Annotated in this window: 50 protein-coding genes and 1 tRNA gene (1 of these 51 only partly in view); 31 read left to right on the top strand and 20 right to left on the bottom strand. The window is 54.9% G+C overall.

The window, feature by feature from the left end:
* The first annotated feature begins 391 nt into the window (after positions 1–391).
* From EJ361_RS03960 to EJ361_RS03935, 7 genes are all read left to right on the top strand, one after another.
* Complete coding sequence (locus EJ361_RS03960) at positions 392–895, top strand: lipocalin-like domain-containing protein (protein WP_126244064.1); 504 nt, start codon at positions 392–394, stop codon at positions 893–895.
* A 29-nt stretch (positions 896–924) separates the two neighbouring features.
* Entirely contained in the window at positions 925–1,440 is a 516-nt protein-coding gene (locus tag EJ361_RS03955) for an RNA polymerase sigma-70 factor (protein ID WP_126244063.1), read from the top strand.
* Between the two features lie 762 nt (positions 1,441–2,202).
* Positions 2,203–2,604, top strand: a complete 402-nt coding sequence (locus EJ361_RS25515; RefSeq protein ID WP_164714076.1) for a hypothetical protein — start codon at positions 2,203–2,205, stop codon at positions 2,602–2,604.
* 68 nt (positions 2,605–2,672) lie between these two features.
* Complete coding sequence (locus tag EJ361_RS25510; RefSeq protein ID WP_164714075.1) at positions 2,673–3,371, top strand: FecR family protein; 699 nt, start codon at positions 2,673–2,675, stop codon at positions 3,369–3,371.
* 66 nt (positions 3,372–3,437) lie between these two features.
* Positions 3,438–6,878, top strand: coding sequence for a SusC/RagA family TonB-linked outer membrane protein (locus tag EJ361_RS03945; protein ID WP_126244061.1), 3,441 nt, complete (start codon positions 3,438–3,440; stop codon positions 6,876–6,878).
* 10 nt (positions 6,879–6,888) lie between these two features.
* Positions 6,889–8,586, top strand: coding sequence for a SusD/RagB family nutrient-binding outer membrane lipoprotein (locus EJ361_RS03940; protein ID WP_126244060.1), 1,698 nt, complete (start codon positions 6,889–6,891; stop codon positions 8,584–8,586).
* A gap of 23 nt (positions 8,587–8,609) precedes the next feature.
* On the top strand, positions 8,610–9,959 hold the full coding sequence (locus EJ361_RS03935; RefSeq protein WP_126244059.1) for a PhoPQ-activated pathogenicity-related family protein: 1,350 nt from the start codon (positions 8,610–8,612) through the stop codon (positions 9,957–9,959).
* 54 nt (positions 9,960–10,013) lie between these two features.
* Here the strand turns inward: EJ361_RS03935 and EJ361_RS03930 are convergent, their stop codons facing one another.
* Complete coding sequence (locus EJ361_RS03930) at positions 10,014–10,742, bottom strand: phytanoyl-CoA dioxygenase family protein (RefSeq protein WP_126244058.1); 729 nt, start codon at positions 10,740–10,742, stop codon at positions 10,014–10,016.
* Positions 10,743–11,010: 268 nt separating this feature from the next.
* On the opposite strand from EJ361_RS03930, the gene EJ361_RS03925 reads away from it, so the two are divergent.
* Positions 11,011–11,223 (top strand): dodecin family protein, encoded by a 213-nt coding sequence (locus EJ361_RS03925; protein WP_126244057.1) that lies wholly within the window; start codon positions 11,011–11,013, stop codon positions 11,221–11,223.
* An 81-nt stretch (positions 11,224–11,304) separates the two neighbouring features.
* On the opposite strand, the gene EJ361_RS03920 is transcribed toward EJ361_RS03925, so the two are convergent.
* Together EJ361_RS03920 and EJ361_RS03915 are read right to left on the bottom strand one after the other, a co-directional pair.
* Positions 11,305–11,685, bottom strand: coding sequence for a VOC family protein (locus EJ361_RS03920; protein ID WP_126244056.1), 381 nt, complete (start codon positions 11,683–11,685; stop codon positions 11,305–11,307).
* A 159-nt stretch (positions 11,686–11,844) separates the two neighbouring features.
* Positions 11,845–12,708: an AraC family transcriptional regulator gene (locus EJ361_RS03915; RefSeq protein ID WP_205686930.1), complete on the bottom strand. Its 864-nt coding sequence runs from the start codon at positions 12,706–12,708 to the stop codon at positions 11,845–11,847.
* Positions 12,709–12,983: 275 nt separating this feature from the next.
* Between EJ361_RS03915 and EJ361_RS03910 the strand changes: the two genes are divergently transcribed.
* The 6 genes from EJ361_RS03910 to EJ361_RS03885 all read left to right on the top strand — a co-directional run bounded on the left by EJ361_RS03910 (position 12,984) and on the right by EJ361_RS03885 (position 22,226).
* Positions 12,984–13,583 carry an RNA polymerase sigma factor gene (locus tag EJ361_RS03910; RefSeq protein ID WP_126244055.1) on the top strand — a complete coding sequence of 200 codons (600 nt, stop codon included), beginning with the start codon at positions 12,984–12,986 and terminating at the stop codon, positions 13,581–13,583.
* 97 nt (positions 13,584–13,680) lie between these two features.
* Complete coding sequence (locus EJ361_RS03905; RefSeq protein WP_126244054.1) at positions 13,681–14,844, top strand: FecR family protein; 1,164 nt, start codon at positions 13,681–13,683, stop codon at positions 14,842–14,844.
* A gap of 187 nt (positions 14,845–15,031) precedes the next feature.
* Positions 15,032–18,334, top strand: a complete 3,303-nt coding sequence (locus tag EJ361_RS03900; RefSeq protein WP_164714074.1) for a TonB-dependent receptor — start codon at positions 15,032–15,034, stop codon at positions 18,332–18,334.
* Positions 18,335–18,363: 29 nt separating this feature from the next.
* Positions 18,364–19,941, top strand: a complete 1,578-nt coding sequence (locus EJ361_RS03895; RefSeq protein WP_126244052.1) for a RagB/SusD family nutrient uptake outer membrane protein — start codon at positions 18,364–18,366, stop codon at positions 19,939–19,941.
* A 181-nt stretch (positions 19,942–20,122) separates the two neighbouring features.
* A complete protein-coding gene (locus tag EJ361_RS03890; RefSeq protein WP_164714073.1) occupies positions 20,123–21,151 on the top strand; it encodes a carbohydrate-binding family 9-like protein in 1,029 nt (342 codons plus the stop codon).
* Positions 21,144–22,226 (top strand): family 10 glycosylhydrolase, encoded by a 1,083-nt coding sequence (locus EJ361_RS03885; protein WP_126244050.1) that lies wholly within the window; start codon positions 21,144–21,146, stop codon positions 22,224–22,226. The genes EJ361_RS03890 and EJ361_RS03885 overlap by 8 nt, the downstream gene beginning before the upstream one ends.
* 76 nt (positions 22,227–22,302) lie before the next feature.
* Here EJ361_RS03885 and EJ361_RS03880 read toward each other — a convergent pair whose 3' ends face one another.
* On the bottom strand, positions 22,303–22,962 hold the full coding sequence (locus EJ361_RS03880; RefSeq protein WP_126244049.1) for a flagellar export protein FliJ: 660 nt from the start codon (positions 22,960–22,962) through the stop codon (positions 22,303–22,305).
* Positions 22,963–23,096: 134 nt separating this feature from the next.
* Between EJ361_RS03880 and EJ361_RS03875 the strand changes: the two genes are divergently transcribed.
* Both EJ361_RS03875 and EJ361_RS25505 read left to right on the top strand, forming a co-directional pair.
* Entirely contained in the window at positions 23,097–24,527 is a 1,431-nt protein-coding gene (locus tag EJ361_RS03875) for a Gfo/Idh/MocA family oxidoreductase (protein ID WP_240646540.1), read from the top strand.
* 166 nt (positions 24,528–24,693) lie between these two features.
* Complete coding sequence (locus EJ361_RS25505) at positions 24,694–24,861, top strand: hypothetical protein (RefSeq protein WP_164714072.1); 168 nt, start codon at positions 24,694–24,696, stop codon at positions 24,859–24,861.
* A gap of 7 nt (positions 24,862–24,868) precedes the next feature.
* On the opposite strand, the gene EJ361_RS03870 is transcribed toward EJ361_RS25505, so the two are convergent.
* Both EJ361_RS03870 and EJ361_RS03865 read right to left on the bottom strand, forming a co-directional pair.
* Positions 24,869–25,096: a hypothetical protein gene (locus EJ361_RS03870; protein WP_126244048.1), complete on the bottom strand. Its 228-nt coding sequence runs from the start codon at positions 25,094–25,096 to the stop codon at positions 24,869–24,871.
* 60 nt (positions 25,097–25,156) lie between these two features.
* Complete coding sequence (locus EJ361_RS03865) at positions 25,157–25,594, bottom strand: nuclear transport factor 2 family protein (protein WP_126244047.1); 438 nt, start codon at positions 25,592–25,594, stop codon at positions 25,157–25,159.
* A 168-nt stretch (positions 25,595–25,762) separates the two neighbouring features.
* Between EJ361_RS03865 and EJ361_RS03860 the strand changes: the two genes are divergently transcribed.
* Entirely contained in the window at positions 25,763–26,236 is a 474-nt protein-coding gene (locus tag EJ361_RS03860; protein WP_126244046.1) for a GNAT family N-acetyltransferase, read from the top strand.
* A 6-nt stretch (positions 26,237–26,242) separates the two neighbouring features.
* Here EJ361_RS03860 and EJ361_RS03855 read toward each other — a convergent pair whose 3' ends face one another.
* The gene (locus tag EJ361_RS03855; RefSeq protein WP_126244045.1) at positions 26,243–28,390 is read right to left on the bottom strand and encodes a GH92 family glycosyl hydrolase; all 2,148 of its coding nucleotides are present in this window, start codon (positions 28,388–28,390) and stop codon (positions 26,243–26,245) included.
* Between the two features lie 170 nt (positions 28,391–28,560).
* Between EJ361_RS03855 and EJ361_RS03850 the strand changes: the two genes are divergently transcribed.
* From EJ361_RS03850 to EJ361_RS03835, 4 genes are all read left to right on the top strand, one after another.
* Complete coding sequence (locus EJ361_RS03850; protein WP_126244044.1) at positions 28,561–29,091, top strand: DinB family protein; 531 nt, start codon at positions 28,561–28,563, stop codon at positions 29,089–29,091.
* Between the two features lie 175 nt (positions 29,092–29,266).
* The gene (locus EJ361_RS03845) at positions 29,267–31,624 is read left to right on the top strand and encodes a TonB-dependent receptor (RefSeq protein WP_126244043.1); all 2,358 of its coding nucleotides are present in this window, start codon (positions 29,267–29,269) and stop codon (positions 31,622–31,624) included.
* Positions 31,625–31,641: 17 nt separating this feature from the next.
* On the top strand, positions 31,642–32,859 hold the full coding sequence (locus EJ361_RS03840; protein WP_126244042.1) for a hypothetical protein: 1,218 nt from the start codon (positions 31,642–31,644) through the stop codon (positions 32,857–32,859).
* 71 nt (positions 32,860–32,930) lie between these two features.
* Positions 32,931–34,091 (top strand): PepSY-associated TM helix domain-containing protein, encoded by a 1,161-nt coding sequence (locus tag EJ361_RS03835; protein WP_126244041.1) that lies wholly within the window; start codon positions 32,931–32,933, stop codon positions 34,089–34,091.
* Between the two features lie 59 nt (positions 34,092–34,150).
* Here the strand turns inward: EJ361_RS03835 and EJ361_RS03830 are convergent, their stop codons facing one another.
* The 7 genes from EJ361_RS03830 to EJ361_RS03800 all read right to left on the bottom strand — a co-directional run bounded on the left by EJ361_RS03830 (position 34,151) and on the right by EJ361_RS03800 (position 42,454).
* On the bottom strand, positions 34,151–36,598 hold the full coding sequence (locus tag EJ361_RS03830) for a TonB-dependent receptor domain-containing protein (protein ID WP_126244040.1): 2,448 nt from the start codon (positions 36,596–36,598) through the stop codon (positions 34,151–34,153).
* Between the two features lie 311 nt (positions 36,599–36,909).
* Positions 36,910–37,290 carry a hypothetical protein gene (locus EJ361_RS03825; protein WP_126244039.1) on the bottom strand — a complete coding sequence of 127 codons (381 nt, stop codon included), beginning with the start codon at positions 37,288–37,290 and terminating at the stop codon, positions 36,910–36,912.
* A 173-nt stretch (positions 37,291–37,463) separates the two neighbouring features.
* Positions 37,464–39,101, bottom strand: a complete 1,638-nt coding sequence (locus EJ361_RS03820) for a GDSL-type esterase/lipase family protein (protein WP_126244038.1) — start codon at positions 39,099–39,101, stop codon at positions 37,464–37,466.
* A 554-nt stretch (positions 39,102–39,655) separates the two neighbouring features.
* On the bottom strand, positions 39,656–39,958 hold the full coding sequence (locus EJ361_RS03815) for a DUF1330 domain-containing protein (protein ID WP_126244037.1): 303 nt from the start codon (positions 39,956–39,958) through the stop codon (positions 39,656–39,658).
* A 42-nt stretch (positions 39,959–40,000) separates the two neighbouring features.
* Positions 40,001–40,621: a DUF2306 domain-containing protein gene (locus tag EJ361_RS03810; RefSeq protein WP_126244036.1), complete on the bottom strand. Its 621-nt coding sequence runs from the start codon at positions 40,619–40,621 to the stop codon at positions 40,001–40,003.
* A gap of 107 nt (positions 40,622–40,728) precedes the next feature.
* A complete protein-coding gene (locus EJ361_RS03805) occupies positions 40,729–41,871 on the bottom strand; it encodes a helix-turn-helix domain-containing protein (protein ID WP_126244035.1) in 1,143 nt (380 codons plus the stop codon).
* Between the two features lie 175 nt (positions 41,872–42,046).
* On the bottom strand, positions 42,047–42,454 hold the full coding sequence (locus EJ361_RS03800) for a winged helix-turn-helix transcriptional regulator (protein ID WP_126244034.1): 408 nt from the start codon (positions 42,452–42,454) through the stop codon (positions 42,047–42,049).
* 91 nt (positions 42,455–42,545) lie between these two features.
* Between EJ361_RS03800 and EJ361_RS03795 the strand changes: the two genes are divergently transcribed.
* Both EJ361_RS03795 and EJ361_RS03790 read left to right on the top strand, forming a co-directional pair.
* The gene (locus EJ361_RS03795; protein ID WP_205686929.1) at positions 42,546–42,962 is read left to right on the top strand and encodes a DUF1761 domain-containing protein; all 417 of its coding nucleotides are present in this window, start codon (positions 42,546–42,548) and stop codon (positions 42,960–42,962) included.
* Positions 42,963–42,981: 19 nt separating this feature from the next.
* Positions 42,982–43,344, top strand: coding sequence for a TfoX/Sxy family protein (locus EJ361_RS03790; protein ID WP_126244033.1), 363 nt, complete (start codon positions 42,982–42,984; stop codon positions 43,342–43,344).
* 18 nt (positions 43,345–43,362) lie between these two features.
* On the opposite strand, the gene EJ361_RS03785 is transcribed toward EJ361_RS03790, so the two are convergent.
* The 3 genes from EJ361_RS03785 to EJ361_RS03775 form a co-directional block, all read right to left on the bottom strand.
* A complete protein-coding gene (locus EJ361_RS03785) occupies positions 43,363–44,424 on the bottom strand; it encodes an endo-1,4-beta-xylanase (protein ID WP_126244032.1) in 1,062 nt (353 codons plus the stop codon).
* A gap of 142 nt (positions 44,425–44,566) precedes the next feature.
* A tRNA-Glu gene (locus EJ361_RS03780) sits at positions 44,567–44,638 on the bottom strand.
* Positions 44,639–44,710: 72 nt separating this feature from the next.
* On the bottom strand, positions 44,711–45,058 hold the full coding sequence (locus EJ361_RS03775) for a winged helix-turn-helix transcriptional regulator (RefSeq protein WP_126244031.1): 348 nt from the start codon (positions 45,056–45,058) through the stop codon (positions 44,711–44,713).
* A gap of 74 nt (positions 45,059–45,132) precedes the next feature.
* Here EJ361_RS03775 and EJ361_RS03770 point away from each other — a divergent pair, with 74 nt between their 5' ends.
* Positions 45,133–45,873 (top strand): SDR family NAD(P)-dependent oxidoreductase, encoded by a 741-nt coding sequence (locus EJ361_RS03770; RefSeq protein ID WP_126244030.1) that lies wholly within the window; start codon positions 45,133–45,135, stop codon positions 45,871–45,873.
* A gap of 211 nt (positions 45,874–46,084) precedes the next feature.
* Here EJ361_RS03770 and EJ361_RS03765 read toward each other — a convergent pair whose 3' ends face one another.
* The gene (locus tag EJ361_RS03765; protein ID WP_126244029.1) at positions 46,085–47,209 is read right to left on the bottom strand and encodes a FecR family protein; all 1,125 of its coding nucleotides are present in this window, start codon (positions 47,207–47,209) and stop codon (positions 46,085–46,087) included.
* Between the two features lie 260 nt (positions 47,210–47,469).
* Here EJ361_RS03765 and EJ361_RS03760 point away from each other — a divergent pair, with 260 nt between their 5' ends.
* From EJ361_RS03760 to EJ361_RS03750, 3 genes are all read left to right on the top strand, one after another.
* Complete coding sequence (locus tag EJ361_RS03760; protein ID WP_126244028.1) at positions 47,470–48,309, top strand: hypothetical protein; 840 nt, start codon at positions 47,470–47,472, stop codon at positions 48,307–48,309.
* Between the two features lie 205 nt (positions 48,310–48,514).
* Entirely contained in the window at positions 48,515–49,678 is a 1,164-nt protein-coding gene (locus tag EJ361_RS03755) for a hypothetical protein (protein ID WP_126244027.1), read from the top strand.
* 30 nt (positions 49,679–49,708) lie between these two features.
* Positions 49,709–50,533, top strand: coding sequence for an RteC domain-containing protein (locus EJ361_RS03750; RefSeq protein WP_164714071.1), 825 nt, complete (start codon positions 49,709–49,711; stop codon positions 50,531–50,533).
* A 1-nt stretch (position 50,534) separates the two neighbouring features.
* Here the strand turns inward: EJ361_RS03750 and EJ361_RS03745 are convergent, their stop codons facing one another.
* Positions 50,535–51,575, bottom strand: coding sequence for an aminotransferase class I/II-fold pyridoxal phosphate-dependent enzyme (locus EJ361_RS03745; protein ID WP_126244025.1), 1,041 nt, complete (start codon positions 51,573–51,575; stop codon positions 50,535–50,537).
* A gap of 92 nt (positions 51,576–51,667) precedes the next feature.
* Between EJ361_RS03745 and EJ361_RS03740 the strand changes: the two genes are divergently transcribed.
* The 3 genes from EJ361_RS03740 (at position 51,668) to EJ361_RS03730 (ending at position 56,216) form a co-directional block, all read left to right on the top strand.
* Entirely contained in the window at positions 51,668–53,281 is a 1,614-nt protein-coding gene (locus tag EJ361_RS03740; RefSeq protein ID WP_164714070.1) for a beta-N-acetylhexosaminidase, read from the top strand.
* Between the two features lie 36 nt (positions 53,282–53,317).
* Complete coding sequence (locus EJ361_RS03735) at positions 53,318–55,171, top strand: M1 family metallopeptidase (protein ID WP_126244023.1); 1,854 nt, start codon at positions 53,318–53,320, stop codon at positions 55,169–55,171.
* Between the two features lie 436 nt (positions 55,172–55,607).
* Positions 55,608–56,216 (top strand): RNA polymerase sigma-70 factor, encoded by a 609-nt coding sequence (locus EJ361_RS03730; protein ID WP_164714069.1) that lies wholly within the window; start codon positions 55,608–55,610, stop codon positions 56,214–56,216.
* A gap of 5 nt (positions 56,217–56,221) precedes the next feature.
* Here the strand turns inward: EJ361_RS03730 and EJ361_RS03725 are convergent, their stop codons facing one another.
* Positions 56,222–57,322, bottom strand: coding sequence for an MBL fold metallo-hydrolase (locus EJ361_RS03725; protein ID WP_126244021.1), 1,101 nt, complete (start codon positions 57,320–57,322; stop codon positions 56,222–56,224).
* Positions 57,323–57,566: 244 nt separating this feature from the next.
* Here EJ361_RS03725 and EJ361_RS03720 point away from each other — a divergent pair, with 244 nt between their 5' ends.
* Positions 57,567–57,671, top strand: the 5' portion of a protein-coding gene (locus tag EJ361_RS03720) for a FecR family protein (protein ID WP_126244020.1). It continues 1,077 nt past the right edge of the window; 105 of the gene's 1,182 nt are visible here — the first part of the coding sequence; the start codon lies at positions 57,567–57,569; its stop codon lies beyond the right edge, outside the window.

Here is a 57,671-nt window from a genome sequence, read left to right as displayed (position 1 = left end):
CTTACCGAAAAGGCCGCCCTCGTGCTGCCGCATTTTCCGGATACCAATCACACATTCGTCTGGCGAAACTGGCCGCTGGTGCCGCGCGATACGCTCGCCCGCGTGGCAGGCACTTCCGCGTAAAACATCCTTTCCACCGGCCTGGCCATGGCGGGAGGTGGCGGTGCATTTCGCAGTGCGGAGAACCAGTGCGAATGTATCGCGTTGCGGGGTGATGAGGGAGGGAAGGCGTGGGTGAAGATTTGCTGGAGCAGGTGTTGAATTGCCGGTTTTTGCTGGATGCGCCGGGGGCTGAAAAATATTTCTTAATCCCAAGTGAGGGCTTTTCCCGCGGCAAACGAATACTATGCAGATACGGGTGATTTCATTAACTTAATAGTGTTATCATTTTATGAAGCCTGTTTACGTAGCCCTGATATGTTTACTATTCACGTTATTTTCCGGATGTCGTAAGAAGGACGACGCGGCGCCACCGTCAACGGGGCGGAGGGAGATGGTGGAAGGTTCCTGGAAGCAGAAGGACCTTGTGATTGCGGTGAGCGTGAAACTGGGAGGTCAGAATATTCCTGCGGGAACGAGCATGATGGTGTTAGCGCCGATGCTGGGGCCTGGAGGGGCGCTGATCACCTGTACGAAGAACAATACTTACAGTTTTAATAAGGACAATACCATGAAGGTGGCGGGTTGTACGGAACTTTTATTTCCTGTTACGGGGAATGACGGAACCTGGTCCCTGGATATCTATGATGCCGTGTTGCTGCTCAAATCTGCGCAGGGCAATCCGGACCCGCACTGGATAGACGAATTGACGGATAAAACCCTGAAAATTTCCATTACAGCGGTCATTCCGAATGTGGCGACGGTTCCGTTGACGCTGATACTTGAGAAATCGTGACCTGAATACGATTGATATTATTGAATCATATGCGATACACCGCGCAGGATATCAGGCTAGGAAATAAGGATGCCTTCCGGATGGTATATCAATTATATCATCAGAAGTTGTATTACTTCACGCTGCGGCATGTGCAATCTGCATATGTTGCGGAGGAGACGGTGCAATTGACGTTTATCCGGATGTGGGAGCGTCGGGAGTCCTTATCGCCGGAAGTTTCGATATCGCAGCAATTATTCCGGATCGCGAAAAGTATCATGATTGATTTGTTGCGGAAGGAATATGTGCGGGACCGGCATATGGGGGTGTATTCCGAAGGGCAGGAGCGGGAATCCCCGGCGTTTGATCTGGAAGGGAAGGAGGAATTGGAGCGGGTGTATTTTTATTTGGAGCATTTGTCGCCGGTGCGGCGGCATGTTTTCCGGATGAGCCGTTTGGAGGGCTGGACGTACCAACAGATCGCAGAGGCTTTATCGATTTCGCCGCGTACGGTGGAGAATCATGTGTTGCGGGCGGTGAGCCAGTTGCGGAAAGCGTTGTTGTGATACAGGATTGGGAGTTGGATGGGAGTTGGATGGAATTTGGGCGAAGGGTATGGGGGATGTGTGGGATTGGATGAAGGAGCATGGAAGCTTATAGTAACGTATGGTAGCAGATGGAAGAATATGGAACGAGATGGAATGAAATGGAAAATGTGTGGAAGATGAATAGAAAATGGGTGAAGCGTATGGGAGATGTGTGGAGTTGGATGAAGGAAAATGGAAGCGTAAGGTAGCAGAGGGAATGAAATGGAAAATGTGTGGAAAATGAATAGAAAATGGGTGAAGCGTATGGGAATTGTGTGGAGTTGGATGAAGGAAGATGGAAGCGTATGGTGGCAGATGGAAAGAATTGGAAAATGTGTGGAATAAGGATGGGAAAATGAGTGGAAGTGTATGGTAGCAGATGGATGAAGAGGGAAAATGTGTGGACGCCGTACGAAAATCAGGCTTAGTCATGCAGTTAACATAGTAATAGAGGAGGGCGCTTCTGGTATAGGCCCTATCTCCGCAATCAGACATTCAATGTACAGATGACCGAAATTACATCCCATATGATCCAGCGTTACTTCCGGAACGAATGTACGGAAGCAGAAACCGCTATGGTAAAGGCGTGGTTGTTGCAGCATCCCGACGAGCTGGAGCACTACCTTACCGAAGAGCAATGGGAACAGTTTCATCCGGAGGGCCGTTTGCCCGAAGGAGTATCCGCATCGATGTACGGGCAGATCGAAGCACATATCGAAGCATCCGGCGATGGGTGGAATAATGGTGACAGGAGCAGAGTTGAGGGGGATCCGGGCAAAGATCCGGATGGGGATTTATGGAAGTCGCCTGACGAAAAATATGGTGATGCATCGGGAAATGAATCGGATGAAAGATTCAGGGTATCATTCGCTGGAGAAACAGGTGACGTTTTTGGGAACGCATCCGGTAAATCGTTGGATGAAGCGGCCGGAAGTAAAATGCGTGATGCGTGGGAAAAGGGATCGGGTGAGAGATTCGGGAATTCGTCTGTTGATATATTCCAAAATGCATCCGGGGTCGTATTCTGTGATTCATCCGGCCAATCAACAGCGGATCCGACTGCTGAAGAATTTGGGAATGCCGCCATTGAACCTTCCCGCCACAGGAGGCGCTGGAACCCTGTATGGCGCCTCCCTGCCGTAGCAGCCATGCTGGCGGCTGCCGTCGCTACCTGGTATTTCACGCGGCCCGCTACAAAACCCATCCTGGCAGTGAGCCAAGATGTAGAAGCGCCCGTCGGATTCCTGGAAAACACGACCGGCAAACCCCTCACGCACCGGCTCCCCGACGGCTCCGGCGTACTCCTCCAACCAGGCGCCTCCCTCCGGTACAAAAATCCATTCCCTACCAATCAAAGAAATATCACCCTGTCCGGCAAAGCCCGGTTCAACGTAGCCCGGAACCCCGCTCCATTCACCGTTTCCGCCGGCAAAACGAACACCACCGCCCTCGGCACCGTATTCGAAATCACCTCGGTACCCGGTAAAGCCACCACCGTTCTCCTCATCAGCGGAAAAGTTAAAGTGCAGGCGGGTAACGAAAAAGATATCATCCTCCGCCCCGGAGAACTCCTCCGGTACGACGCGTCCCTGCACTCCGTACAAGTCTCCCGGCCAGCGCCCCCCGCCCGCAAAAGCCCCGCCCTCGCCGCCGTTCCATCCCTCAAAGAAATAATTCCCGCAACCGCCATCATACATTTCGACAATACACCGCTCACAACTCTCTTCCGGCAACTGGAATCCCGCCAAAACCTGCACGTGCTGTACGACCCGGCACTGCTGCGCGACAGGTATTTCACCGGATCGTTCAACAGCGGTAAAGAATCCCTGGACAATTTCCTGCAGACGATCGCCGTGCTGAATAACCTGCAGATACGCCGCTCGGGCGACAGCTTGCTGATCTCCCCCTAAACATCACCCGTACCCGGCAGCACCACTGCACAGGGCGCATCCTATACTCTTAAAATCATTACCGATATGAGACCACGTTTACGCTCTATTTCGGGAAAGGCCTTCCTTTTGCTGTTGCTGTGCTGGAATATCACCGCCTCCGCACAAACCACCGCCACCCCCTCCGTAACCGGCATCGTCCGGAACGAAGCCATGCAGCCGGTAGAAGGCGTTGCCGTAGAATTGTTCAACGAATCGGCCCGCGCGCTGGGACAAGCCGTCACCAACGACAAAGGCGTTTTCGTCATGACGAAAGTCCCGCCCGGTGGCCCGTATTATTTTGTGTTCTCGCACGTAGCCTACATGCGCGACACCTTGCGCAACTACTCCGTCCAGGAAGCGGCAAGGGCCACGCTTTCCGTGGTGCTGCAAGAGAAAAGCCGCGAACTGGGCGCCGTCACCGTCACCGCCCTCGGTATCAGAAGGGCCACCCGCTCACTCGGGTACTCGGTGGAAGAGCTCGGTTCCCGCGAATTTAACCGAGTAACACAGGAAAATTTCCTCAACGCCATGTCAGGGAAAATGGCCGGCGTCACCATCAGCAGCACCGGCGGAACAGGTTCTTCGGTAAATATGGTCATCCGCGGCGCCACATCGCTCAGCAGCGACAATCAGCCGCTGTTCGTCATAGACGGCGTGCCGGTCGCCAATTCCCTCAACAATATCAGCGAGATCGGCAGTAACAACAAAGTCGATTACGGCAACGCGATCTCCGATATCAATATGGACAATATCGAAAGCGTAACCGTGCTCAAAGGCCCCAGCGCCGCGGCATTATACGGCTCCCGCGCGGGCAACGGCGTTGTCATCATCACCACCAAAACCGGCCGGAAAGTAGACCGGCTAACGGTCAACGCCGCGCAAAACGTCGTGTTCGACATCCCTTACAAATACCTCCAATGGCAAACCAAATTCGGGTCGGGACAATTTTCCGGCATCCCGGTTTCGCGGAGCGGCAATTTGCTCACCAATCCCTTCGGCTCCCTCGTCTCCGAAAACATCGACGCCACTTACGGCGCGCAGCTCGATATGGGGTATGAGGAAGTACAATGGAACAGTCCGCTGGATGCCAACGGGAAAAAGGTCCCTAAGCCGCTCGTATCTTACCCGGACAATGCGAAGGATTTCGTGAACACGGGCATCACATCCGCTTCCAATCTATCGATCGCCAACAATAACGACCTGATCGCCTACCGCATGTCTTACGCGAACATGACGAACAAAGGCATCATCCCCAATACCGACCTGTTCCGCAATGCGCTCAACCTGAACGCCACAATGCGCCTCAACCAAAAACTGAGCGTGAGCGCGAACGTCGATTACAGCCGGAGCAATTCCAACAACCGACCCGCCGGCGACCGCGGTACAAATCCCCTGCAATGGCTCTACAGCCTAAGTCCCCACATCGATATCAACGAACTGCGCGATTACTGGATGCCGGGGCAGGAGGGGATTCAGCAGCGAACGCAGTCGAACGGAGTTTTCAATAATCCCTGGTTCCTTGCGTACGAAGTGCAGAATGGCTTCGTGCGCGACCGTGTTTTCGGGAACATCCATGCCGACTGGCAGATCACGCCGCACCTGAACCTCATGGTCCGTTATGCGCTGGATACCTATCGGGAAGAAAGAGAAACGAAAATCGCCAGCAGTTACCTCGATTCGCGCAATGGTGCTTACGGCGTCATCGGGATCAGTCATATGGAACGGAATACGGACGCGTTGCTGACTTATAAACAAAGTGCGGGACAGTTCGATTTTTCCGTGTCCGCCGGCGGCAACCTGCGCTATCAAACAGGCAAAACCGTCAGCAATACGAATAAGCCCGGCACAGGGCTCATCGTTCCCGGCGTGTTTACCCTGCAAAACATCCTTCCCGAAAACCTCGATGCCTGGACGAGCCGCTATGAAAAAGGCGTGCACAGCGTGTACGGGACCGCCAACGTCGGCTATCGCGACCGCATTTATCTCGATATAACGGGCAGAACAGACTGGTCGAGCACATTGCCGGACGCAGCGCCGTATTTCTACCCCAGCGCCTCGCTGAGCGTGCTGGCCGATAAACTGGCGGGATGGGACCATCGCAACGTGAACATGATCAAACTGCGGGCGGGCATCGCGAAAGTGGGCAACGACGCATCGCCCTACCAACTCCAGGCGGTGCTGAACAATGCCGGTGCATGGGGCAATATTCCGCGGCTCGGCACTTCGGGCACGCTGCTCAATCCTTACCTTAAACCGGAAATCGCTACGTCGTACGAAGCCGGAACGGATGTGGTCCTTTTCAAGGACCGGTTACGGTTCAATTTCACGTATTATGTCGTGGAAAATAAGAACCAGATTTTCAGTACCAAGATCCCGCCATCGTCCGGTTACTCCAGCAAGAACATCAACGCGGGATTGCTGCGCAGCCGCGGCGTGGAAGTGACCATAGGCGGAACGCCGGTGCTGAAAAAGGATTTCCGGTGGGACGTAAACCTCAACCTCACGCGCAACCGCACCCGCATCGCCAGCCTCACGGAAGACATGCCTTATTACGTGTTGTGGGAAGAAGGGCGTGGCGGCGCCTGGACGTATGTCGGCGAAGACATCGGCGATATTTACGATGCGGAACTGGTGACGGTGAAAGACGGGAAATCGCCGTATTTCGGGTATCCCATCCTCGACGCGGTCGGTAAATGGCAGGCGATCGACGCGCAGAATACCCGCAACAAGATCGGCAATTTCAATCCTGATTTCGTACTCGGCGGTCAAACCACGATCAGTTATAGACGATTTTCGCTGGCGATGACTTTTGACTGGCGGAATGGCGGTGATTTCGTGTCGCAAACGTACCGTTACGGGGAAGAGCACGGCAATTCGCAACGTTTCCTCGACAAGCTGATCAACCCCGGCAACATGCGTGGCGAAGATTTGGCCAATTACCTGAAAGCCAACCAGGACCGGCTCATCCGCGTCAACGGGAATTATTTTCCGCTGGTGGGCGGGCCTACGCCGGAATATAACGGCTATCCCTTCACATATGGCCCGTACACATTGCCGTATGGCGGCGTGTTCATTCCCGGCGTCCGGCCGACGGGGTTCGATCCGCAGGGAAGTCCGACCGGATTCGCCGAAAATCTCGGCGGACCGGGAACGCTGACGCTGCCGTATGCGGGCAGTACCACCTGGTCTTTCACCCGTGCGTTCCTGTTTCCCGCGTCGTACCTGAAATTGCGGGAAGTGGCGTTGTCTTACGAAATCCCCGGCAGTATCGTGAAGCGCATCGGGGCAAGGAGCGCGGGTTTTTCCGTGTACAGCCGCAACATTATTTTGTGGACGGCGGCCAGGATCGGCGTGGATCCCGAACAGGCGTACCAGCCGGCGTCGGGCGTGCAAGGGTCGGGGATCCAGTTCAAGCAGGGCATAGAGCGGTACAACGTGACGCCCTGGTCGATCCCGATCGGTTTCAAACTAAACCTGACATTTTAAAATATTCGACATGAAAAGCAGTCAGACCCTCATCGTATGTTGCCTCCTGATGCTCTCGGCCCCATCGTGCCGGAAGCACCTCATGTCGCTCAACGAGAATCCCAACGGCGCCAATCCCGACAAAACCAACCCCAGCTTCGTGCTGTCTACCGTGCTCACCGAAACGGGGAAGAGCTACGTGAACCTCGGGTTCCAGGACCTCGCCGGCGTGATGCAGCATACGCAGAAAGACGGATGGGTAGGCACCCACAATGAATACGACTGGGGCGGCAGCAACAGCTGGACCGCCTATTACGACATCCTCCGCAATAACCAGTTGGTGCTGGATAAAGCCAAAGCAGCGGGTTTTGAACTGCACGAAGGCGTGGCGCTGGTGATGAAAGCCATGCTGTTCGGCCTGTTGACCGATCTCTATGGAGACGTCCCCTACAGCCAGGCGCTCCGTGGCGACCAGGAAGGTCCCGGCAACGCCGCGCCCGCCTGTGACCCCCAGCAGCAGGTCTACACCGGCATCCTGCAAGACCTCGACCGCGCCAATCAACTCCTGTCCAAACCTAAAAACCAATACACCGCACCTATCGATCTCGTAGACGTCTACTACCAGGGCGACCCCGCCAAATGGCGGAAAATGGCCAATTCCCTCGCGCTCCGGTATTACTTGCGCCTCGCCGAAAAATTGCCGGCGGTGGCCAGACCGGGTATTGAAAAGATCGTAGGCGCGCCGGACCAGTATCCGCTGATCCTCAATGCATCAGACGATGCTACCATGGCTTTCATCGGTACGAGCGACGCGGATTCATGGCCCGTTAACGCCACGTACGACCGCGAAGCCGGCAGCCGTTACCGCCGCATCAAAATGTGCAGTACATTCGTGAATATGCTGCAATCGCTCGGCGATCCGCGGCTGGGTGTCTGGGGTAGGAAAGTGGAATGTTTTCTGTTGGTGGACGACACCAGGCCCGCCGGCACCGGGAACATCTATCAACCGCGGGATACCATCGTCAACGGCGAGCCGCGCAAGGTGCGCTACATATCGCCCGATGTGCTGGCTTCCAGGGGCCTCACGACCGCAGACATCGATCAGGACGTGGATTACGTTGGGCTTCCGCCTGCGCTGGCCGGTCCGGCGGTGTACAACATGAGCAACGACGCGGCGCAGGCATCCACCAACGCGCATGTGTCGTGGTTGAACGAAATTTACAAGGAAGCGAAAGGCCCCTTGTTGAAAGCGCGCTTCATTTCCGCGGCGGAAGTTCATTTCATCCTGGCCGAAGCCGCGCTGAAAGGTTGGGCCGCGGGCGATGCGGAAACGCATTACCGCAAAGGGATCGAAGCGTCTTTTGCCACCTGGGGCGTGACGGCGAAATTGGCGGCCTACCTGGCCGGCCCGGCCGGGACTTTCCAGGGAACGCAGCGGCAGATCATCGAACAGAAATGGATCGCGGCATGGACGAACGCCACGGAAGCCTGGGCGGATTACAAACGCACGGGTTATCCTGTGCTGACCGCTGGTCCCAATGCGAAAGGGCCAGTGGTGCCCGTCCGTTTTTACTATATGCTCGACGAACGAAACCTGAACAACACCAATATCATGGCCGCCGCGGCGAAGCTGGAGATAACCACCTATTCCGCCTTCGGCGCCAACGGTCCGCAGAACAGCCCCTGGTCCAAACCCTGGGTCATCAGCGGCACCGGCAAACCCTGGTAAGAAACCCAAAATTCCGATGCATTATGAGATACAGCATGTTGAAAACGCTTAACATTTTACTGGTAGCCCTCCTGGCGGCAAGCGCCGCCCGCGCACAGGTGACGCCGGAAACAGCCCTCCGGTCCTACCTCAACAACGACGACAAATCGTTCCAATGGACCGTCCGCGACTCCTTCGAAGTGGCCGATATCACCGCTTATTCCGTAGCCCTCACGTCGCAAAAATGGCGTGAGCATACCTGGAAACATCAGCTGATGGTTTTTGTACCGAAAATGGTGAAACATAACGGCGCTTTGCTGTTCATCACCGGCGGTTCGTTGAAAGAAGGTGAGCCGCGATGGACGGGCGCCAACGATAAATTATACCAGGCCATCGGCCAGATCGCGCACGACCGGCAGGCCATCACGGCGGTGCTGCGGCAAACGCCCAACCAGCCGCTGTATAACGACCTCACCGAAGATGCGCTGATTTCCTACACCCTGCACAACTTCAAACAATCGAAAGACTACACCTGGCCGCTGCTGTTCCCGATGGTGAAAAGCGCCGTCCGCGCGATGGACGCCGTGCAGGAACTTTCCCGGGGCCGCGCCGCCAAACCGGTAGAAAAGTTCGTGGTAGCGGGGGCTTCCAAGCGCGGGTGGACCACCTGGCTGACCGGCGCAAGCGACGGCCGCGTGAAAGCCATCGCCCCGATGGTGATCGATATCCTCAACATGCCCAAAAGCCTCGACTACCAGATCGAGACCTGGAAAGAATACAGCATCCAGATCGAGGATTACGTGAAACTCGGTATCCCGCAACAGACGGGCACGGCAGAAGGAAAAGCCATCACCGCGATGGTAGACCCGTACAGCTACCGCAAGCAGCTGGACATGCCGAAAATGTTGTTCATGGGCACGAACGATGAATATTGGGTGGTAGACAACGTGAAGAATTATATCAGCGACATCCCCGGCAAATACCTCCTCAATTACGTTCCGAACGCCGGGCACAACATGGGCGATGGAAAGCAGGTCATGAACGGGCTGAGCGCCTTTTTCGGCATCACTTTCAACGGGCAGCACTATCCTGAATGCAGCTATACCGTGAAAAAGAAAGGCAAGGAGGTGACCCTCAACATCAAGGCTACTTCCGACAAGCTCGAAGACGTGGTAGTTTGGACAGCCTCTTCGCCCGACCTGGATTTCCGCAACGACAAATGGACGTCCACCAGCCTGGGGATTTCCGCGACGTCGAACGTTTCGGTGTCTCGCGCATTGCCGGCAACGGGTTATCAGGCATTTTACGTAGACCTGAAGTACAGCCAGGAAAGTGGTGATCCGTACACGGTGAGCACCCGCGTGTTCCTGACAGACACGGAGAAGGTCCGTTAAAATAAACAAGTCTTGGAATCGACAGGGGGACCTCCGGGCGGAGGTTCCCCTTTTTTATGCGAAAGTACCCGGCAGCAACTCAGACCATTGCATCCCTCCCGGCAATTGGCTGTTGCTGAATTCGATATGGATAACGCGCCGGCGGCGGTTGTTGGTGGTACGGCCGGAAGCATGCAGCAGCAATGGGCGCATGAGCATCACGCCGCCGCGGGGAACAGCGCAGGAAACTTCCGTTTCCCGCTGCCAGTCGATCGTTTCGGGACGGTAGACGCCTTTGCGGTGGGAGCCGGGGACCACGCGCAGCGCGCCGTTGTGCTCGTCAGTATCGTCGAGGTGGATGCGGAGCGTAAGGTTGTTTTCGAGAATGGGAAGCGGTGGTTGTACGGCGAACTGGCCGGGCTTCACCGTCCAGGGGCCGAAGCCTTCTGCGTCGGATTTTTTATCGACCGAAATGGTGAGGTCCTGGTGGTAAGATACGAACCAGTTCGATTCCGGGGGCTTGTCGAAATAGATGGATTTAACGGGGCGATAACCGCTTCCTGCAAAATTTTCCACGAGTTGCAACAATTCATCGGTGAGCACGAGCGGCTGAACGGCAGGCACCTCGTGCAGGAATCGCCGCACGGCAAACAGATCGGCCGATTTTCGGAAAGTAGGCTGGGAATGGTCCGTTGCATCGATCGCCTGAACGATCGCATGTATCTGTTGGCCCGAAAACAGCGGTGGCGTAATGGCGAAGCCGTTTTCGGAAAATTGCGGGGCAGAAGGGAAGCCGGAAGTCATGGCTAAAAATAAGCATTCGCCCCAGATATCCTATCCGCGCATTGATAAACCTGTCCGTCGAAACCAAATCTATCTGAAATCCTGCAAATGGGGTGGCCAGACAACACTTTTGGGCGAGATGTGTTATATATGTCCGTGCCGTAACGTCCCCGAAAACTCCCGGGATTCAATAGACCCCATTGACGAAACCCTTTACGGCAGCAGGAGGTGGCTGTTTGGCGCGTGTATTTCTTTTACTTTTCCATTTATCATCTAATAAATCTGCATTATGCCTATCGTAAAAGTCATCGAGATCATCGCTTCGTCAGAAAAAAGCCTGGACGATGCGATCCGTAATGCTGTTACGGAAGTGAGCAAAACCATCCATAACGTGGATTCCGTGTATGTGAAAGATATCAAGGTGCATGTGAAAGACGGCAAGATCACTACGTTCGGCTGCATTTGCAAGGTTTCTTTCCGGTTAGACGAAGCGCATCGCTAAAAACATTTCGGCGGAAGCGGGTGACCCCATAAAGGTACGCGTGCCCGGCCAGCCCTGTCGGGAACTGGCCGGATACTGATTTTATTGTGCTGGCGGCGCGTACATAACGATATCGATCCCGATACCGTTGGGGTCTTCGATGGCGAAGTGGCGATCGCCCCAGGGCTCGTTGCGCAATTCTATGCGGATCGCAACGCCTTTGGATTTCAATTCCTTATATATTTTATCTACGTCATCCACCTCGATGGTCAGGTATACACCCTGGCCGCCGAACGCCGGTTGGAACAACGGTTGCTGCGACGGATGTTTCGGCAGCAGGAAGCTGATTTCTGCTGCATGGCCCGGCGTGTGCATGAGCAGGTAGAATTCGTTTTCGAACGTAACACCGAACCCCAGCGTTTCGGTGTAGAATTTTTTTGTTTCCGCGAGCTTGGGCGTGATGATCCCGGCGTTCATTTTCATGGTCGGAGGTTTTGTGTTTTTTTGAGCGAATAGCGGTAAGGAGAAAAGCAGCATGGCCGCCAGTAAGATATTTTTTTGCATGATGTACGGCTGTTTGATGATGACGGTACAAAGGTCGGCCGGTACCGTCCGGGATCATAGTACAAAACGGACATAATACTACCGCCGCCATGCCTGGCCGGGCGTAAGGCCGTAAAACCGCCTGAATTCACGGATGAAATGGGATTGATCGTAATAGCCGGCGTCGAAGAAAAGCTTGTCTTCCCGCAGGCTCCGCGACGAAGGTTTCGCCTGTAATATCCGCTGGAAGCGGACGATACTGCTGAAGGCCTTGGGCGTATCGCCGACGTATTGCCCGAACATCCGGCGCAGTTGCCGCGGGCTGATCCCTGTCTGGATTTCCTTCTCCAGTTGAATGGTGCCGTTGTGGCGGAGGATGAGATCGAGGGCTTCGTAGAAACGCCTGTCGGGACTGAACGTTTTGCCGCCGATGAGGCCGAGGAGGAGCTCGTCGAGCACCAATGCCAGCGCTTCCGGTTTTTGGATGCCGGCGCATCTGTCGGCCAGTTGGCGGGTCAGCTGCGGATCGATGGCGGCGAGGCTTTCCGTTTTCCCGGTAAAGGCATCGGCCGGAATGTGGTAGAGTTGTGGAAAGATGCCGGGTAGGAAGCGGATTCCGGCGAAATGAAAATCCCCCGTCAGCGGAAACTCCGTATAGGCGTCGGAAATGCCCATCAACCAGGTTTCAGCGGCGTTCCCCGGCACGAAGAAAATATCCATACAGCCATCGGCCACCACCCGGTACGGAAACGGTTCCACGGCCGCCACATTCGTTTTCAGCTGCCAGTAACAATAAATATAAGGCTGCAGGGCAGGACAGGGAAGCATTTCCACATACGAAACCGCCTCGTCCGACGCGGAAACCGCGGGCTGGACGGGTTTGTAGAGATCCCGGATGTGGGTGAACTGCTGCATGCTGCCGGTATAGCTGGTCTTCGGCAAGGTACCGAATCCTGCCGGCACGGGAAAATTTTACCGCTGCGAGGCGGCCTGCAGAGATAAGGGGCCCCAGGCCGGGGGCGCTTTCGTTTTTGCGGGGAGGGGCCCAAAATAATGGGAACGGTCCCGCATTTTGGGGGCAAATTCACCGGCGGGAAATGTCACGTATGGGGATCTGGAAATTATATCGGTTGATTCTCAATCAGATATCTATGCAGATCCCGTTGAAAAAGTTCTGTGGCAATTCATCGAAATGTCGATAAATTTGTCGATACCAATTTCAAAGGGGATTAAACACGTTGTCTACGTCTACGCTATACGAGAAAGAGTGGCTGCAAATGGCCTCCGATGGGGATGAGCTGGCTTTCACCCACCTTTTTCATGCATACAAGTTCAAGCTGTACGGCTTCATCAGCAAGCTGACCGGTTCGCCGGCCACGGCGGAGGATGTGGTGCAGGACGTGTTCCTGAAACTTTGGAAAGACCGGAAGTCGCTCCGCGACGTGGATTCTTTCGGCAGTTATCTCTTCCGGATGGCGCAAAACCACGCCATCAACGGTTTCCGGAAAATGGCGCGGGAAGAGAACGTCATCCGCCAGTTGCATACGGACGAAGCGCCGGCGCACAGCACCCCCCAATCCCATATTTCCCTGAAAGAGACCCGCGAGCTGTTGCACCGGGCCATCCAGCAATTGCCGCCCCGTCAAAAAGCCATTTACCTCCTCAGCCGGGAAGAGGGCGTCAAGCACGAAGAAATCGCCCGGAGGCTGCATATCACCACCGGCACCGTGAAAAACCACATGATCCAGGCGCTGCGCACCCTCCGCGAAACGCTCAGCCGGCACCCCCATTCCCTCGAAATCCTCCTGTTGCCCTGCCTCGTGTTTCCTTTTTGTTAAATTTTTTTTCAAGACAACTATGCCTATCGCTTCCGGCGGTTGTCTTTATCTGTAGCGACGCCACGGGCGGGCTCACGTTATTTTAATTTTCAACCATATGTCTAACGCAAGGATCCAATATCTCGTCAACCGCTTTTTTGAGGGCGCCAGTTCGGAAGACGAACGGCAGGAGTTGGCCGACTGGGTAAACCGGTCTGCATCCGACGCGGCATTGCAATCGGTGCTGGAAGAAGCCTGGCGCAATTATGAGCCGTCGGCCGCCGACCGGCAACTTGGAGAAGTTGCCATGGAGCGCGTATATGCCCGGATTTCCGAAGAAACGGACCGTACGCGGATGCGCATCTCCTGGTGGAAACCCGCTGCTGCAGCCGCTGTGCTGCTCCTGGCGGGCCTCGGCATCTGGAAAGGTACAAGGCCGGCGCAGGAACCCCTTGCAAACGTACAGGAGGAAATTACCAACGATGTAATGCCCGGCGGCGAAAAGGCCGTGCTCACCCTCTCCAACGGGCGGCAGATTGTGCTGGACAGTGCGGCAGACGGGCTGCTGGCGCAACAGGGCGGCACTTCCGTCAATAAACTATCCAACGGCCAGCTTGTATATGACGGCAAAGACAATAGGGGAGGGGAAATCGTATATAATACCATGACCACCCCCCGCGGCGGCCAATACCGCCTCACATTGCCCGACGGCACGAAGGCCTGGCTCAATTCCGCTTCCTCCATCACTTTCCCCACCGCGTTCGCGGGCGCCGTGCGCAGCGTGGCGATCACCGGCGAGGTATATCTCGAAGTGTCGAAAGACGAGAAGAAGCCCTTCACCGTAAAAGCCGATGGGGTAGGCATAGCCGTACTGGGCACGCATTTCAACGTCAGCGCATATCCTGAAGACGGCGCCGTGCGCACTACGCTGCTGGAAGGGAAAGTGAAAGTCTCCACCGCCGCAGGCACCCGCACTATCGCCCCGGGCGAGCAGGCGCAGGCCGGCAACGGGCGGCTGGATGTGCGTCAAAACGTAAACCTGGACCAGGTGATGGGATGGAAGAACGGACGGTTCGTGTTTGAAGGGGAACCCATCGCCCGCGTCATGAACCAGCTTTCCCGCTGGTACGATGTGGAAGTGGGAGACATCGAGCAGGTAGACGATCGTTTCTACCTCGACCTGCCCCGCAGCAAAAAACTCTCCGATGTGCTCAAGGCACTCGAATTAACAGGCAAAGTCAAATTTAAAATAGAAGGAAAAAAAATCATCGTTATGAAGTAAAACACCACGTACGCAAGTGCCAGACATAAAAACGCCCTGCCTGGTCCGCAGGGCGCTAAAGGTCTGAGTTCTTAAAACAGTCCACTCTGATAGAAAGTTTATTGAATCACTCAAACTATGCAAATCTATGCATTTAAAGCTCCTTTATGCCTTCCTGCCGGAGGGTATTAACAAAAAATTGCGGATCATGAAACTCACCGCTTTGTTCCTGTTGTCTGCATGTATGTGCGTGAGCGCCAAAACGCTCAGTCAACAGGTGACTATTTCGGAGAAGAACGCTCCCCTGGAAAAGGTGTTCCGGGAGATCAAGCGCCAGACCGGTTTTTCCTTCGTGTACACGGCCAAACAACTCGAAAAGGCCGCGCCGGTAACGCTCTCCGTAAAAAACCGTCATATCGCCGAGGTGCTGGAAGCCTGCTTCCGGAACCAGCCGCTGGTATTTACGCTGTTAGACGATGTGGTGATCGTGAAAGAAAAGGCGGCTTCCGCAGCTGCCCGTTCGGAAATTCCCGATGCCAAACCGCTCATGCAGATTAAAGGCAAGGTGACCGACGAAAAGGGTGAGCCGCTTCCCGGGGCCACCATTCAGGTCAAAGGCACCCAGCGCGGCGCCGTTACCGACGGCGAAGGGAACTTCCAGTTGCAGGCCGATGCCGGCGCTATTCTGGTGATTTCCCAGATGGGTTTCGAAACCACGGAATTGCCCGCTTCGGAAAACATGAAAATCGTCATGAAAGTGAAGCAATCCGACCTGGAAGCCGTAGTTGTAGTGGGTTACGGCACCCAGAAGAAAGTGAACCTCACCGGTTCGGTGGCCGCCGTAACTTCCAAGCAACTGGCCGACCGTCCCGTAACCAACGTAGCCAGCGCCCTTCAGGGTACCATGGCAGGTGTGGCCGTAACAGCCGCCAACAGCGGCCAGCCCGGTAAAGACGGTGGCATCATCCGCGTTCGCGGTATCGGCACGCTGAACAATTCCAGCGCCATGGTGGTGGTAGACGGTGTGATCTCCAACATGAACAATGTGAACCCCGACGATATCGAATCCATTTCCGTATTGAAAGACGCGGCCTCCGCATCCATCTACGGTTCCCGCGCGGCCAACGGCGTGATCCTCGTCACTACCAAGAAAGGTAAGAAAGGCGCCCCCCAGATCGTATTCAACACTTATGTAGGCAAGCAAAAAGCCACCGCGCTGCCCGACTTCCTGCCCTCCTGGCAATCGGCTTCGCTGTACAACCAGGCCCAGGTAAACCAGGGCAATGCGCCTTACTATAAACCGGAAGAGATCCAGAAATTCAAAGACGGCTCCGATCCCTTCAATTACCCCAATACCGATTGGCTCGACATCGCCTACCAGGGCTCGGGCATCCAGCAAAACTATTACCTCGGCCTCAGCGGAGGCAGCGAAACAGGACAATACTCGCTGTCGCTCGGGATGTTCGACCAGGCGGGTCTCGTAGAGAAAACCAACGCCAAACGCTACACCACCCGCTTCAACATCAGCCAGCAACTGAGCCAGCGCCTGCGCGTTTCCGGTAACCTCGCCTACACTTACAACCCGGTGAAAGAACCTCAGTCCAGCTACCCCGGCGTGCCCGATTTCACCCAGATCATCCGCCAGTTCAACCGTATTTCGCCGACGGTTCCGTACAAGTTCGCCAATGGCCACTACGGTTACATCGCCGACGGCAGCCCGGCTGCATGGCTGGAATCGCCCAGCTTCCGGAACGATAATACTTCCGACCTGCTCGGCAACGTGTCTGCCGACCTGGAAATCATAAAAGGCCTGCATTTCAAGCCTTCACTGGCATATACCCAGCGTACGCTCCAGACCAAATCCTTCATCTCCGACATCCAGTACTACGACAAAAACGGTAATCCTACCATGTACCCCGGTCCCAACTCGCTGAAAGACGGCAGCCAGACCAACATGGTGGTTACCCACCAGGACCTCCTCGAATATGGCACCAGCTTCGGTAAACACAACCTGAAAGCGCTCGCCGGTTATTTCCAGGAGTATACCAAATACACCTTCAACGAAGGGTTCCGGAAAAACTTCCTGAACAACAACCTCAGCCAGCTGAACCTCGGTTCGGCAGACGGGCAGACCACCGGCGGTTATGCATATGAATCCGCTTTGCAGTCGCTCTTCGGCCGTATCAACTACGATTACGACGGTAAGTATCTCTTCGAAGCCAACATCCGCCGCGACGGTTCGAGCCGTTTCGCGAAGAAGAACCGCTGGGGCACTTTCCCCTCTTTCTCCGCAGGTTGGAACATCGATCGTGAAAACTTCTTCCAGGGAGTGAAACAATATGTGTCGGCCATGAAGCTTCGCGCTTCCTGGGGCGAACTGGGCAACCAGACGCTGGCAGACGATGGAGACAACCCCGCAGCGCCGTTCTATCCTTACGTCCCGATGTACTTCGGCAGCCAGAACTATGGTTTCGGCGGTGCGATCGCTCCGGGTATTTCCCTGCTCCGCGGCGCCAATGCCGACATCGTTTGGGAAACCACGGCAGAAACCAACGTTGGCCTGGACGCGTCCATCCTGGGCGGCAAGGTAAACCTGACGGTAGACTGGTTCAAGAAACGTACCCGCGACATCCTCATCGAAGTTCCCGTGAGCGCCGTGTACGGCCTCAAACCGCCTGCGCAGAACGCCGGTATCGTGGTGAACAAAGGCTGGGAATTCACGGTTGGGTATAGCGACAGCAAAGGCGACTTCAACTGGGGCGCTAACGGTAACGTATCGTTTATCCGCAACAACATCGAGAAATTCATTTCCAGCGGCCCCTCCGGCTATACGATCAAACGGGAAGGGTTGCCCATTAACGCATTCTGGGGTTATATCGCCGACGGCATCTTCCAGTCGAAAGCCGAAGTGGACGCTCACGCCAAACAGAACGGCAATACCAATGCAGGCGATATCCGTTACCGCGATCTCAACGGCGATAACGTCATCGATACCAAAGACAAGACCTATATCGGCAACTATTATCCGAAGGCTACCTACGGCCTCACGCTCAACGGCGGATGGAAAAGTTTCGACCTGACGGTGTTCTTCCAGGGCGCTGCGGGTGTGAAAACCTACATCGACGGTGGTAAACTGGGTAACGTAAACACTTCAGCAGGCAAACCTACTTCGGCCCTCCTCGATACCTGGTCTCCCGAAAACACGGGCGCTTCCCTTCCCAGGATCCTTTACACCTGGAAGCAGAACGACCAGTCCAGCATGCCTTCTTCCTTCTGGGTGAAAGACGCTTCTTACCTCCGCCTGAAAAACCTGCAGCTCGGCTATACCTTGCCCGACAACTTGCTCCGCCGCGTCGGCATCAAGCGTGCCAGGGTTTACTACAGCGGCCAGAATATCCTGACCTTCAGCGGTCTGTACAAATGGGTAGATCCCGAAGCGCCGAGCTCTTCCAGCATCTACTACTATCCGCAGGTGAAAGTGAATACGCTGGGCCTGAACGTAACATTCTAACGGAAGGTATCATTTAAAAAAACTGACAAATGAAAAGGAAGAACTTCATCATATTAACTGCAATATCTGCCGGAGCGCTCCTCTCGGCATGTAATAAAGATTTCCTGGAACGCACGCCGCTGGACGCATACAGCAACAACGTACTTTGGAAATCGGAATCCGACGCCCTGGCTGCCCTCAATGGCTGCTACAAGGAATGGGAAGATGTGGAAAACCTTATTTACATGGATTGCGTGTCGGACAATGCCTATAACCAGTATTTCTGGGAAGGGTTCACCGCACACGGCAACGGCGATGCCACCCCGTCTGACCCGGACGCCAAAAACCGATTCACCTATACCACCATCCAGAAATGCAACAACTTCCTGGAGAATGTGGACCGGGTGAAGATGGACGAAGCCAAAAAGAACCGCATGAAAGCAGAAGCCCGCTTCCTGCGCGCGTACAAGTATTTTACTTTGACACAGCTATATGGGGACGTTCCGCTGGTTACCAAAACGGTATCCATGGATGAAGCCAATACGATCAAACAAGCCCCCCAGGCCGAGGTGCGCCAGTTCATTCTCGACGAGCTGGCCGCCATCGCGCCGCAGCTGGAGGTAACCGCCGCCGACAAGGGCCGTGCCACCCGCGGTGCCGCTTTAGCCCTCCGTGCGCGCCTCGAACTGTTCATGGCGAAATACGACGACGCCATCGCCGACGCACAGAAAGTCATGCAGCTCGGTTATCAGTTGTACCCTGTGTATTCCGACCTTTTCAGGATCCAGCACGAAAACAATTCCGAAGTGATCCTCGACCTGCAATACATGGAAAATACCCTTTCCAACGGCTGGCTCGGCATCATGCCGTCGTCCGGATACGGCGGATGGGGCTCTATCAGCCCCACGCAGGAACTGGTGGATGCTTATGAAATGAAGAACGGGAAACTGATCACCGAGGCCGGCTCCGGTTACGATGCAGCCAATCCTTACACCAACCGCGATCCCCGCCTCCAGGCTTCCATCGTGGTGCCCGGACAGCAATACGGCGGCAGATTCTACGACCCGATCGATCCCGAATCCGGTGATTACTACCAGGGCGATAACAACGCCAAAACCGGTTACCTCTTCCGCAAGTTCACCTACGACCTGAACGATTTCGCGGATATGTGGAATACAGGCCAGAACGCGATCTTCATCCGTTACGCGGAAGTGCTGCTCACTTACGCCGAAGCGAAAATCGAGAAAGGACAGATCGACCAGAGCGTGTACGATGCCATCGACGAAGTGCGCAACCGCGCCGGAATGCCCGATGTAGATCAAACCGTGTACACCGGCCAGGCGAAAATGCGCGAACTGGTACGGCGCGAAAGAAGGGTGGAACTGGCGCTCGAAGGCCTCCGCTGGTACGATATCCAGCGTTGGAAAATCGGTGACCAGGTGCGGAAAGGCGCCATCCACGGTGTTCGCCCCGGCAAGGTGGATCCGAACACCGGCGCGCTCACCCTCACCGGCACCAACGTGGTGGTGGAAACCCGCAAGTTCGACGCATCCAGGAACTACCTGTGGCCCATCCCGCAGAAGGAAATCGATGTGAACAAGAACCTGAAGCAGAATCCGAATTATTGATAAAGCCCTTAGATGCTTCTCTTTTTGTGACAAGCCCGCCGGTAAACGGCGGGCTTTTTTTATGCCGCCGGTACATGAAATCAGCCGTATGTCAGCACCGCGCACCTTCATCCCGCCCCATTCTTTATATTTAACCATAATGCAGCATTTACGGAATTTGGTTGCAGCATTGGCAGGCGGGATGATCTTGCTCCCTTTCGCCCTGCGTGCGCAACAGGAGAATGAACATTCGCGTGTATTTACGGACACGCCCCGCCATTACGTTTGCCATCACATTGCATCGCCCATGGAAATCGATGGGAAAGATGGGGAAGAGGTCTGGAATAAGGCGCTGTGGACAGATGATTTCATCGACATCGAAGGCCATCGCAAACCCGCGCCCTTCCATCGGACGCGCGCCAAAATGCTGTGGGACGAGAATTACCTGTACGTGTTCGCCGAACTGGAGGAACCGCATGTTTGGGGCACCCTCCGCCAGCGCGACACCATCATTTATGCAGACAACGATTTCGAAATGTTCCTTGACCCCGACGGCAACGCGTATGAATATTTCGAGATCGAAGTGAATGCCCTCAACACCGTGATGGACCTGCTCATGCCCCGCACCTACCGCGCCGGTGGCCGCGCCATCCTCAACTGGGACGTGCGGGGGCTGCAAACGGCCGTCCATATCAAAGGAACGCTCAACGATCCCCGGGATAAAGACACCCGCTGGACGCTGGAGATGGCCATCCCGTTCCGTGCGCTGGCGGCGTATCATACCCGCATCGTGCCGCAGGACGGCAGCACCTGGCGCGTGAATTTTTCGCGCGTGCAGTGGCAGCACGAAGTGGAAGGGAATACTTACCGCAAGCGGAAGGCGACGCCGGAATATAACTGGGTTTGGTCGCCCCAGGGGATCGTGGACATGCACGCCCCGGAAAGATGGGGCTTCCTGCAGTTTACGAAGAAATCACCGGGAGAAAAGGTGCTTTACGAAGCACCCGCCTGGGCGGAAGCGGAGGCCTTGCTTTGGGAAATTTATTACCGCCAGCACAGGTTCCGCCGGGAAAACGGGAAGTTCGCATCCGCCCTCCGAGATTTGAAACTGGGGGACGGGAAGTTCGACGTGAACCTGGAAGCCACGAGCCGGCAGTTCTCCGCCATCATAAGGCAGGGGCGCCGCACCATCATCATCGATCAGGAAGGAAAACTCAACCGATATGAATAAACGTCATTTTCTGAAGGCGCTCGGGCTGGGAAGCCTCGCGCTCATGGAACCCGGAATGTCCATGGCCGGCAATCGCGACGGGAAGAAAAAGCCCAAAGCTCCGGTACGCCATCGCATCTGGATCAACCCCAGCGAAAAAGATACCGACGCCGGACTGAAACAACGTTATGCGGAATACCGCGCCGCCGGCATCGGGGTGATTTATTTCGAGGAAGACAGCGAACGCCATTTCCGGGCCGCCAAATCCGCCGGAATAGAAGCCCACCGCTGGTTCTGGACCATGAACCGCAACGAGCCCGAACTCCGCGAAAAACATCCCGAACTGTTTTCCGTGAACCGGAAAGGCGAATCCTGCGCAGATAAACCGCCATATGTGGGATATTACCGCTTCCTCTGTCCCAACCAGCCAGGAACGCTTCAATACCTCAAATCCAAAGCGGAAGAACAGGTAGCCAAAGATTATATCGACGGGCTGCACCTGGATTATGTCCGCTTCGTAGACGTCGTCCTTCCCGTGAACCTCTGGGCCAAATACAATATCGACCAGTCGAAAGAATTGCCGGAATACGATTTCTGCTATTGCAAAACCTGCCGGGATAAATATGCATCGACCTATGGAAAAGATCCGCTGGAAATGGCGCACCCGGACCAAAGCCCGTCGTGGCGCAAGTTCCGGTACGACAGCATCACGAACATCGTCCGGAATTTATCGGACGTAGCCCATTCGAAGAAGAAACCCATTACGGCGGCCGTTTTTCCCACGCCTGAAATCGCGAAGCGGATCGTTCGGCAAGACTGGACGAACTGGCCTTTGGACGCGGTTTGCCCCATGATCTACCACGGTTTTTACAATGAAAACGTGCAATGGATCGGCGATGCCGTGGCGGAAGGCGTGAATGCGCTGAAAGGGAAATTCCCGCTCTACGCCGGACTTTTCCTCCCCGATTTCCACGGCAACAACGACGATATCCGTAAAGCCATCCGCCTCGCGATAGATAACGGCGCGGCCGGCGTGTCGATCTTCGGGTCGGTGAATCCCCAGCTGCTGGCCATTCTCCGCGAAACGGCAGGGTGAAGCGCCAGGCGATTTTCCAGGTACCGTGGCGTAATCTACCGAATCGGAATCCCGTGCAGTTGAAGGTGATTTCGGGTTACGGCGCCGGAACGGCTTTTTTCAGCTGACCGAGGGCGTCGCTGAACTGCCGCATGCTCACGGAATCGAGGCGGTTGGCGGGGTCTGACAGGAAAGTTTGAAGCGCCTGGCGGTATTCTTCCTGGTAAGATTCGTTCGACGGGCTGGCGGCCAGTTGATTGCGGGCACGGTCTACCGCCTCACGGTTAGCGGCGATGATGCGCATTTTACCGTACATGGATTCGTCGGCCATGATCACGATGTTTTCCTCATACCCGGGGATGTATTTGGTAACGAAAAACTGTCCGGGCGGGGGGATGAGTATTTCGTTGCGGATGGGCCAGATGGCGGCGGACATGGACGAGAAGCCGGTCTTCACGTCTTTCCCGCCGGCTTTGGCGATGACCGTATATTCGAAGATGTACTGATCGTTGAGGGTGGAATTGGTTTGGGTGGCCTGGATGACGACGGCCGTTCCCGGCGTGCCCCAGGTCTGGAGGAACCATGCGTTCAGAAAAGAAGCGCAGAAGACATTGGCAATTCCGAGCAGGAAACCCGGAACGAGCAGCCATAAGCGGCGCAACAATACAGCCAGCCCCGCGAAAACAGCGAAAATAATAAAGAACGACCAGGCCGGATGCTGGCTCAGGAAATACAATACTATGGATATGGCTTTCATTTTTTATCGGTTTTTCAGCGGTGAAAGGCGCAATCCCCCGCGCGTGCATAATTTTTTCTCCACTCCTGCAAAAACTGTGCGAATACTGGATTTTATTTCTGTATCTTGTTTTTGCAATCGAATGAATTAATTGTATGATGCATAACGAATACTCCCGGAGGAAGTTCCTCCAACAGGCCATGATGGCCTCTGCTGCTCTTGCTACGCCCGGCATTCTCATGGCCCGCGGCGGCGCCCGGCCCCGCAGGATCGGGGCCAATGAAAAAGTGAACCTGGCCTGCATCGGCATCGGCAACCGGGGAGGAGAAATCATCCGCGAACTGCATAAAACCGGGCTTGCCAATATCGTAGCGCTGTGCGACGTAGACATGGGCGCTCCCCACACTTTGGAAGTCATGAAAATGTTCCCGGACGTGCCCCAGTTCCAGGATTTCAGGCAGATGTTCGACAAAATGGGCAAAAAGATCGATGCCGTTTCCGTCGGCGTTCCCGACTTCGCGCATTTCCCCATCACCATGATGGCCATCGGCCTCGGCATTCACGTGTATGTCGAAAAGCCCATGGCGCGCACCTTCCAGGAGGTGGAACTCATGATGAAAGCCGCCCGCAAACATCCGGAAGTAGTGACCCAGATGGGCAACCAGGGCCACTCCGAAGCCAATTACTTCCAGTTCAAAGCCTGGACGGAAGCCGGCATCATTAAAGACGTCGACAAGGTCGTGGCACATATGAACTCGCCCCGCCGCTGGCACGGGTGGGATCCCAATATCAAATCTTTCCCCGCCACCGAGCCCACGCCCGAAACGCTCGACTGGAACGTTTGGCAGATGCAGACGCAGGGGCATACCTATAATAAAGACTTCGTCAACGGCCAATGGCGCTGCTGGTTCGATTTCGGTATGGGCGCCCTCGGCGACTGGGGTGCGCACATCCTCGATACCGCCCACCAGTTCCTGGACCTGGGCCTGCCTTACGAGGTAAATCCCATCAAGCTGACAGGCCACAACAATTTCTTCTATCCCATGTCTACCACGCTTTCGTTCAAATTCCCCGCACGCAAACAAATGCCTGCGGTGGATGTAATGTGGTACGACGGGGTAGACAACCTCCCGCCGATCCCCGCCGGCTACGGCGTTTCCGGCCTCGATCCGAATATTCCGCCCCCGAGCACCGGCACCATCAAACCCGCCAAGCTCAACCCGGGCAAGATCATTTACAGCAAAGACCTGACGTTCAAAGGCGGTTCTCACGCGTCTACACTGTCTATCATCCCCGAAGAAAAAGCGAAGGAGATGGCCGGCAAACTGCCCGAAGTGCCTAAGAGCCCTTCCAATCACTACGCCAACTTCCTGCTGGCCTGCAAAGGCGAGGAAAAGACCCGTTCTCCCTTCGAGATCGCCGGTCCGCTCAGCCAGGTGTTCTGCCTGGGCGTGGTGGCACAGTGGACAGGCCGCAAAATCCAGTTCGACCGCGAAAAGAAAATCATCACCAACGACAAAGCGGCCAATGCGCTCCTCGTGGGCCCTCCCCCGCGCAAGGGTTGGGAACAATATTACAAGGTGTAACCACATGGGAGGCGGCTTTCGGGCCGCCTTTTTTTATGTTGAGTTTTTGAGCGGCACGCAACCGTCGAATTGCGGCGCCGGTCAGCCATTTGCTATTTATTCAAACGAGTAACCCGCCTTCTGGCATAACGCCGTTGACGGGGATGTTACTTTTGAATGGGTGCTGGTGCGGCTCAACAGGGAAGGGAAGGCCGTCCGCAAAGAACGCCTGGGCAAGGGCGCCGTCATGAAGGTGGAAATCCCTTTCAACCCGGCGGCTTACCGTTTGCAGGTAAGCGCCGCGAAGGGAAGCGATGTATCGGTGGCGGTAGTAACGCTCAATACGCCTATCTGAACCACGATCAATTCAACCGCGCGGCATATTTATCCTTTACGAACTGGTTGATGAACGTATTCAGCCCGAGGCCCCGCTGGGCGAGGGATTTCATCTTTTCCACATAGGTAGCGCCGGGTACCACGTAATTGTAATGATAGGCAGTGCCATCACTGAAATGTACGTTGATATACCTGTCGTCCATTTCATAGGCCTTCACGGCCGAAGTGCCGCCAAGGTTCAGATAAGCTTGCATGGAGATCTGTTTTGGTGTAACTAATTAAAGACAATGGACGGTAAAAAAGGGTGAAAAAATTCACTTGCCGTCGAGCCGGGTAACGTGCGCTGCAATGGCCACCCATTGGCCATCGCGCTTTTCATAGACGTCCATGTAATTGTTCTTGACGGTTGTTTCTTTCCCGTTAACGACCATAATAAATTCCACCTGCGCCACTACGATCCCGATGTTGCCCTTCACGATGATGTCTACATTGTCTATCGTTGCGGAAGTGATCGGTGTGGCCGGTTTTGCCACATTGCGGATGAGTTCCTTCTTGCCCAGGCGCGTTCCGTTGGAAGTGATCATCACGAGGTCGTCTGCCGCAATGCGCTGGATGACGGAGGTATCTTTTTCGGGATACGCCTGTATCCAGTCGGCATTGTGATTGCGGAGCGCGTTGTGGTCGGCGTCTTGCGCGCTGGCCGAAACGGCGCAGAACAGGAAGCATGCTGCGATAAGGATGGGGTGTTGCATAACGGGGGATTTACTGGCATTTCATATCCTGAATATACGAAATATAACTGCTGAAAATACACGGTTTACTGGAAAACTATTAAAGTTATATTATTGAAAATGAGCTAGTTATGTATGGTTTGATAAATAGTTGACAAAAGCAACTAAATTGGTTAGTTTTGGAATGCCATGCAAACGAACGTCACCTGTCTCATCGCCGCCACGCCGCAGCAATACGAAGCCGCCCGCGGGATCTTCCGGGCCTACGCCCGCTCGCTGGATTTTGACCTGCAATTCCAGGGGTTCGAAAAAGAACTGGAAGACATCGATCTTCAGTACGGCCCCCCGGAAGGCGCGCTCATCCTCGCTTACCAGGATTCCGAAGTAATCGGCTGCGTAGCCGTCCGTAAATTATCCGCCACCGAATCCGAACTGAAAAGGATGTACGTGCTCCCGGGGTTCCGCGGCATGAAACTCGGTGAAACCCTTCTCCTGCGTGCCCTCCAGGCCGCCAAAGACCTCGGCTATCAAAAGCTCCGGCTAGATACCCTCCCTGATATGACTTCCGCCATCAGGCTCTACGAAGCCCATGGTTTCAAAAGAATCGCGCCTTACCGGTTCAATCCCATGCAGGGCGCGATCTATATGGAGGCGGAATTGTAGTTCCCATTACTTCGTTTTCACCAAAATTTCTCCGCCGTTCCTGAACAAACGGTGCGGCACAAACCACCCATCCTGGGGTTCCCCATCCACCTTTACGCCTTTCAAACTGCGGCTGCGGCCCTGTTTGCGCAACGTGAGCCATTTGCCGTTGGCCGCCTTCCACCTTACTTCGTCGAACAGGGGAACGGTTACGAGATACTCGGGGTCCGTGGCGGAAAAAGTATACAGGCCCGCCGCGCAGAATACGTACCAGGCAGACATTTCGCCGGCATCGTCCATCCCGCAGAGCGCGTTCCCGAATTCGCCGATCCCGTACAGGTGATTGAGAATGGTATCGATGATCTGTTGGGATTTTTCCGGCTTGTTGATGAAATAATAAGCGAACGGCGCCTCATGGTCCGGCTGGTTGCCATGGCAATACTGCCCGATCATCGACTCCACGTTCCGTGCGATGTGGCGCGGGTTCCAGGGCAGGGTGAACAGCGAGTCCAGCTTCGATCCGAAACCCGCCGGGCCACCATACAACTGAATGAGGCCGGGCATATCGTGCGGTGCGTAGAATGATACCTGCCAGGCGTTCGCTTCGCGGTACATGTATTCGTAATAAGGATATTGCGGATCGAAGGGCGTGATCCAGTCGCCGTTCGCCAGGCGGCCGCGCATGAACCGGGTCGATGGGTCGAACATGTTCCGGTAGTTTTTCGAACGCTGCATGAGCGTATGGTAGTTGGCGGAATCGCCGAGCGCGCGGGCCAGCTGGGCCAGGGAATAATCGTCGTACGAATATTCCAGGGTTTTGGAAACGCCTGCTTTGGCTTTGGTTTCCACATGTGGTTTTTCGATATCCGGATCGGAAATAAACCCTTTTTCGATGTATTCCTTAACATGCGGCCGTGCGCCGGGCTCCACGTTCGCGTTTTTCAGGAGGATGTCGTACGTCCCTTTCACATCGAACCCGTCGATCCCGCGGAGGTACGCCCCGGCGATGGTAGACGCGCCATGGTCGCCGTGAAAGAACGTGGGGATAAAACCTTTTTTATCGCCTACGTCTTTCATGGATTTGATCACATCGAGCGCCACCTCGGGCGCCAGCAACGACAACAGCACATCTTTGTTCCGGTAGGTGTCCCAGAGCGAAGGTTCGGTGTAATACCGGAAACCGGTGTTCGCTTTCTGGCGGTCGGCCCCCTTGAAATCGCCGTTCACATCGCTGCGCAGCGCGGGCCAGAGGAAGGAGCGGTAAAGGCTGGAATAGAACAGTGTCCGCTGTTTTTCCGTCCCGCCTTTCACTTCCACTTTCGATAGCAATTGCTCCCACGACGCATTCGCCGCGGCGCGGATCGCTTCGAAGGAATGTTCCCCAATTTCCTTGTCCAGGTTTTCTTTTGCATTTTCGATGCCCACGAACGAGAAACCGATCTTCATTTCCACCGGGCCTTTTCCATTTTCCAAAATGACAACGGCATGGCCGGTGCGTTTCCCTTCTTCGGTTTTCTCCAGCTTCGCTACCGGCGTGTTGAGCGCGGCATAGAAATAAATCCGTTCGCCGGTTTGCTGGAAACCCTGCAGCGCCTGGCTTCCCGACTGTTCTATCTGCCAATCGCCCACCCGGTTATTGGCCCGGGCGAGGTCGAACAGGATGCGGCGGCCGGTGGAAAGCGGGTATACATACCGGTGGAACCCGCCGCGCAGGGTGGAAGTGAGGTGCACGTCTATTTTATAATCATCGAGATATACCTGGTAAAACCCCGGCGCGGCGGATTCCCGCCGGTGCGAGAAGCGCGACCCGTTGCCCGGCGTTTCCCCGGAAAAGGGCAACACCGGAACGTTGCAGAGGTTCCAATGGCCTTTATTGGTGTGGGTAAATCCCAGGATGAGGGAGTCCTCATACTCGTACCCCGCGCCGGAACCGTATTCGGTCATGGGGCTCAGTTGCACCATGGCATTGGGGAGCGAGCTGCCGGGAAAGGTGAGCCCTGCCCAGGAGCGCCATCCATCCGGCAACCGGTAGCCTACGATGGCGGAATCGTTCAGGGGTTCGGTGCCCAGGAAAGTGTTGACGTATTTCGTAAATTTTCCCTTTTGCCCGTAGCTTTCGAGCGCAGGCAGCGAAAACATGACCGCAAGGCAGATCAGGAGCCGGTTCCTTTTCATAACGGTTTTGCTAAATCGATTCAGTAACTTGGTGAACGTTGTCAAAATACACATCGCGCAGCGGAAAATTGCTGAAAACTGGACCAACGGCAAATGAAAATACCTCGTTACCTTTGATAGTGTCAATAATCCCCTGTTCCCCCCGTTTTTAATCACCAAAATAATCCGTCATGACGTTCATCAAACGAATCCTGGCCGTTCTCGCCCTCGCCATCGGCACCGGCAACTTCGCGCAAGCGCAATCCGCCACGGAAGGCATCGCCAGGGAATGGGAGCGGGCCAAAGCCTACACGCTAGAATACCTGGAAGCCATGCCCGAATCCGGCTACGGCCTCAAACCCACCCCGGAAATGCGCTCGTTCGCCGAACAGATGCTGCACATCACAGACGCCAATTATGGCCTGACCGCCGCCGCACTGGGCGTGCAAAGTCCCGTGGGTTTCGGGGAATCCGAAAAAGTAACCGATAAGTCGAAAGCCAACGTTATCAAGCTCACCATGGCTGGCTACGACTGGGTGATCGACAACATCCGCAAAACCACCGTGCAACCGGACGAGAACATCAAACTGTTCGATAAATTCGAGATGACCCGTGGCGCCGCCATGGCCAAATCGTTCGAGCACCAGACGCACCACCGCGGCCAAACCACCGTTTACCTCCGCCTCGCAGGCGTGAAACCTCCGCAGGAGAAATTATTCTAATCCATTGAATTAAAAAAGTTACCCGTATCTGCGATCGGCCGGCGGATCCCGTCGGAACTGCAAATTCCATGTTCCAACAGCAGTTTTCCTGATTGGATCAATACTTTTCCCTTTTCGACATGAAGCGCCCCCCGACTTGGTCGACCTTTGCCGGTCGAATCAAGAACCGAATCAAATGTTCAAGCTTATCAGACTTTTCATAATCCCGATCGTATGTAGCTGCCTGGCGCTCAGCGCCGGGGCGCAAAATACCGCCGCCATCGCCGGCCAGGTGAAGTCGCCCGCGGGCCAGCCACTTTCCGATGCGGCGATCACCATCCAGGGCACCCATGCCGGCGCCTATACGAAAAGCGACGGTCACTTCCGCATATCCGGGTTAAAACCCGGCAAATACACCCTCATCGTAAGCATGCTCGGCTTCTCCCGCCAGGAGCTTGCCATCCAGCTCGGCAATGCCGAACTCCGGCTCGATATCACCCTCACCGGAGAAACCCAAACCCGCGAAGGCGTCACCGTTACCGGGAAAGGCAAGAGCCGCCAGCTCAGGGAAAGCGGTTTCGCCGTGAACGCCATCGATACCCGCCGCTTCGCGAACTCTTCCGCCGATATGAACACCATTCTCAACCGAACTACCGGCGTGAAAATCCGGGAGTCCGGCGGAACGGGGTCCGATTTCCAGTTTTCCATCAACGGCCTCTCCGGCCGCGCCGTCCGCTATTTCATCGACGGCATCCCCCTGGAAGTAATGGGCAGCGCCATGACGCTCAACAACATCCCCGTGAACCTCGCCGAAAGGGTGGAGATATATAAAGGCGTGCTGCCCGTTTCCCTCGGCGCAGACGCTCTCGGCGGCGCCGTCAACCTCGTTACCAATCAAAACATCAAAAATTACCTCGACGCCTCCTACAGCTTCGGTTCTTTCAACACCCACCGCGCCGCCGTTACCGGGCAAGTAACCGGGAAAACAGGGATCGTGGGCCGGGTGAGCGCTTTCCTCAACTATTCCGACAACGATTACAAGATGAAAGCCATCGAACTGTTCAACGATGAAACACAGGAATACGAGCTGCGGGACGTCCGCCGCTTCCACGACCAGTACCGCTCCACCATGGTGCAGGGCGAGATCGGCGTGGTGCAAAAGAAATGGGCAGACGTATTTTTCCTCGGCGCCGGCTATTCCAATACCGATCGCGAAATCCAGACCGGCTCTAACCAGAACCGCGTATACGGCGCCGCGCTCCAGAACGGGGACGCATTCAACGCCACCCTGCGTTATAAAAAGAGCAACCTCTTCACCGAAGGGCTCGACCTGAACATCTTCGCGTCGCACACGCAAGACAAATACCTGGTGACCGACACCACCGGCTACCGCTACTTTTGGGACGGGTCGCGCGTGCCCCTCAACGCGGCGGAAATGAGCAACGTCAAGGTACTGACGCATGTGAACCGCCCCCGCAACTATGCCCGCGCCAATTTCAGTTACACCCTGAGCCCGGAACATTCCTTCAACCTCAACTATACGTTCGATGAAATGTCGAACAAAACATACAATCAACTGGTCGCTGATAAAGACGACAATCCCGGCAGGATCGCCAAGCACATCGCAGGCCTCGGTTACCAGCAGAACCTGCTGAACGCCCGGTGGACCAACACCTTCTTCGGCAAGTTCTACGGCATGCAGCTCACCCAGGCGGAAATCCTCACCGGCAACGGCGAATACATTTCCGGCAACGATACCAAAAGCTTTTTCGGTTATGGTGTGGCTTCGCGGTACAAGATCATGCCCGATTTCGGCGTGAAAGCTTCCTACGAAAAAGCCTACCGCCTTCCTGAAGTGAGCGAAATGTTCGGCAACGGGTACGACCAGATCGCCAATCCGCTGCTCAAACCCGAATCGAGCCACAACGTGAACCTCGGCGCCTATTACGGTACCCAGCGGGGTAACAGCCGGTTCTACGCGGAAGGCGGCGGGTTCTTCCGCGACGCGGTGGATTTCATTTTCCCGAAAACCTACCAGTCCAACTCCCAGGTCATCCGTTACGAAAACACTTCTAAAGTTCGGGTGACCGGCGCGGAAGCGGAAGTGCAGTACGATTACCGCGATCTCTTCCATCTCACCCTCAACGCCACTTACCAGCACTCGATCAACAATACGAAACGCGGCGAAGGGAAAGACGAAACGGAAGAAGCCTCCTACCGCAACAAAATCCCGAACCAGCCCTGGCTCTTCGGCAACGCGCTGGCCAGCATCGGCAAGAACGGCCTGCTCGGCAAGGGAACACGCATCCAGCTGAACTGGGACCTGCAATACGTTCACTGGTTTTACCTGACCTGGGAAGACTTCGCCGTGTCTAACGAGAAAGTGCCGAACCAGTACATTCAAAACCTCGGGCTCACGTACTCCCTGCGAAACGGCCGGTACAACATCACCGCGGAATGCCGCAACCTGACCGACCAGCGCGCGTACGACAACTGGCGCCTGCAGAAGCCCGGCCGCTCCTTCTTCGTGAAACTGCGCTACTTCATTCATTAACCTTACCTTTTTTCGATATGCATCATTCAATAACAAAATGGAGCCGTAGCGCCGCCCTCGTATTGGGGATGGTATCGCTCGGCGCCTGTGTGAAATACGACGACAAGATCTCCATCGGTCCCGGCAACGGTTCCGAAAACTTCGCCATCTGGATCCAGCTCGGTTCCTGGCCCAACACTACGCAATACATGGTAGGCGCGGAGTCGCTGCTGAAAGGGGCGGTCAGTTTGAAAGGGAACGGGGTGGAAGTGACGTCTAAAGCGGATTACGGGATCATCGCCAAAGACGGGTTTTATTATTACCCCAGCACCAGTTCCGACAACAGCAAACTGTCGAAATTCTCTTTCAAGGATAACCAGCTCACTACCGTGCGGCAGGTGCCGTTTACGTACCAGTCGGGCGTGTCGAGCTATTGCTTCGTGAACGACAGTACACTCGTGCTTGTAGGCAACAACGGCGACCGGAACAAACTGCTCTGTTCCGTGGTGAACACCAACACACTGGCCACCCGCAACGCAGCGCTTCCCATAAACCCGATCCCCGCCGGATATGCGGGCGTCGGCGCCCGGAGCCTCGACTTCGTGGACGGCAAACTTTACCTCACGCTGGCCTATACCGCCAACTGGCCCGATCCCGCATATCCCAAAGCCATCGTGGCCATTATCGATTTCCCCACGCTCACGCTGGTGAAGCAGCTGGAAGACGGAAGGTCTGTTGGCGCGGGGATCGGCAACATGTGGATGTCTGCCACGGCGGTCGATCACAAAGGCGATTACTACATGCTGGCTTACCCGGGATGGTTGTCGAAAACCATGTCTTCCGCCCTTTACCGCATTAAAAAGGGCGCGATGGCATATGACCCCGCGTACTTCGTGAACCTGGACCAGCTGCTGGGCGGCGCGGGCGTGGCGATGTACGGCATCGGGAACGGTCGCGCGCTGGTGAAATACAAGGCGCTGCCAGACGATGGTACCGATGCGGAACACATCATGGCCTATGCGCTGGTAGACCTGGCGAAGGGCGCCCTCGTCCGCAAGCTCACCGAACTGCCGCTGGACAAGGGCGAAATGCTCCAAACCATTACCGTGGAGGGAAATAACGCCTATATCATGGTGAATTCCAAAGTAGGAAAAGATTACATCTGGGTGTACGACATAGAAAAGGATGCGGCAACGCCCGGCCTCGAAATCGCCGGTGGATATGATTACCTGCTACGAATAGACAAACTGAAATAATCGCGCCCGGCAACGGGTTTGGACGATTCCCCGGTAACGGCCGGGAATTGTCGTTTATATGTACGACGACCATGAAATCTGTATTTTCTAAAATCAACGCCTGGTTCCACCTGTGGGTGGGCATCGTGACCGGCGCCATCGTGTTCATCGTTTCCATAACCGGGGCCATCCTGGTGTTTGAGTGGGAGCTGCGCGACTGGGCCTATCCCGAACGGAGGGCCGAAGCGCCCGCCGGCGCAAAGCAGCTGCCGCCATCGGTACTGATCCCGGCTGCGGAGGCCGTGATGCCGGGGATGCACGTCCACGGCATCCAGTACCACGTGCCGGGGCACGCCGCGGAAGTGACGTTCCATTCCGATTCGGTGGTGTACGTCAATCCCTACACCGGAAAGGTTAACGGTATCGTGCACAAGCACGACTTTATCACCTGGGTGGAAATGGGCCATGTTCACTTGTGGCTGCCGCATGAAGTGGGAACGAAGATCGTACTGTACAGTACGCTCATTTTTTTCTTCCTGCTGTTAACAGGCCTGGTGCTTTGGTGGCCGAAGAAATGGAACCGCCACAACATCAGGAACGCTTTTTCCATCAAATGGACAGCAAAGATCAAACGCGTCAATTACGACCTGCATAACGTACTGGGCTTTTACACGCTTCCCGTTACGCTCATCATGGCCTACACGGGTATGTACATGGGGCTCGGATGGGTGCAAAAGCCGTCTTACTGGCTCGCTTCCGGTGGAAAGGCCATGCCTGAATATTATCAGCCGCCGTCAGACACCACGAACACCCATGCATTGCCGAAGTGGCAGGTGGTAGACGATGTGTGGCGCCGTTCGGTGAACGAATACGCCGCGCCCAAAAGCGCCGCGCTTCTCATGGGCATCCCGGAAGACGATGAAAGAGACGCATCGATCTACGTGTACACCAATATGGAAGGCGCTTATTATCAGGGCCATTACTTCGATCAATATACAGGCGCCAAGCTGGAAGGCGGAGGGGTAGACGTGATGCCTTACGACGATGCCAACCTCGGCGACAAGCTCCGCCGGATGAATTATTCCCTCCACGTTGGCCTGATCTGGGGCATCCCTTCTAAAATCATTTATTGCATCGGTGCGCTCATCGCCGCCAGTTTACCCATCACCGGGTTTATCATCTGGTGGGGGAAGAAGAAGAAACAGAAAAGAAAGAAACCTGCAAACCGGCCACAGCAGGCCGTAGCCTCATAAAAGAAAACGCCGTTGAATAGGCATCAACGGCGTTTTTCTTTATGATTTACAGGTTGCGGTTATTCCCCGCCCTTTTCCCGCACATCGTCGTTACTGATCTTTTTCCGCGCTTTCTGTTCGAACATTGATCCGAACTCCCAGTTGAGCGTCAGTTTGAGCGACTGGTCGTAATACCTGTTCAGTACCCTGGAACGGAACGCGGCGGTGTTGATGACTTCCGTTTGGCTGAGGGTGTTATTGAACGGATTGATGGCCGAAATGGTGACGGTCATTTTCGTTTCCTTCAATTCTTTTTTCGCGGAGAAGCTATAGAAAAACCATGGCGTGCGGTGGCCCTGGAACGTGACCTGGCGGGTGGAATATTCGCCGAAAGCCTGCAGGGATATGTTACCGGGGAGTTTGTACATCGTGTTCACGTTCACGTCGGTAGTCCAACCTTTGCTCACGATGAAAAGCAGGCGGCTTTCGTAATCGAGGCGGTTGAGGTTGAAGTTCCCGTTTACATTCCATTTGGGCGTTATGCTAAAGGCGCTGCTGAGGTTCAGTCCGTAGCGGCGGTTACCGGCCAGGTTTTGCTTTTGCGTGGTAGCGACGCCGTTATCGTTTGTAGTGGTAAGGTCGAAGATGGATTGATCGGTTTGTTTGTAGAAGGCGGCGAGGTTGAGGAAGAGGCCGGATGAAGGCGTAAATCCGTACGACAATTCTCCCTGGTGCATGATCTCCGGCAGTAGCGAAGGATTGCCCACCACGATGTTGCTGGGATCGCTGGCGTCTGCATTGGGATTGAGGTCCCAGATGTACGGACGCGTCAGGCGCTTGGTGTAGCTGAGGCTGAGCGTTTGCTCGTCCGTCAGTTTTTTGGAAAGGGTAGCGGTGGGAACGAAGTTGAGGAGCGTATTGCTGAAGGCGTCTTTCCCGCCGCGGAGCTTTCCTTCCATGCCGGTATGTTCGAGGCGGGCGCCGGCTTCGGCGTACCATCCCCGTTTGAATTTCATTTTCATCAGTAGATAACCCGCCAGTACGGTTTGGGAGTAGCTGAATTTGTCGGAACGGTCGGCCAGGAAATCGAGCGTTGCGGGCGGCGGTGCGTCGGAGAGCCAGACGTCGTAATTATTATTGGCGTCGCGGAAAATGGATTTGAGGCCGCTTTCGAGCATGAACGCGCCGTCTGAGGAAAGCGGATGGCTGTAATCGGCCTGCAGCGTGTATTCCGTGTTGCGGGTTTTGCTGAAATTTTCTTCGCGGGAGCGGAATTTTCCGTCTTCCGCCGTTTGCGTGCTGGCGTAAGACGAGTTGCCGCCTGTCGGGGAAACCTGCGCCATGGCGGTAAATTCCTGTCCGGGGCGTTTCAGTTTCCGGTTATATCCGAGGGAAATGTCTGCTCCGAGGAAACGTTCTTTCTTTTGGGCATCCTGTAAATACGCATCGGAGAAAATGCCGTTGGGCAGGCGGATGCGGGTGGTTTGCCGGCTGCCGTCGGGCCAGGAGCCGAGCCAGGCGTTTACGTTGAGGCTGAGCTCGCTGACGGAATCCGGTGTGAACCCGACGGTCAGTTCGCCCGATGTGTGGGGCATGACGTTGTTCTGGCGTTTTTCCTGGAAGAGGGTTTGCGTGGGCGCGCCGTCTTTCAGTGAAGTCCTTTCCGTGATGGCCGCCGATTTATCCTGCAGCCGGTGGAAGTGCCCATGGAAGCTCATGTTCCATTTATTGCGCGAGAAGGAAACGCGCGGATTGATGGCCTGTTCCCAGTTGCTGGCGGTTACTTCCAGCGCGCCGCTGAAGCTTTTGCCGTTTTTCTTCGTAATGATGTTGATCACCCCGGCAGCGCCTTCCGCATCGTATTTGGCCGATGGTGTGGTGACGATTTCCACGGACTGGATGATGTCGGCTGGCATCATGTTCAGCGCATCGGCGGCGGAGCGGGCCATCTGGCCGGAGTATTTCCCGTCCACCAAAATGCGGAGCGTGCCGCTGCCGCGCATGGTCACATTGCCTTGCGGGTCTACGTTGAGGGCGGGGGCTTTGCGGAGCACATCGGCCGCGGTGCCGCCTTTGTTGCCGATATCGTTGCCGGCATTGTAGACGAGCATGCCGGGTTTCTGTTCGATGAGTTGTTTGTGGGCCACTACCTGTACTTCGCCTAACTGGCGGGAGCTTGTGGCGAGCCAGAGGGTATCCGGAAGGGCGGGGGCGCCGTGTGCGGCATTGAGCGGGAGTTGGAGGGTGCGGTGGCCTACGGAAGACACCACGAGGCGGAAGTGCCCTTTGCCCGGGAGCTGCAGAACGAAAGTACCGTTCTCTTTGGAATAGGCCGCGGCCAGGGGGGAGCCGTGTTCATTCACCACGCCGATCGTAACGTAAGGAAGCACCTGCCGGGATGCGGAGTCCGCGATCACCGCGCGGACAGTTGGGCCGGAGGGTACATTTTGCGCAAAAGCGCCGGGAGACCCCGTCAGCAGGGCTGTGCCGAACAGGGATAGGAATATTGCATGATAGTTAGGTTGCATGGTCCGTTTCACATTGTTTTGGGTCGCAAAAATCGGGCATGTGGGGCGGGGGAGGTTATCGAAACGGGAGAAAGATTTATGGAATGCGGAATATTATCCGGCGATAATAAAAAGGCCCGTACGTTTTGTACAGGCCTTTGGTGGGAATGCGGATCGTTTAATCATATCCCCGGATCGATTTTCTTATCTACCCTGTCTGGATAAGCCTATTATCAGCTTGGGTCCGAAGGAGGCACGAAATCCGCCAGGCTGTAAGTAATCATCGTACAGTTGAAGTCAGGCATGTACTTGATCATTTTGAGGCGGATGGACTATTGTTTTCTGTGTATGGTTCTTATTTCCGCGAAGAATATGCTGCCATTTGCAATGAATAACAGCAAAACCACTGTGAGTAAAACATAAAGTACTCCACCCTCAACCGTTGAAATGTAATCGGCGGCAACATATACCTGCAGTACACCGAGTATCGCGATCAAAGCCAACCTGATCAATTGAAACGGTTTACTCAGATCATCGAAAAACAACCAAATGCCGATGAGCACATTTAGCAATGGGTAAGCAATAGCGCCAATTACCAGGTTGTAATCCTGAAAGTTCAAAGCGTGAGACGTTGCGCCGAACAACAGCAAATTTAACAGGCCCCATAGCATTATGAGAAATGCATAACCTCTCTTTAAAAAGGGGTAACTCATTTTTTCTTTGTTTTTGTTTCTGCGCGGCGGTGTTCGTACGTCCGGCGGGATCCTTCATCTCCTTGAGGCGAGGCAACGGCTGCTACCTTCAACCGGTAAGTCATGTTAAGCAGGAGAATATCTGGATTTCGTCGCCGACAAACGGGATTGCCGTAGGAAGCGCCCCCTCCTGATCACCGCAACATCTCATCCACCACGGGTTTCAGCGCCTTTGCCCAGGCCTGGTACCCCGCTGGCTGCAGATGGATCCCGTCCCGGGAATATAATTCCGGATCGAGCGAACCATCGGGCAGGATGAATATATTGCCCAGCGGAAGGTAACGCCCCCGCACCGCGAGCCCCTGGATGATCGCATGCGTCTTTTCATATTTGATACGGCGCATGTCGCCGGGTTTGTTTCCTGCCGGCAGCGGGCCGATGAGCAGCAGTTTGGTTTTGGGCATGTGCTTTCCGATCCATTTCACGATTGCTTTGATGCCCGCAGCCACTTCTTCGGGACCGTTGTCCGGGAAGTTGTTAACGCCGATCGTCAGCACGATGAGCCGGGGCGCCGCTGCGCGGTACGCGCCGTTCTGAAGGCGCCAGAGCACGTTCTGGGTCCGGTCGCCACTGATGCCCGCGGATTCCCACCGGTACATCCCGAACGCGGAATCGAATGCGGCAAAGCCGGGTTTATAAGTAGTGGTGGTCCTGTGGCCGCCCGTTCCCTGCGTAATGGAATTTCCCAGGAATACGACGTCGAGCTGGCCGGGGGCGCGCAGCAGGCTATCGATGTTCCCGTGTTGCGCCCACCAATCTTTCCCCGGAAACCATCCCGCACCTGAACGATATTCACTGCCCGGCGCTGCGATGGCCGCGAAGTTGGGTTGCAGATGAAGGGCTCGCAAAACGGCTGGTAGCGGCCGTTCGCCGAAGTGGACGAGCGGAGTGCCATCGTACGTCCAGGTATTATTTGTTGAAATCGCTGGTTTGGGCGCCAGGCCTGCTTTTTGCAATCGCGGGCCGTGTATTGTGTTGGCGGAGATTACGATATGGACGCCCCGTTCCAATAGTCCCAATAGGGTAGCACTGTCTGTTTTATCTCCGGAAACCTGCGCCCAGGGGTACCCTTTCGCAGGATGGACCGGACTTATAACGGTAATATTTTGATGGCCTTCCGATACATCGAATTTCCTGAAACCGTAAAACGACCCGAGGGACTGTCCTCCCAAACGTTGAACAACATCGATCGGCGCTGCGCTGCGGAATTGTACCGCTTCGTATAGCCGCCGCGCGATCTCGGTTGCACCCAGCGACGAAAGATGCATCGCGTCCTGGAAATTTTCGGACTTCGCCGCAATCACCGGCGCCAGGTCCACGATCTCGCACAACCGTTCCGCCGCCAGCGCGCGAATGGCCGACATCCGCCGCTCCCGGTCCCCCAGGTCGCCGCCGGGGAAAACTGGCGGGAGGGCGATGATGATGCGTTTCGCCTTGCAGGCCAGAACCGCGCTGTCCATCCGCCTTTCATCCGCGAAGCAGATTATGGCGATGTCCGGTACGCGGGAACTCTTTTCCACCGACACTATATGCCCTTTTCCCAACTTGTTTTGCAGTTTCGCGGCCAGCATGTCGGGATCATCGTCCTTCGTCACCGCATACCCTTTCCCCAGCATATTTTGCAATTGCGCGGGAAAATTATTGCGCTCCCGGCTGGGGAGGCCGTTGCCAAACATGATACTATCGCCGATGCAGGAAATACCAATGGTTTTCTGTGCCGAAACAGGCGGACCGAAAGCGATGACCGCGAACAGGAAAAGCAATTTTTTCATATGGGAAGATTGGGTTCCGCGCCGGGCGCGGAGGTATCATAAAGATATACGGGCGAGCTCAAAAAAGGGAGTTTTGTCAACATTTGGCACAAATCCGCTAAAATAATGTTACCCGCACCGGATAAATTCAGTATTTTTCGGAAGACTTTATTGTATGATAAGCATATCCTCACGCCCATAGCGGCTAGTGTTATGCCTGGTAACGCTTTCCATCAGGATATCCTGGTGGACAGACAATCAAATAGACGAAATATTAATAAGCACGGACTGGCGCAAACGCGACGGATATTGAATGTCCTGTCGTGGCCCGAACGGGTTTCGTTCATCCTTAAATCCGGATCCCTGGCGGGGATCCGGGGCGGTGGAGCCTTGCATCCGGCATACGGATCACAAATTTTAAACCCACTAACCTGAATTTGATAAATAGTATTGTAATTAGCAGGAATCCCGCTTTCGCAGCGGGATTTTTCTTTTGTTGGGAGGCAGGTCGATCCCTCCTGTGGCAACGGGTTTTCCGTCCTCTACCATCGCATAACCGCCCATTTGATTTGAAATTACTTCGCCGGCAACTGGAATTCTTTTACCAGTACCATCGTGCAATGGGCGGTAGATTGTTGCCGGATGGCCTTTACGGGCTGGTATTCCGGATCGTTGTAGCATTGTATGGCCGCTTCTTCCGACGGGAATTTGACGATGGCGTTCATGAGCCTGGGGTTCCCTTCCACCGCAATACCCGCCGTATCCGACGCGAGGATTTCCGCGCCGTACTTGCGGAGGATGGGGAGGAGCTTCGGGCCGTAGGTTTTGAACAATTCGGGATCGGTGATGTCGTAACTGTTGATGTAATAAACTGCCATGGTTTTAGGCGTTGACGGGTTAAAGAATGAAGGTTGACGAAGTTATCGAATTTTAGCCACGGATTTCGGCTGCCGGGTCATGAAATAGGCGACGGTGAGATTAGGCAGCCAGCACCACCAGGCCACAACCGTATAAGCCGTCATGAAATTCCCGAACAGCGGTACCAGCAAGGGCATCCAGAGCCTGAGCGTGACCGCCGCGAAAGTACAGGCATAGCTAAAGGTCATCCAGTTTCCATGTGCCAGGATGTTTCCCAGCCAGATGGAGCGGTAAGCCTGCAGTGTGGTGTAGAACCAGGTGATGCCCAGGCACATAAATCCAAGGGCGGTGGGCCATCCGCCGGTTGCGTAAAAGGCGATGTTGATGCCTGCCACCGCGCTTACCAGCACGGAAACGACGTAGATCTTGCCAAGGGCGCGGTGTAATCGTATGCGGGTGGCCCTGACTTTTTGGCTGAACTGGGGCCACCCGGTCAACAGGGCCAAACCGCCGAGCGTAATGTGCGTGTAAAAGCTGATCAGCCAGAAGGGATTGGAGAAAAGTGAATCAGGTTTGATGTTGAGAATACCGACTTTTTGATTGCCGTTGAGGAACAGGCCGGGATATAGCCCGAAGAAAATGGACAGGATCGCCAGCAATCCCCAGGTAAGTTTGTTCGTCATGCTTTTTTCGGCAAAGGAAGCGTGGCTGCGGGTTTTGAACGTTCCAGAAGGTAAGGTGGTCCCTCTTTTTGAGGTGCCGCCGGTGGGAATGGGACGTTTTGGGAGAATTATTCAGGGTCGGGAAGGATCTTTTCCTGCTGGCAAAACTCGCGGGGGGAGATGCCGGTGTTTTTTTTGAAGTTCCGGTTGAAGGAGGTTTTGGAGTTGAACCCGGCTTCGTAGGCGATAGACAGCAATGTGAGGCGGCTGTTTTCAGGTAAAACGGCGAGCCGTTTGAATTCCTGGACGCGGAGGTCGTTGATGTAATCGTAAAAATTCCTTTGCTCGAGGGAATTGATGACCTGAGACAGGGTGTTGCTGTTGACGGACAGGCGGGCGGCGAGGTCGTCCAGGTTAAGTTCCGGGTCGGTGAAAAGTTTTTCGGACGCCATGAGCCCGGTGAGTTGCTGGTGGATTTTTGACAACATGTCAGCCCCGATGGCCGATTTTTGATACTTGGTTTTTTCGGCGCCGGGGTTTGGGGTTCCGGTGGAAATGGAAGCGCCGGGAAGCCGGGCCTCAATGACCTGTGAAGGAACAGGCTCCACCCGGTTGGTGAAAATCCCTACCTGTTTGATGCCGAAATACCCGATGAACAAAACGAACAGGTCAACCAAAATAAAGGTCGAAACATCACCGCCGAAGATGATGGACAGCCAGATGGCAGCCATGCCGAGGGCCAGGTACACCAGCCAGTCCAGGTTGATTTTTTCGGAATAGGAGAATTGTTTCGAAATATTGACCCGGTGTTTCCGTAGCATCATGAGCGACAGTGCCACATAAATGATCCCCGAGGGCACGATGGGCAGGCGGATGATAGCGGTAATGGTTTCGAATCCCTTCCCATGATTTTCGTACACCGCGATTTTGTCTGCAGCCGGCAACAAATAAAATTTCGACAGCAGGGAAAAGGCGACGGCGGCCGGGAGGAAATGTACGGGCCAGGGGAGCCTGCGGTTGTTTTGCCCGGTCAGCAAAGCCGTGTATACATACAGGAACGGGCCATGAACGAGCGGAAGGGGGATCTCGGTGCCGAGGAAAAACGGGAACCCGACGTAGGAACCGGAGATGAGGAGATGATAGCAAAGCAGGTGGAACGAAATCACGACGAGCCAGATGGCGAGCACGAAATCGGCGCCGGATTTTCCTTTCTTGGCAAAAAGAAGGAATGCAAGAAAGATGGAAATGATGATTCCTGCAATGTGGAGCATCGGTTTTGGAAATGAGGTTGGGGATGAAGATAAGTAAATAATGCTTATTGGCCCGGAGGGGAAAGATGAATGGAGGTTGAGGGAAACATCCTGTTGTTAGCTCCCGCTGTGCTTCCAGATTTGATCAGGAATAAACGAAAGCAGGAATGTTTCATGCCGCAATCGGGAAAGTTATTTACTTCACCCTCTTCTTCAATTCTTCGCTCAATTCCCTGATCACGGAAGATTTGTTCTGCTGGATCTTTTTTCCAAGTTCGCGCCGGGGAGAATTGGCGTTATACTTCGCCCCCCAATCCATGATCTCGATAACGATCGGCAGTAGATCGGCGCCTTTTTGGGTTAAACTGTAAACGAATTTCGATCTATTGGCCGGCGATGTTTCCTTGACGAGGATATTTTCCTTTTCCAGCACACTCAGCCGGTTAGCCAGGATATTGGTGGCTATTTTTTCCTCAGACCCCAGAAATTCACTGTAGGAAACCTTCCCCCGCAACATAATGTCCCTGATAATCAATAAGGACCACTTGTCGCCGAAAACATCCAGCGCACAACTAATCGGACAGTCAGACCTGCTCTTTTCCATAAAAAACGAAAATAGTTATTGCGTTTTGCAAGAACTTATTTACTTTAGACTTGCAAAATGCAAGTGCAAATTAAACTTAAAACCTGACTATATGGACATCAAAGTGAATTGGCTTGCTGTTGTTTTGGCGACCGTCGCCGGAATGATCTGTGCTAAATCCTGGTACAGGAAAACGGCATTCGGGCCGGTCTGGAGAAAATTGACCGGTATCGGCGAAGCTGCATCCCAGGCAGCGGGCAAGCGGCCGATCGTAATTACCTTATTGGCCAATTTCATCACTGCGATCGTGCTGTCTGTATTGATACCTGCCGGGAACTTGGTTTTCGGGACGAAGAATGTCGGCCTTGCACTGGCGACAGGGTTCATTACGTGGTTGGCGTTTTCAGCCACAACGCTGGCAACGCATAATGCGTTCGAGTTGAAACCTGCAAAGCTGACCTGGATCAATAACGGGTATCAGCTCGTCCTGATGTTAAGCATGTCGCTCGTAATCGGGTTGATGGAATAGTCGGATAAAACGAATTACCATGGCATATGATCTCAGCCTGGCAGACCGTGTCAGGGAATATTTGTATGAAAAAAAGGTTTTGGAGTTGGCGGAAAAGCCGATGTTTGGCGGATTGGCTTTTATGGTCGGGGGGAAGATGTGCGTCAATGTATCGAAAAACAGGCTCATGTGCCGGTTCGATCCCGATCAAACGGAGGAGTTGTCGGAAAGGGCGGGATTTCTTCCCATGATCATGAAGGGAAAGGAATTGCCGGGCTATTGCTATGTAGCGCCGGAAGGGTATAATAGCCGGAGGGATTTCGAGTACTGGATGGAGTTGTGTCTTGCCTATAACGATCAGGCTAAATCGTCGAAGCGAAGCAGACCGCCCAAAAAGAAGTAGGGATAGGTGATGGACCGCTTAAAAATCGATCACTTTCCAGTAGGCTTTTTTAGGTTGCAGCTTTTCATCGAAAAGCAACGGATAATTTTTCCGGCCCCTAACCGGGAAATTATCCAGCCAGCTAAAACGGTCTGAAACATTCCAGAAAGTGATGCCGGTAATGTTGTCGCGGTATTTCCTGAACGTCCCGAAGAGCATGGCGTATTGCGCTTGTTGCAGCTGGTCTTGTTCTGGAGTAAAGCTGTGCAGTTCCGGCATGTTATTGTTGGTGAACACGGATACGTCCAGCTCCGTAACCTGCATTTTAATCCCCAGCGAAGTATATTTTTCGATAGCAGACTCCAGTAATTCCTTTGATGGATCGTTAACAGACCAATGTCCTTGCAATCCAACCGCATGTACCGGAACATTTGCATCGAGCAGTTTTTTTAGCAAGCGGTATACTTTGTCTCTTTTTCCCGGAAATTCAGTTCCGTAATCATTATAGAACAAAACGGCATTCGGGTCGGCTTCATGAGCATACCGGAATGCAGCGGCTATAAAATCTTCCCCGCAGATCTGGTACCATAGCGAATTGCGGAGAAATTCATTGGGCTGGTCTGAAATGGCTTCATTTACAACATCCCAGGCATAGATTTTCCCTTTGTATCGGCCTACTACATCGTGGATGTGTTTGCGCAGTCTGCCGAGCAGGATGTCTTTGCTCACCAGTTTGCCGTTTGCATCGTAAAACATCCATTTGGGTGCCTGGTTGTGCCAGCAGAGTGTATGGCCCCTTACTTTCAGTCCGTTTTCCGTTGCAAATTGAACGATGGCATCGGCGCCGCCCCAGTTATAGCGGCCTTCTTCCGGGTGGATGGGTTCCATTTTCATTACGTTCTCTGCGGTAAGGCTATTGAAATGCCGGACGAGGAAAGCGCTGGTAGCGGAATCCTGCAAATGCCGGGGCGTGATGGCTACGCCGATGGGGAAGTAGTTGCCGTAAAAGTCTTTCAAGCCTTTTTCGGTGTGCTGTGCGAAGGTGGCAACAGTGGAAAGTATGAATATAGCTGAAACAAACAGGCGTGATGATCTTATCATAATCCCTAAAATACGAATCCGGTTGGCTATTCGCAATACGAAACGATGGGGGGATTATTTTTTATGGGCTGCCGAGGGATGGGGGAGTATCGAATATGTAAAAAGCAAAAAGGCTGTTCGGGTGAACAGCCTTTTTATTTCGTACCGCGTACGGGAGTCGAACCCGTCATTCCTCCGTGAAAGGGAGGCGTCTTAGCCGATTGACCAACGCGGCATTTCCCGTTTGGGATTGCAAAGGTAGGGGATTCCATTACAATTCCAAAAAAATCTCGGAAAAATGTAGGAATCAACCTTTCCGGTGCTTCGCGCCCCAGGCGGAAATCTCCCGCAACATCGGTTGGGTAGACCGGCCAAAGTCGGTGAGCGCATACTCCACGCGCGGTGGAACTTCCGGGAAAACGGTGCGCTCCACCAGCCCGTCGGCCTCCAGCTCGCGAAGCTGCGCCACGAGCATCCTTTCCGAAACACCGGGAATGTCTTTCCGTAATTCGCTGTATCGCTTGCGGCCGTCGGTAAGACTGAAAAGGATCGACGCTTTCCACCGGCCACCGATGACGGAGAGGGCGTGAGACATGCCGCAGAGCAGGTGAAGGCGGGTTTCATTGATACTATTCGTTGAGTTGGCTTTGCGCATACTTACTTTATTGTTAGTACTTGACAATCACGTCAGTACCTGCAAAGGTAAAGTGTTTGAAATAGTTTTGCGGCATGAAAAATCTACATCAGCAATCAGCATTCGTAACCGGCGGTAGCCGGGGCATAGGCGCGGCCATCGTGAAAAAGCTCGCGCAGGAAGGCGCCAACGTGGCGTTTACCTACCAATCATCCAAAGAAAAAGCGGAGATATTGGTGGCGGAAGTGAAAGCCCTCGGCGTGGAAGCCCTCGCCATTGCGGCCGACAGCAAAGACCCGCATGCGGTGGAAGCGGCGGTGAACCAGGCGGCGAAGCATTTCGGCCGGTTGGACGTGCTCGTCAACAATGCGGGCATCGGCAACATTAAACCCCTGTCAGCATGTTCCCTCGAAGATTTCGACGAAACGATGGCGGTGAACGTCCGCGCCGTATTCGCCGCATCCCGTGTGGCCGTGCAGCACATGCAGCAGGGCGGGCGCATCGTCAATATCGGGACCTGCCTGGTAGACCGGATCACCATCGGCGGATGCGCGTTGTATTCCACGAGCAAAGCCGCCATCACAGGGCTCACCAAGGCTTTGGCGCGGGAACTGGGCCCGAAGAAGATCAATGTGAACATCGTGCATCCCGGCCCCATCGATACGGATATGAACCCGGCCAACGGGCCCGGGGCCGATTACCAGCGTTCCATCACGGCGCTGGGGACTTACGGAAAACCGGAGGATATCGCTGCGATGGTGGCGTTCCTCGCCGGGCCAGACAGCCAATTCATTACCGGTGCCGGATTTACGGTAGACGGTGGTACGAACATTTAACCTTTCTCCCCTGCGTTAACAGCATGAAAAAACCGCCCGGTTGGAGCGGTTTTTCTTGTTTGCCCCGGATGGGGAGGACGCTATCAATTTATCTACACATGTTTTCAGTTGGCCGGATCAAAAAACCGCTCTTACGGGAGCGGTTTTTTGAAAGTCTAAGCTCCCTTTGGAGGTCGCTATCATTTATCTACACAACTATTTTAAGTCTTTTTTATTTGCAGTGAAGCATACCATTTTTCCAGTAAAACTCCACTTCGTTTTGCGCGTTCATATTATCAACAAATTCGGAAAGCGTTTGGTTGCGATAAATCCTTCCGTTCAGTAATTTTTTTTCTGCTTCCCGCGAATCGATGTATAAGGTGGTGTTGAACCACCGGGCGATGACGTCCCTTAAATCTGCAGCGGGCAAATCCCTGAAAAACTGTTCCCCTTTTAGCCAGGAAAGGCTGTACTGGTCCTGCATCCGCGCGGCGGTGGGCGTTTTTCCGGTGGCGGCGGTGGCTTCTTCCCCGGCGGTGACCGGTATTTTGACGCCTCCGGCTTCCATTTGCATCATGCCGGTCACGATCTGGGCGGATACGTTTGTTGGCGTATATGCGTTGATGTTACATATGCCAGCTTTGGCCCGTATGTCTGCCTGGCCGGCGTGGATGACGAATGGCTGGTTGCCGGCTTGCGCGATGCGGAAGTAACCTTCGCCTTCGAGGTACACTTCGCGGATGCCGGAGCCGAAGCGGAAGGGGAACTGGATCTTCGATGCGCTGTTCAGGATTACTTCCGTACCGTCTTCCAGCTGCAGGCGGGTTTCCTGGCCGGGCGGAACGTTGAGGCTGTTCCATCCCGGAGCGCCCGAGGTGCCGTTTTCGAAATGCAGTGTGCCGTTTTCGAATACGATGCCGGTAGATTGCACACGGTAGCGTTGCTGGCGGCCGTCCCGGAAAGCGAGCGTTTCGCCGTTCGCGAACTGCAGGGTGATCTCCTGTAATTCAGCAGGGATCACGGCCTGTGGAGGTTCGGACGCCGGATCGCGCGGCCAGATGAGCAGGGCGGTGATGGCGGCTCCTGCCGTAAGCCCGGCGCCGATCCACCAGTTCCATATCCGCTGCATGCGGCGGCGGCGATGCCGTTGCAACACGGCGAAATAATCCGCTTCCAATTCCTTCGCCGGAAAAACCGACTGCCCGCCAAACCGTTCCGGATCCCTCATCTCGCTCCTGATGGCGCGCGCCTTTGCGCTGGTAGCCAGTAAATCATCCAACGCTTGCTGCTCTTCGGGAGTAATCGTTCCGAATAACTCTTTGTTGAGCAGGATGCGTATGTGATTTTCATTTTCCATCCGAATATATAGATACAGTTTCGAGGTGCGTGGGGTGAACGGGGAAAAGAAAAAAACGAAATATTTTTTTTGTTTGTTAATGGATGGAAATTTTACACCGCAATCGGGCCGCGGAAGTGCGCGGATTTGTTAACGGCGCGCGTTTCCGGCCATCAAATTCTACAGTTGTTAATTCACCCTTTCGCTTACATCGGCCATCTTTAATTACATATTGTATTAGCCTGAGAGAACCCCATCGCAGCCAATTAAAGTTATCAATCATGGACAGCGTAAACCATTTAGTATATGCCCGGTTGATGCCGGCGCAACTATCTTCCCATCCAGCAGACGTACCGGGCCTGCTCGCAGCACTTCGCGCGGCGAAGCTCCGGATGACGGCGCAAATGCTGGAGATCGAAAGCCAACCCGATACCGCGGAATCCGCACAGGCGGTCCGCAGGTACCAGCTGCAATTCGTCGCCATCACAGACGTGCTCCATCTTTTCCAGCTACAGGCCGGCCCCGCGCTGCAGGCGTTTTACAGGGAAGCGATCACGCTATTCATGGAACTCATCATGGCGCTCGAACAATATTTCCCCGAACATCTCGCCAAAGATATCTTCCTCCCCGGGCCATACGCCCAACACATTCTCGCCATGCAGGAGCCCCACATGCGGGAAACGGAAACGGAACTGCTGGAACGGGGTACCGATCCGCGGCTCGTGGAGCTCATCTTCGCTCCCTTGCGCCGCGATGGCGCGCAACCCACCTTCGGCACCGCGCAATACTTCCGCCGCCTCATGCGCGATCTCCGCGAGCCAGACCAACATTACTACATGGACCCCGAAGAACGAACGCTGTTCATCCTCTTCGCCCATAACTTCAATTGCCCCGAACTGCTCCGCCACGCCGCCGCCGTGCTCCGCAGAAGAGCCGTCGCCCTCCGCACCCTGCAGGAAAAAAAAGGCCTCCTGTCCTGGTACGAAAAGGAATTACGCTACCTGCCCTCCAACGAGTATGCGCTATACCCCGGCAAAGGATCCATCCGGGATCAGCTCCTGCAGTGGATCAAGGAAGAAAAACATTTCATGCATAATCTTTTTACCACCTGGAACTCTTAATGTTCGTGCGTTCGCCCCGGTTAACCCCGCAGCCGGCAGACATGAGAAAATATTTCCCACCTGTGAAAGCGGTCCGCATTGTTTCACCATTTTCGTGTCGCAATGATCCGTATCGCTCACCGGTCCAACCAGTCTCACAAATATGTTTGTGTAATCGCACGCCGGCCGTCCGATATTTCCAGCTTCACCTTTTTTTAGTAAGCCAATGACTTTGCTCAACCACATCGTAACCGTGCAACTTTGCCCACAGGCGCTCACCGAAATGATCGGGGAAGTCCCGCAATGCCTGGAGGAGTTGCAATCCGAGAAAAACCGCGTCACCGCGCTGCTCCTCCGCCTGTCTGACCTCCCTGCCGGCAATTCCCGCCGCACGGCCGCCGTCAGGTATTGGCAGCGCACCATTGCCCGCCTGCTCGATGTTTTGCGGAGTTATGAAGACGCGCCCGGCACCCATGCCTTCACAAGGCATTACGCCGCCGCCACGCAGCAACTGCTCCAGGTCATGACCGGCCTCGAACAGCATTTCCGCGACGATCTCGCGCCCGATCTCCTCCTTCCGCACGCCTACGCCCGTTCCGCCCGTTCCATGCTGCTGCCGCGTATGTTGCAGGCGGAACGGGGGATGGGGCGCCTTAACATCGATGCGCCTTTCCGCCGCCTCCTGCTCGAGCCGGTCTGGAATTTTCTCGAACGGCCGGAAGAACGCATCACCTTCGGCGAACTTTTCTTCCTCCGCGACCTCCTCACCCGGCTCCTCCTATTCACCTACCCGGGCAGCACTACGGCAGACAGGGCGAGCATCGACGTGCACTACCTGTTGGTAGACCTCAACTTCAATGCCGCAGGTTATTTCGTGTACTGTGTGGAATCGGTGCGCCGGGAGATGTTGAAGTACCGCAGCTTCCGCGAACGGATGCGCGTGCTCGCCTGGTGCCTCCGTGAAGTGAAACGCATTCCGCCGGCCGACAGGCAAAAAGGCCTCCGGCCGGGGTCCTTCCCCATCCGCGACCAGCTGATCGTTTGGCTGGAGGAAGAGCGCATCTTCATCCGCCACCTCATGGCCCCGGTTGCCCGCAACGCCGACGGCACGCCGTGGACCACCCGCCTCACCGTGCCCCAGGCCGCGCTCATGGCCCGGGTGTACCTGGAAGAAGGCCTGGTGAAAACCGCATCGCTGCAACAGGTTTTCGTTTCCCTGGCAGACATGCTGCATCTCCGCAAAGCCGATACCATCGCGGAAGACGCGTTTCGCGTGAAGTTCCAGAACCCGAGCCTGTCCACCGTCACCGCCTGCAAACAATGGATCGGGAAAATCCTCGACAGGCTCAACGATTATGAATCGCAGATGCGTACCAGCGCCGATCATTAACCCATTACTTATCCGGAAAACAACATGCATATGAAAACCGATTTCAGGCAAATCCTGTCAAAATTGGAAGGAGATCTCATGGCCATGGAAGCCCGCGTGCCCAATCTCCTCGAGCGTTTCAAAACCGGCGCACAATTGGCCGACGAATCCGTAACCCAACTCAAACACCTCGTGCCGCAGCATTTCGATAGCACGATCGATGAAATATTTTTCTTCAAAAACATCCAGCCGCATATCCTCGCCAAAAAAATCTATTACGCGCAACTCTTCCGCATCGAGGCCGACAGGCCCAAGACCATCCGCGACGATTACCATAAGTTCCTCGACCAGGAGCTGCAGCGCATCACGATGTTTTTTGAAGTCCATAACGCGCTGTTCCTCTACTTCCGCGGCGGCGCCACGGAGCGCGACGAACAGTATTTCCTCCGGAACAGCACCTACAACAACGAATATCCCGTTGACCTCGACGGCATGCTGGACACGCGTTTCTGCACCGTCACCTCGTTCAAGCTGGCGGAACTGATCGCGCTGGAAGGCGTCAGCAAATACCTCATTACGCGGCTGGAAAACCTTTACGCCCTGCCCCGGAACCTCCAGTACAAGCCGCGGCTGCGGTGGACGGAATCGAAAACCGATCTCGTGGAACTGGGGTACGCCCTTCACCTCAACGGCAGTTTCAATAACGGCGATGCCGACATCAAACAGGTGTTTGAATGGCTGGAAAACTCGCTGGACGTGGATTTCGGGAATGTGTACAGCAATTTCCGCGACATCCGCATGCGCAAAAAGGAAATGGCGTCTTTCCTCACGCGGCTGAAAGACGGGTTGTTGAAACGGATCGAAGAAATGGACTGAATCAGGTCAGTTCGGCGATCATGCGCAGGGCATCCGGCAGTTCGGGCGCGTCGTACGCGCCACCGAGGGCCACGCGGATGTACTGATCGTCTGCCGTCAGCGAAAACATTTTTCCGTTGCTGACGTCTACCTGTCGGGAAAGAAGGGTGGCGGTCACTTTTTCCGGCTCGCGGCAGGGGATCCAGTAGTGGAAACTGTTCGGGTGACCGAAATATTCTTTCCCGCGGAAATAACTTTCCATGAGCAAACGCCCGGCTGTGGCGGCTTCGCGCTTCAGGTCGGCAAGTTTGCCGAGCCATCCGCCGGCCATGACGTGCACGCCGAACTGGTTGAAAAGCGTAGACGTGCCGCTGCTGGTCATTTTGACGAAATTCGACGCGCCCTTCAGCAAAGCCGGCGGGTGCACCACATAGCCCGACCGCAGCATGGGATTGAACGGCTTCGACAGGCTGAAAACATGCATCGTTACGTCTGGCGCCAGCTCCAGGAACGACGGCGGCGGATCGGCATGGAGGAAACGATAGGCGTCGTCTTCCACGATATACGTTCCCGGGAAACTGCGCACCACTTCCGCGATGGCCATTCTCCGTTCCAGGCTCATGACGGCGTTCGTGGGGTTATGCAGTGTGGGTTGTAAGTAGATAAGTTTGCAGTCGTTTTTTTCGAGGCATCCCGCCAGTTTTTCCGGCAGCATGCCTTCTCCGTCGGATTCCACCACGTGCAGATTGAAACCCGCATCAGCCGCGATCATGCGCCAGCCGGGGAAAGTAAAGGGCTCGATGGCCACCCCGGCCGTCTGCGGCCGATGGTATTTGGCGATGGTGAACAGTCCGCTGTTAGCGCTCGGCACTGGCGTAACGGCCACGGCGGCGGGGTCGAAGCGGAGTTGGCTCCCTAAGACAGACAGGGTATATTCGTTGAGAGGATCGTAGGGCGGATGAAGGAGGTCGAACTGGTCGCGCTCGTTGAGCCGGCCGGTAAATTCCCGGAAAATCTCCATTTCTTTCGGTACTGATGGGTAGTTGAGGCTAAGGTTCAGCATGATTTTCGCGTTTGGAAGAGAAAGGTAGTAAATATGTTCGTTCGGAATTGATGATTATCTTTAAAACTTCAACCAATATTCCACCAACGATCATGTTCAGAACGCTCCTTTTCATTACGACCCTTGCCATCGGCTTTTGCGCGCAGGCGCAGGAATGCCCGGTTATTCCCAAACCGCAACAGGCAGACAGGCTGAAAGGCCAATTTACGATCAGCGGCAACACGGAAATCTTTGTGATCGATCCCGGGCAGAACGCCGTGGGAGACCTCCTGCAGCAGGAGCTGCTGAAACATACCGGCGTGAAAGTGAAAATCGCGCATTCCGTTAACCGGGAAAAGTATATCAAATCGCTGGTCGGTAACCCAGACGATTCGTTCCCGCCCCTGATCGTTATCGGCGGTGTGCTGAAACAGGGCAATGCGTATAAGCTGGAAGTCTATCCCCAACGGGTAAAGATAGAAGCGGGTTCAGACGATGGCTATATTCATGGTGTCATGACATTGGTCCAGCTGGCGCGGGTTTCGGGGAAGAAGGCGGCGGGTATTTCCGTCCCCTGCTGGCGGATACAGGATGCTCCGGCCATGGCCTGGAGGGGTTTTATGCTGGATGAGTCCCGCCATTTTTTCGGGAAGGAAACCGTCAAATTACTGCTGGACGAAATGGCGCTGTATAAACTCAACCGTTTCCATTGGCACCTGACCGACGAGCCCGGCTGGCGCATCGAGATCAAACAATATCCTCGCCTCGCAACCGTGGGCGGGATCGGCAACCGAACGGACACCCTGGCGCCGCCGGCCTTTTATACGCAGGACGACGTGAAGGAAATCATTGCCTACGCAGCGGCGCGCGGCATCACCGTGATCCCCGAGATCGACATGCCCGGCCATGCCACAGCGGCCAATAAGGCCTATCCCGAATTCAGCGGCGGCGGCACGGCGAAATATCCCGAATTCACTTTTAACCCCGGGAAAGAGGGGACTTATCAATATTTGACGAACATCCTCCGGGAAGTAAACACGCTGTTCCCGGCCGGCATGATCCACATCGGCGGCGACGAAGTGAGTTTCGGCTCCGCGAGCTGGAACACCGATCCGCATGTCCAAAAGTTGATGAAGCGCGAGAACATGACAACTTTGTTGGAAGTGGAGCATTACTTCATCCGCCGCATGTCTGACTCGCTCATGGCCATCAAGAGCAAAATGCTGGGTTGGGACGAAGTGACCGCGGCCGATCTCCCGGTGAAGGAAACCATCGTGTTCTGGTGGCGCCAGGAAAGGCCCGAGCAGTTAAAAAACGCACTGGATAAGGGTTACAAAGTAGTGATGTGCCCCCGGTTGCCGTTTTATTTCGATTTCGTGCAGGATAGTTCCCATACCGTTGGGCGGCGCTGGGGCAAGGAATTTAACCCGCTCCGCCGGGTGTACGATTTCAACCTGAACGATTATCCGGCCGTCAATGACGCCAACCGCGGCCAGATCATCGGCTACCAGGCCAACCAGTGGACGGAAGTCATCCAATCCGAAGAGCGCCTTTACTTCATGACGTTCCCGCGTTTGCTGGCCATGGCCGAAGCGGCGTGGACGGCACCGGAGAAAAAGGATTTCGCGGGATTTGAGAAAAGATTGTCGAAATTCATCCCGCTGTTGCAAAAAAGGGGGCTGTATGTGATGGAATCGCCGAAGGAAACACCGGAGCCCCTGCGCTAGGGCACCTTGTCAAAACACCGAAACAAACCTGTAATTATGAGATACGCATTGCTGGCAGGGGCGCTCCTCGCCGCCGCCTGCCAATCCCCGGAAACCAACAATCAAACCGCGGACAGCCCGCCGGCCAAAGATCTGCATACCCTGTCGAACGCCGACAGCATCAAGGTCCGCCACCTCGACCTCGACATCCGCGTGGATTTTGCCGCGCACCGCATCGAAGGTTCGGCGGCCTGGCATTTCGCCAATCCCGACGGCCTTTCCGTACTTCGCCTCGATACCGATGGCCTTACGATCGACAGCGTCACCGCCGGCGGCCGCAAAGTGCCGCACTCGCTGGATTCCGCCGTTGCGTTCCTCGGCAATCGCCTGAACGTGCCCATCGAAAAAAACGACACGATCGTGCGCATCTGGTACAAAACCGCCACCACGGCCACTGCGTTGCAATGGCTCGAACCTGCGCAGACCCTGGGCAAAAACCAACCGTTCCTCTATACGCAGTCGGAACCCACTTACGCCCGCACCTGGATCCCCGGTCCCGACGGCCCCGGTATCCGCTTCACGTACACGGCGCGCGTGACCGTTCCCAAAACGCTCATGGCCCTCATGAGCGCCGAAAACCCGCGCCAGAAGAACGATAGCGGGGTGTATCATTTCCGGATGGACCAGCCCGTGCCGGCGTACCTCATGGCGCTGGGCGTGGGTGATGTGGCGTATCGCGCCATAGACGGGCGTACCGGCGTGTATGCCGAGCCCGCGATGCTGGACAGGGCCCATTTCGAATTCGCGGAAGTGGGCAAAATGGTGACCACGGCCGAAGGGCTGTACGGCCCCTACCGCTGGGGCGTATACGACGTGCTGGTGCTGCCTCCCGGCTTCCCGCTGGGCGGCATGGAAAACCCCCGCCTCACTTTCGCCACGCCTACCATCATTGCGGGAGACCGCTCGCTGGTATCGCTCATCGCGCATGAACTGGCGCACAGCTGGAGCGGCAACCTCGTGACCAACGCCACCTGGGACGATTTCTGGCTTAACGAAGGGTTTACCGTTTACTTCGAACGCCGGATCATGGAAGCGATGATGGGCGCGGATTACGCAGATATGTTGTGGGAACTGGGGTACCAGGATATGCAGGAAACCGTGAACGACCTCGGTAAAGACAGCCGCGACACCTGGCTGAAGCTCGACCTGAAGGGGCGCAGCGCGGAAGACGGGCTTACGGACGTTGCGTATGAGAAAGGCGCGCATTTCCTCCGTCGTGTCGAAGAAGAAGTGGGACGGCAGAAAATTGATTCGTTCCTGTATAAATATTTTAATTCGCATGCGTTCAAAACCATGTCTACCGAGCAATTCCTCGAATATTTCAACGCGGAACTGATGAAGGGGGATACGGCGCTGGTGAGTAAGATCCGGGTGAAAGATTGGGTGTATGGCCCGGGGATCCCGGATAATTGCCCGCGCGTGCCGCAGGCCCGGTTCGGCAAGGTGGACGCGGAAAGGGAGAAATTCCTGAAAGGCGGTGCCGCGGGCGGATTGCGAACGCAAGGCTGGACGTCCCACGAATGGCTGCATTTCCTCCGCAAAATGCCCAAACCTTTGCCGCTGGCGCAGATGCAGCAGTTGGACGGGGCGTTCCGTTTCACCCAAACCGGTAACAGCGAAGTGGCGAACCAGTGGTTCATCATGTCGGTTGCGGCGGGATATAAGCCGGCTTTCGCGAAGATGGAAAAGTTCCTCAGCCAGGTGGGGCGCCGCAAATTCCTCACGCCGCTGTACACGGAAATGATGAAATCGCCGGAAGGTACGGCCATGGCGCGTTCTATTTACGGGAAGTACCGCGGCAACTACCATCCGCTGGCACAGGAAACGCTGGACAGGATCATCAAAAAATAAAAATGAACCAGATTGAATAGAGAAATGGCGGCCAGAATAATGGCCGCCATTTTTTTGAGAAGAACAAACGTTCCAGCGGCGTATGGTCTAACCTTCATGCGACGCTGACTAAAATTCTGTTAAACTAACTGCGATGTAAAATTACCGCCGTGAGCGGCAGACGGCAAGTGAAATGGGAAGGGTGGGGGAAGGGCGGCGCCGTTGTCCGCTTTCGGGCGGTAGCGGAAAACGGTATCCGGGGTTTGGTTTGACGGTGGATGGGCGACAACGGGCGGGAAAACCGGAATGAGCGGTTGTATGACGACCGGCGGGCATGGAACGGTTGTTCGCGAAACCGGACACGCTGTCCCAAAAGCGGACAAGATGGGAAAACGGTTGATTTTTGGTATTTTTAAAGCTTCGAATCGAAACCAACAAAACAACCGGGAGGACTTTATTGCCTGCGCATCGAAATACGGAACAGGATTGGCTGGAGCGGATTGCCCTGGGAGATCAGGAAGCTTTCAGATCGGTTTTTCAGCAGCATTATAAGGCGCTTTGCTATTATGCCGGCACCATCGTGGACGACCGGCAGGAAGCGGAAGACCTTATACAGGAAGTGTTTTCCCGGTTGTGGGATAAAAGGCCGGTATTCCCCAACGCCGCCGCGCTCCGTTCCTGGCTGTACGTGTCTGTCCGCAACGCTTGCCTCAATCATCTCAAACTAAAGGAAAGGCAACAATCGCGCGATAGAGACTATGCTTACCTTTCCGGCGACGCCCTTCCCGACACGGGCGCTTTCGACCCGCGGCTGGCCGAGACCGAGATCATCGCCAGCTTGTACCGGGAGATCGATGAGTTGCCCGCTCAATGCCGGCGTATCTTCAAGATGAGTTACCTGGAAGGGAAGAAAAACGAGGAGATCGCCGGGGAGCTGTCCATTTCCTACAACACCGTCAGGACCCAGAAGCTCCGCGCCCTCAAACTCATCCGCGCCGCTTTGCTCAAACGCGATCTCTTGCCCGTATTCTACGCCTGGCTGGCGTTTACCCGGCATTTCCACTAACCCGGTTATTGTATCTTTTTCCACCATTGTTCAAATTGTTGTGCGTTATCGTGTAGCCGGACAGGTTCCCCGATCATGGGCGTTGCCAGCCGGTAAGACTTGTTTTGTGAATGTGCTGAAATTTTCTCCAGTGGCTCGTTCCAGGGATGGTTCGCCAATGTGAATTTGGAGTGGTGGACCGTCAGCAGGTTCCCGGCATGCAGTTCTTCGGTCGCTTTCGCTACTTCTTCCGGCAGTTCGTGCACGGAGTGCCAGGCTTCGTTGTACTGGCCGCATTCCATAATGGCCCAGTCGGGCGCGCCATGTTTACGGAAAATCTCCCGGAACCGGCTGTCGTATCCACCGTCTCCACTATAATAGACGCTCCCCCGGGGCGAGCGGATGTAGAAACTCAGCCAGAGGCTTTGTCCGCGGGTGAATCCCCGGCCCGAATCATGATGGGTGGATTCGGTGAAGATGGTAAGTCCAGGTTTGATCTCCAGTTGGTCGTACCAGTCTTTTTCGATGATCTGCTCCGGCCGGTAGCCCCATTTTTCGTAGTGCGCGCCCGCACCCAGTCCACAGATCACGAATCTAACCCGGTCTTTCAGCGCCACGGCCGTTTCGAAATCCAGGTGGTCGTAATGGTCGTGGGAAAGGAGCATGTAATCGATTTCGGGCATATCGGCGGCGGTGTAGATATCGCTGCCATTGTACGCCTTCACGCCGCCGGGCAGGGGCGATGCTTTGCCGCTAAACACGGGATCTACGAGAAAACGCACGCCATCCAGCTGCAAAAAAAATGACGAATGCCCGAACCAGACGATCATGCCGCTGTCGCGGGGGGTGTTGCGGAGGTCGGTTTTAACGGACGGCAGGGAATCTGCCGGCTCGCGGTTGGGGAATTTTTTGAAGAGGGTTTTGAAAATTTCCCCCGGCATGGAATACCCTTCTGCGATCACGGGCATTTCCACGAGGTTGCGGAAGCGCCCTTCTTTGAAGTGCGGCGACTTTTGTATGGATTCCCACCTTTTACCTTCCGGTAAGGCCCCGAACTGGGGGCGCTTCATATAAAAATAAGTGGTGACGGTTAGCAGGATTACCAGTACGAGCAGTACTAACATCATGTATTTTAGTGTTTTAAATAGTCTCTTCATGGATAGCCGGCCGCATCTCGCGGTTGTTTAAGTTGACGATTGAAAAAGGGAAATATTTTGGGAGAATGGAAAAATTCGTTGCGGAAGGGCGATTTCCGGATATATAAAGCCATTGATATTCCATCCCCGCTAAAAAAATCTTCAAAAAAATCCTTCAAACCTTGTCATCGAAATAACAAACCTGTTGTTTCAATAGTAATCCATAAAAATATCGATGTTGGACCCACAACTGATACAACGACCTGCCGAACTGATCCTCAAGGAACTGCGCGGCGAACAGACGGAAGCCGAGGCCCGCGAATTGCAGGATTGGCTGGCT

Origin of the sequence: Chitinophaga rhizosphaerae, assembly GCF_003958645.1 — a bacterium.
GTDB classification, from domain to species: Bacteria; Bacteroidota; Bacteroidia; order Chitinophagales; family Chitinophagaceae; genus Chitinophaga; species Chitinophaga rhizosphaerae.
The sequence above is the reverse complement of the archived record's forward strand: the minus strand, read 5'-3'. Positions and strand labels throughout refer to the sequence as shown.

Excerpts from the sequence above, each read along its gene's own strand:
- EJ361_RS03960 (WP_126244064.1), top strand. The coding sequence starts at position 392 with ATGAAGCCTGTTTACGTAGCCCTGATATGTTTACTATTCACGTTATTT.
- EJ361_RS03955 (WP_126244063.1), top strand. The coding sequence starts at position 925 with ATGCGATACACCGCGCAGGATATCAGGCTAGGAAATAAGGATGCCTTC.
- EJ361_RS25515 (WP_164714076.1), top strand. The coding sequence starts at position 2,203 with ATGGTGACAGGAGCAGAGTTGAGGGGGATCCGGGCAAAGATCCGGATG.
- EJ361_RS03945 (WP_126244061.1), top strand. The coding sequence starts at position 3,438 with ATGAGACCACGTTTACGCTCTATTTCGGGAAAGGCCTTCCTTTTGCTG.
- EJ361_RS03940 (WP_126244060.1), top strand. The coding sequence starts at position 6,889 with ATGAAAAGCAGTCAGACCCTCATCGTATGTTGCCTCCTGATGCTCTCG.
- EJ361_RS03935 (WP_126244059.1), top strand. The coding sequence starts at position 8,610 with ATGAGATACAGCATGTTGAAAACGCTTAACATTTTACTGGTAGCCCTC.
- EJ361_RS03930 (WP_126244058.1), bottom strand. The coding sequence starts at position 10,742 with ATGACTTCCGGCTTCCCTTCTGCCCCGCAATTTTCCGAAAACGGCTTC.
- EJ361_RS03925 (WP_126244057.1), top strand. The coding sequence starts at position 11,011 with ATGCCTATCGTAAAAGTCATCGAGATCATCGCTTCGTCAGAAAAAAGC.
- EJ361_RS03920 (WP_126244056.1), bottom strand. The coding sequence starts at position 11,685 with ATGAAAATGAACGCCGGGATCATCACGCCCAAGCTCGCGGAAACAAAA.
- EJ361_RS03905 (WP_126244054.1), top strand. The coding sequence starts at position 13,681 with ATGTCTAACGCAAGGATCCAATATCTCGTCAACCGCTTTTTTGAGGGC.
- EJ361_RS03900 (WP_164714074.1), top strand. The coding sequence starts at position 15,032 with ATGAAACTCACCGCTTTGTTCCTGTTGTCTGCATGTATGTGCGTGAGC.
- EJ361_RS03895 (WP_126244052.1), top strand. The coding sequence starts at position 18,364 with ATGAAAAGGAAGAACTTCATCATATTAACTGCAATATCTGCCGGAGCG.
- EJ361_RS03890 (WP_164714073.1), top strand. The coding sequence starts at position 20,123 with ATGATCTTGCTCCCTTTCGCCCTGCGTGCGCAACAGGAGAATGAACAT.
- EJ361_RS03885 (WP_126244050.1), top strand. The coding sequence starts at position 21,144 with ATGAATAAACGTCATTTTCTGAAGGCGCTCGGGCTGGGAAGCCTCGCG.
- EJ361_RS03880 (WP_126244049.1), bottom strand. The coding sequence starts at position 22,962 with ATGAAAGCCATATCCATAGTATTGTATTTCCTGAGCCAGCATCCGGCC.
- EJ361_RS03875 (WP_240646540.1), top strand. The coding sequence starts at position 23,097 with ATGATGCATAACGAATACTCCCGGAGGAAGTTCCTCCAACAGGCCATG.
- EJ361_RS03870 (WP_126244048.1), bottom strand. The coding sequence starts at position 25,096 with ATGCAAGCTTATCTGAACCTTGGCGGCACTTCGGCCGTGAAGGCCTAT.
- EJ361_RS03865 (WP_126244047.1), bottom strand. The coding sequence starts at position 25,594 with ATGCAACACCCCATCCTTATCGCAGCATGCTTCCTGTTCTGCGCCGTT.
- EJ361_RS03860 (WP_126244046.1), top strand. The coding sequence starts at position 25,763 with ATGCAAACGAACGTCACCTGTCTCATCGCCGCCACGCCGCAGCAATAC.
- EJ361_RS03855 (WP_126244045.1), bottom strand. The coding sequence starts at position 28,390 with ATGAAAAGGAACCGGCTCCTGATCTGCCTTGCGGTCATGTTTTCGCTG.
- EJ361_RS03850 (WP_126244044.1), top strand. The coding sequence starts at position 28,561 with ATGACGTTCATCAAACGAATCCTGGCCGTTCTCGCCCTCGCCATCGGC.
- EJ361_RS03845 (WP_126244043.1), top strand. The coding sequence starts at position 29,267 with ATGTTCAAGCTTATCAGACTTTTCATAATCCCGATCGTATGTAGCTGC.
- EJ361_RS03840 (WP_126244042.1), top strand. The coding sequence starts at position 31,642 with ATGCATCATTCAATAACAAAATGGAGCCGTAGCGCCGCCCTCGTATTG.
- EJ361_RS03835 (WP_126244041.1), top strand. The coding sequence starts at position 32,931 with ATGAAATCTGTATTTTCTAAAATCAACGCCTGGTTCCACCTGTGGGTG.
- EJ361_RS03830 (WP_126244040.1), bottom strand. The coding sequence starts at position 36,598 with ATGCAACCTAACTATCATGCAATATTCCTATCCCTGTTCGGCACAGCC.
- EJ361_RS03825 (WP_126244039.1), bottom strand. The coding sequence starts at position 37,290 with ATGAGTTACCCCTTTTTAAAGAGAGGTTATGCATTTCTCATAATGCTA.
- EJ361_RS03820 (WP_126244038.1), bottom strand. The coding sequence starts at position 39,101 with ATGAAAAAATTGCTTTTCCTGTTCGCGGTCATCGCTTTCGGTCCGCCT.
- EJ361_RS03815 (WP_126244037.1), bottom strand. The coding sequence starts at position 39,958 with ATGGCAGTTTATTACATCAACAGTTACGACATCACCGATCCCGAATTG.
- EJ361_RS03810 (WP_126244036.1), bottom strand. The coding sequence starts at position 40,621 with ATGACGAACAAACTTACCTGGGGATTGCTGGCGATCCTGTCCATTTTC.
- EJ361_RS03805 (WP_126244035.1), bottom strand. The coding sequence starts at position 41,871 with ATGCTCCACATTGCAGGAATCATCATTTCCATCTTTCTTGCATTCCTT.
- EJ361_RS03800 (WP_126244034.1), bottom strand. The coding sequence starts at position 42,454 with ATGGAAAAGAGCAGGTCTGACTGTCCGATTAGTTGTGCGCTGGATGTT.
- EJ361_RS03795 (WP_205686929.1), top strand. The coding sequence starts at position 42,546 with ATGGACATCAAAGTGAATTGGCTTGCTGTTGTTTTGGCGACCGTCGCC.
- EJ361_RS03790 (WP_126244033.1), top strand. The coding sequence starts at position 42,982 with ATGGCATATGATCTCAGCCTGGCAGACCGTGTCAGGGAATATTTGTAT.
- EJ361_RS03785 (WP_126244032.1), bottom strand. The coding sequence starts at position 44,424 with ATGATAAGATCATCACGCCTGTTTGTTTCAGCTATATTCATACTTTCC.
- EJ361_RS03775 (WP_126244031.1), bottom strand. The coding sequence starts at position 45,058 with ATGCGCAAAGCCAACTCAACGAATAGTATCAATGAAACCCGCCTTCAC.
- EJ361_RS03770 (WP_126244030.1), top strand. The coding sequence starts at position 45,133 with ATGAAAAATCTACATCAGCAATCAGCATTCGTAACCGGCGGTAGCCGG.
- EJ361_RS03765 (WP_126244029.1), bottom strand. The coding sequence starts at position 47,209 with ATGGAAAATGAAAATCACATACGCATCCTGCTCAACAAAGAGTTATTC.
- EJ361_RS03760 (WP_126244028.1), top strand. The coding sequence starts at position 47,470 with ATGGACAGCGTAAACCATTTAGTATATGCCCGGTTGATGCCGGCGCAA.
- EJ361_RS03755 (WP_126244027.1), top strand. The coding sequence starts at position 48,515 with ATGACTTTGCTCAACCACATCGTAACCGTGCAACTTTGCCCACAGGCG.
- EJ361_RS03750 (WP_164714071.1), top strand. The coding sequence starts at position 49,709 with ATGAAAACCGATTTCAGGCAAATCCTGTCAAAATTGGAAGGAGATCTC.
- EJ361_RS03745 (WP_126244025.1), bottom strand. The coding sequence starts at position 51,575 with ATGCTGAACCTTAGCCTCAACTACCCATCAGTACCGAAAGAAATGGAG.
- EJ361_RS03740 (WP_164714070.1), top strand. The coding sequence starts at position 51,668 with ATGTTCAGAACGCTCCTTTTCATTACGACCCTTGCCATCGGCTTTTGC.
- EJ361_RS03735 (WP_126244023.1), top strand. The coding sequence starts at position 53,318 with ATGAGATACGCATTGCTGGCAGGGGCGCTCCTCGCCGCCGCCTGCCAA.
- EJ361_RS03725 (WP_126244021.1), bottom strand. The coding sequence starts at position 57,322 with ATGATGTTAGTACTGCTCGTACTGGTAATCCTGCTAACCGTCACCACT.